General features: G+C 29.7%; 48 protein-coding genes (2 of these 48 running past the window's edge). 29 read left to right on the top strand and 19 right to left on the bottom strand.

Annotated features, from left to right (window positions below; all coding sequences use genetic code 11):
* From R3X25_RS05775 to R3X25_RS05745, 7 genes are all read left to right on the top strand, one after another.
* On the top strand, positions 1 to 880 hold the 3' portion of the coding sequence (locus R3X25_RS05775) for an Mrp/NBP35 family ATP-binding protein (RefSeq protein ID WP_317672762.1). It extends 245 nt beyond the left edge of the window; only the last 880 of its 1,125 coding nucleotides appear in the window; its start codon lies off the left edge, out of view; it ends in the stop codon at positions 878 to 880.
* Between the two features lie 7 nt (positions 881 to 887).
* Positions 888 to 1,136 (top strand): NifU family protein, encoded by a 249-nt coding sequence (locus R3X25_RS05770; RefSeq protein ID WP_317672761.1) that lies wholly within the window; start codon positions 888 to 890, stop codon positions 1,134 to 1,136.
* 94 nt (positions 1,137 to 1,230) lie between these two features.
* Positions 1,231 to 2,031 carry a DUF3108 domain-containing protein gene (locus R3X25_RS05765; protein WP_317672760.1) on the top strand — a complete coding sequence of 267 codons (801 nt, stop codon included), beginning with the start codon at positions 1,231 to 1,233 and terminating at the stop codon, positions 2,029 to 2,031.
* A 42-nt stretch (positions 2,032 to 2,073) separates the two neighbouring features.
* The gene (locus R3X25_RS05760; RefSeq protein WP_317672759.1) at positions 2,074 to 3,336 is read left to right on the top strand and encodes a peptidoglycan DD-metalloendopeptidase family protein; all 1,263 of its coding nucleotides are present in this window, start codon (positions 2,074 to 2,076) and stop codon (positions 3,334 to 3,336) included.
* A gap of 6 nt (positions 3,337 to 3,342) precedes the next feature.
* Complete coding sequence (gene pgi, locus R3X25_RS05755) at positions 3,343 to 4,914, top strand: glucose-6-phosphate isomerase (protein ID WP_317672758.1); 1,572 nt, start codon at positions 3,343 to 3,345, stop codon at positions 4,912 to 4,914.
* Between the two features lie 205 nt (positions 4,915 to 5,119).
* Positions 5,120 to 7,669 (top strand): TonB-dependent receptor, encoded by a 2,550-nt coding sequence (locus R3X25_RS05750; RefSeq protein WP_317672756.1) that lies wholly within the window; start codon positions 5,120 to 5,122, stop codon positions 7,667 to 7,669.
* A gap of 17 nt (positions 7,670 to 7,686) precedes the next feature.
* Positions 7,687 to 9,333, top strand: coding sequence for a hypothetical protein (locus R3X25_RS05745; protein WP_317672754.1), 1,647 nt, complete (start codon positions 7,687 to 7,689; stop codon positions 9,331 to 9,333).
* A gap of 539 nt (positions 9,334 to 9,872) precedes the next feature.
* Here R3X25_RS05745 and R3X25_RS05740 read toward each other — a convergent pair.
* A complete protein-coding gene (locus R3X25_RS05740; RefSeq protein WP_317672753.1) occupies positions 9,873 to 12,962 on the bottom strand; it encodes an endonuclease in 3,090 nt (1,029 codons plus the stop codon).
* A gap of 176 nt (positions 12,963 to 13,138) precedes the next feature.
* On the opposite strand from R3X25_RS05740, the gene R3X25_RS05735 reads away from it, so the two are divergent.
* Entirely contained in the window at positions 13,139 to 13,576 is a 438-nt protein-coding gene (locus R3X25_RS05735) for a hypothetical protein (protein WP_317672751.1), read from the top strand.
* Between the two features lie 144 nt (positions 13,577 to 13,720).
* Positions 13,721 to 14,455, top strand: a complete 735-nt coding sequence (locus tag R3X25_RS05730) for a lysophospholipid acyltransferase family protein (protein ID WP_317672749.1) — start codon at positions 13,721 to 13,723, stop codon at positions 14,453 to 14,455.
* Here R3X25_RS05730 and R3X25_RS05725 read toward each other — a convergent pair.
* The 7 genes from R3X25_RS05725 to R3X25_RS05695 all read right to left on the bottom strand — a co-directional run bounded on the left by R3X25_RS05725 (position 14,439) and on the right by R3X25_RS05695 (position 22,369).
* Entirely contained in the window at positions 14,439 to 15,221 is a 783-nt protein-coding gene (locus R3X25_RS05725; protein ID WP_317672747.1) for an amidohydrolase, read from the bottom strand. The two genes, R3X25_RS05730 and R3X25_RS05725, sit on opposite strands and share 17 nt — an antisense overlap.
* 12 nt (positions 15,222 to 15,233) lie before the next feature.
* On the bottom strand, positions 15,234 to 15,710 hold the full coding sequence (locus R3X25_RS05720) for a hypothetical protein (RefSeq protein WP_317672745.1): 477 nt from the start codon (positions 15,708 to 15,710) through the stop codon (positions 15,234 to 15,236).
* 404 nt (positions 15,711 to 16,114) lie between these two features.
* Positions 16,115 to 16,837, bottom strand: a complete 723-nt coding sequence (locus R3X25_RS05715; RefSeq protein WP_317672743.1) for a LytR/AlgR family response regulator transcription factor — start codon at positions 16,835 to 16,837, stop codon at positions 16,115 to 16,117.
* A gap of 2 nt (positions 16,838 to 16,839) precedes the next feature.
* Positions 16,840 to 18,810: a sensor histidine kinase gene (locus R3X25_RS05710; RefSeq protein ID WP_317672742.1), complete on the bottom strand. Its 1,971-nt coding sequence runs from the start codon at positions 18,808 to 18,810 to the stop codon at positions 16,840 to 16,842.
* A 122-nt stretch (positions 18,811 to 18,932) separates the two neighbouring features.
* Complete coding sequence (locus R3X25_RS05705) at positions 18,933 to 19,676, bottom strand: succinate dehydrogenase/fumarate reductase iron-sulfur subunit (RefSeq protein ID WP_317672741.1); 744 nt, start codon at positions 19,674 to 19,676, stop codon at positions 18,933 to 18,935.
* 8 nt (positions 19,677 to 19,684) lie between these two features.
* Entirely contained in the window at positions 19,685 to 21,688 is a 2,004-nt protein-coding gene (locus tag R3X25_RS05700; RefSeq protein ID WP_317672739.1) for a fumarate reductase/succinate dehydrogenase flavoprotein subunit, read from the bottom strand.
* A gap of 12 nt (positions 21,689 to 21,700) precedes the next feature.
* Complete coding sequence (locus R3X25_RS05695) at positions 21,701 to 22,369, bottom strand: succinate dehydrogenase cytochrome b subunit (RefSeq protein ID WP_317672738.1); 669 nt, start codon at positions 22,367 to 22,369, stop codon at positions 21,701 to 21,703.
* A gap of 158 nt (positions 22,370 to 22,527) precedes the next feature.
* On the opposite strand from R3X25_RS05695, the gene R3X25_RS05690 reads away from it, so the two are divergent.
* Positions 22,528 to 25,782, top strand: a complete 3,255-nt coding sequence (locus tag R3X25_RS05690; RefSeq protein WP_317672737.1) for a VPS10 domain-containing protein — start codon at positions 22,528 to 22,530, stop codon at positions 25,780 to 25,782.
* A 33-nt stretch (positions 25,783 to 25,815) separates the two neighbouring features.
* Here the strand turns inward: R3X25_RS05690 and R3X25_RS05685 are convergent, their stop codons facing one another.
* From R3X25_RS05685 to R3X25_RS05670, 4 genes are all read right to left on the bottom strand, one after another.
* Positions 25,816 to 26,442 (bottom strand): DUF6973 domain-containing protein, encoded by a 627-nt coding sequence (locus R3X25_RS05685; RefSeq protein ID WP_317672736.1) that lies wholly within the window; start codon positions 26,440 to 26,442, stop codon positions 25,816 to 25,818.
* A gap of 14 nt (positions 26,443 to 26,456) precedes the next feature.
* A complete protein-coding gene (locus tag R3X25_RS05680; RefSeq protein WP_317672735.1) occupies positions 26,457 to 27,374 on the bottom strand; it encodes a WD40 repeat domain-containing protein in 918 nt (305 codons plus the stop codon).
* Between the two features lie 67 nt (positions 27,375 to 27,441).
* Positions 27,442 to 30,210 (bottom strand): VPS10 domain-containing protein, encoded by a 2,769-nt coding sequence (locus tag R3X25_RS05675; RefSeq protein WP_317672734.1) that lies wholly within the window; start codon positions 30,208 to 30,210, stop codon positions 27,442 to 27,444.
* 1 nt (position 30,211) lies between these two features.
* Entirely contained in the window at positions 30,212 to 31,066 is an 855-nt protein-coding gene (locus tag R3X25_RS05670) for a ChaN family lipoprotein (RefSeq protein ID WP_317672732.1), read from the bottom strand.
* A gap of 201 nt (positions 31,067 to 31,267) precedes the next feature.
* Here R3X25_RS05670 and R3X25_RS05665 point away from each other — a divergent pair, with 201 nt between their 5' ends.
* Together R3X25_RS05665 and R3X25_RS05660 are read left to right on the top strand one after the other, a co-directional pair.
* Positions 31,268 to 32,560 carry an aminopeptidase P family protein gene (locus tag R3X25_RS05665; protein ID WP_317672730.1) on the top strand — a complete coding sequence of 431 codons (1,293 nt, stop codon included), beginning with the start codon at positions 31,268 to 31,270 and terminating at the stop codon, positions 32,558 to 32,560.
* 192 nt (positions 32,561 to 32,752) lie between these two features.
* Positions 32,753 to 34,444 carry a helix-turn-helix domain-containing protein gene (locus R3X25_RS05660; protein ID WP_317672728.1) on the top strand — a complete coding sequence of 564 codons (1,692 nt, stop codon included), beginning with the start codon at positions 32,753 to 32,755 and terminating at the stop codon, positions 34,442 to 34,444.
* A gap of 61 nt (positions 34,445 to 34,505) precedes the next feature.
* Here the strand turns inward: R3X25_RS05660 and R3X25_RS05655 are convergent, their stop codons facing one another.
* The gene (locus R3X25_RS05655; RefSeq protein WP_317672726.1) at positions 34,506 to 35,828 is read right to left on the bottom strand and encodes an aspartate kinase; all 1,323 of its coding nucleotides are present in this window, start codon (positions 35,826 to 35,828) and stop codon (positions 34,506 to 34,508) included.
* A gap of 136 nt (positions 35,829 to 35,964) precedes the next feature.
* Between R3X25_RS05655 and R3X25_RS05650 the strand changes: the two genes are divergently transcribed.
* Together R3X25_RS05650 and R3X25_RS05645 are read left to right on the top strand one after the other, a co-directional pair.
* Entirely contained in the window at positions 35,965 to 36,621 is a 657-nt protein-coding gene (locus tag R3X25_RS05650; protein ID WP_317672724.1) for a hypothetical protein, read from the top strand.
* Complete coding sequence (locus R3X25_RS05645) at positions 36,621 to 37,406, top strand: alpha/beta fold hydrolase (RefSeq protein ID WP_317672722.1); 786 nt, start codon at positions 36,621 to 36,623, stop codon at positions 37,404 to 37,406. The genes R3X25_RS05650 and R3X25_RS05645 overlap by 1 nt, the downstream gene beginning before the upstream one ends.
* On the opposite strand, the gene R3X25_RS05640 is transcribed toward R3X25_RS05645, so the two are convergent.
* From R3X25_RS05640 to thiL, 3 genes are read right to left on the bottom strand one after another with little or no spacing between them, the layout of a single operon-like run.
* A complete protein-coding gene (locus R3X25_RS05640; protein ID WP_317672720.1) occupies positions 37,403 to 37,951 on the bottom strand; it encodes a dual specificity protein phosphatase family protein in 549 nt (182 codons plus the stop codon). The two genes, R3X25_RS05645 and R3X25_RS05640, sit on opposite strands and share 4 nt — an antisense overlap.
* 56 nt (positions 37,952 to 38,007) lie before the next feature.
* Positions 38,008 to 38,616, bottom strand: a complete 609-nt coding sequence (locus R3X25_RS05635) for an alpha-ketoglutarate-dependent dioxygenase AlkB family protein (RefSeq protein ID WP_317672718.1) — start codon at positions 38,614 to 38,616, stop codon at positions 38,008 to 38,010.
* Between the two features lie 5 nt (positions 38,617 to 38,621).
* Complete coding sequence (gene thiL / locus R3X25_RS05630; RefSeq protein WP_317672716.1) at positions 38,622 to 39,665, bottom strand: thiamine-phosphate kinase; 1,044 nt, start codon at positions 39,663 to 39,665, stop codon at positions 38,622 to 38,624.
* A 144-nt stretch (positions 39,666 to 39,809) separates the two neighbouring features.
* On the opposite strand from thiL, the gene R3X25_RS05625 reads away from it, so the two are divergent.
* From R3X25_RS05625 to sufD, 4 genes are all read left to right on the top strand, one after another.
* Positions 39,810 to 40,139 (top strand): iron-sulfur cluster assembly accessory protein, encoded by a 330-nt coding sequence (locus R3X25_RS05625; protein WP_317672714.1) that lies wholly within the window; start codon positions 39,810 to 39,812, stop codon positions 40,137 to 40,139.
* A 2-nt stretch (positions 40,140 to 40,141) separates the two neighbouring features.
* The gene (gene sufB / locus R3X25_RS05620) at positions 40,142 to 41,590 is read left to right on the top strand and encodes a Fe-S cluster assembly protein SufB (RefSeq protein WP_317672712.1); all 1,449 of its coding nucleotides are present in this window, start codon (positions 40,142 to 40,144) and stop codon (positions 41,588 to 41,590) included.
* Between the two features lie 87 nt (positions 41,591 to 41,677).
* Positions 41,678 to 42,415, top strand: a complete 738-nt coding sequence (sufC, locus tag R3X25_RS05615) for a Fe-S cluster assembly ATPase SufC (protein WP_317672710.1) — start codon at positions 41,678 to 41,680, stop codon at positions 42,413 to 42,415.
* 6 nt (positions 42,416 to 42,421) lie between these two features.
* Positions 42,422 to 43,744: a Fe-S cluster assembly protein SufD gene (gene sufD / locus R3X25_RS05610; protein ID WP_317672708.1), complete on the top strand. Its 1,323-nt coding sequence runs from the start codon at positions 42,422 to 42,424 to the stop codon at positions 43,742 to 43,744.
* A gap of 417 nt (positions 43,745 to 44,161) precedes the next feature.
* On the opposite strand, the gene R3X25_RS05605 is transcribed toward sufD, so the two are convergent.
* The gene (locus R3X25_RS05605; protein ID WP_317672707.1) at positions 44,162 to 45,100 is read right to left on the bottom strand and encodes an OmpA family protein; all 939 of its coding nucleotides are present in this window, start codon (positions 45,098 to 45,100) and stop codon (positions 44,162 to 44,164) included.
* Between the two features lie 135 nt (positions 45,101 to 45,235).
* Positions 45,236 to 46,585 (bottom strand): serine hydrolase, encoded by a 1,350-nt coding sequence (locus R3X25_RS05600; RefSeq protein WP_317672706.1) that lies wholly within the window; start codon positions 46,583 to 46,585, stop codon positions 45,236 to 45,238.
* 101 nt (positions 46,586 to 46,686) lie between these two features.
* Here R3X25_RS05600 and R3X25_RS05595 point away from each other — a divergent pair, with 101 nt between their 5' ends.
* The 11 genes from R3X25_RS05595 (at position 46,687) to R3X25_RS05545 (ending at position 57,210) form a co-directional block, all read left to right on the top strand.
* The gene (locus R3X25_RS05595; protein WP_317672704.1) at positions 46,687 to 47,301 is read left to right on the top strand and encodes a TetR/AcrR family transcriptional regulator; all 615 of its coding nucleotides are present in this window, start codon (positions 46,687 to 46,689) and stop codon (positions 47,299 to 47,301) included.
* A complete protein-coding gene (locus R3X25_RS05590) occupies positions 47,301 to 48,551 on the top strand; it encodes a TolC family protein (protein ID WP_317672702.1) in 1,251 nt (416 codons plus the stop codon). Before R3X25_RS05595 ends, R3X25_RS05590 begins: the two co-directional genes overlap by 1 nt.
* Before the next feature lie 10 nt (positions 48,552 to 48,561).
* Positions 48,562 to 49,467 (top strand): HlyD family secretion protein, encoded by a 906-nt coding sequence (locus R3X25_RS05585; RefSeq protein WP_317672700.1) that lies wholly within the window; start codon positions 48,562 to 48,564, stop codon positions 49,465 to 49,467.
* An 11-nt stretch (positions 49,468 to 49,478) separates the two neighbouring features.
* The gene (locus R3X25_RS05580; protein ID WP_317672698.1) at positions 49,479 to 49,937 is read left to right on the top strand and encodes an OsmC family protein; all 459 of its coding nucleotides are present in this window, start codon (positions 49,479 to 49,481) and stop codon (positions 49,935 to 49,937) included.
* Between the two features lie 6 nt (positions 49,938 to 49,943).
* On the top strand, positions 49,944 to 50,846 hold the full coding sequence (locus R3X25_RS05575) for an ABC transporter ATP-binding protein (RefSeq protein WP_317672696.1): 903 nt from the start codon (positions 49,944 to 49,946) through the stop codon (positions 50,844 to 50,846).
* Between the two features lie 113 nt (positions 50,847 to 50,959).
* A complete protein-coding gene (locus tag R3X25_RS05570) occupies positions 50,960 to 51,688 on the top strand; it encodes an ABC transporter ATP-binding protein (protein ID WP_317672694.1) in 729 nt (242 codons plus the stop codon).
* Between the two features lie 62 nt (positions 51,689 to 51,750).
* Positions 51,751 to 52,857, top strand: coding sequence for an ABC transporter permease (locus R3X25_RS05565; protein WP_317672692.1), 1,107 nt, complete (start codon positions 51,751 to 51,753; stop codon positions 52,855 to 52,857).
* Between the two features lie 125 nt (positions 52,858 to 52,982).
* A complete protein-coding gene (locus R3X25_RS05560) occupies positions 52,983 to 54,107 on the top strand; it encodes an ABC transporter permease (protein WP_317672690.1) in 1,125 nt (374 codons plus the stop codon).
* 50 nt (positions 54,108 to 54,157) lie between these two features.
* Positions 54,158 to 55,372: a cysteine desulfurase gene (locus tag R3X25_RS05555; RefSeq protein ID WP_317672688.1), complete on the top strand. Its 1,215-nt coding sequence runs from the start codon at positions 54,158 to 54,160 to the stop codon at positions 55,370 to 55,372.
* Positions 55,373 to 55,676: 304 nt separating this feature from the next.
* Positions 55,677 to 56,741: a zinc metalloprotease gene (locus R3X25_RS05550; RefSeq protein ID WP_317672686.1), complete on the top strand. Its 1,065-nt coding sequence runs from the start codon at positions 55,677 to 55,679 to the stop codon at positions 56,739 to 56,741.
* A 64-nt stretch (positions 56,742 to 56,805) separates the two neighbouring features.
* Positions 56,806 to 57,210, top strand: a complete 405-nt coding sequence (locus tag R3X25_RS05545) for a hypothetical protein (RefSeq protein ID WP_317672684.1) — start codon at positions 56,806 to 56,808, stop codon at positions 57,208 to 57,210.
* A 1-nt stretch (position 57,211) separates the two neighbouring features.
* Here R3X25_RS05545 and R3X25_RS05540 read toward each other — a convergent pair whose 3' ends face one another.
* On the bottom strand, positions 57,212 to 57,671 hold the 3' portion of the coding sequence (locus R3X25_RS05540) for a ribonuclease H family protein (protein ID WP_317672682.1). Its footprint extends 173 nt past the window's final position; 460 of the gene's 633 nt are visible here — the last part of the coding sequence; its start codon lies off the right edge, out of view; it ends in the stop codon at positions 57,212 to 57,214.

Genomic DNA, 57,671 nt, shown 5'->3' with positions numbered 1-57,671 from the left:
TACTAAAAATGAAGAGTTTAAACCCGAAAAGCCAAAAGTCCCAGGAATTAAAAATATAATTGCGGTTGCTTCTGGTAAAGGTGGAGTTGGAAAATCTACTATTACTGCAAACATGTCAATTTCATTACAAAAAATGGGATTCAAAGTTGGAATTTTAGATGCAGACGTATACGGACCTTCAATTCATTTAATGTTTGATGTTGCAAACGCAAAACCATTATCTGTAGAAATTGATGGTCGTTCAAAAATGCAACCAATTGAAAGTTACGGAGTAAAAATATTATCGTTAGGGTTTTTTACAGATGCCAACCAAGCTGTTATTTGGCGTGGAGCAATGGCCTCAAAAGCCTTAAACCAAATGATATTTGATTCACATTGGGGAGAATTAGATTTCTTATTAATTGACTTACCTCCAGGAACCGGAGACATTCACTTATCTATTGTACAAGCAGTGCCAATTACAGGTGCAGTTATAGTTAGTACACCTCAAAATATTGCTTTAGCAGATGCTAAAAAAGGTGTTGCAATGTTTAAACAAGAAACCATTAACGTTCCTGTTTTAGGAATTGTTGAAAACATGAGTTACTTTACCCCTGCCGAACTTCCTAATAATAAATACTATATTTTTGGACAAGATGGCGCTAAAAATTTAGCTGAAGATATTGAAACCGCATTTTTAGGGGAAGTACCTTTAGTACAAAGTATTAGAGAAGCCGGAGATGTTGGACATCCAGTTGCGTTACAAGAAAACTCTCCATTAGAAAAGGCATTTTCTGAAATTACTAAAAATGCATTATCTGAATTGGTAAAACGAAATCAAGATTTACCTCCAACTGAAGTTGTAAGAATTACAACTATGAGCGGATGTAGCACTAATTAATTGATATATGGATAAAGAAGAATTAAAAATAAACGTTGAACAGGCATTAAATGAAATTCGCCCCTTTTTAGAAGCGGATGGCGGAAATATTTCTTTAGTTGAAATAACAGATAATACTGTTTCTGTACAACTCGAAGGCGCTTGTGTAGGATGTTCAGTAAACCAAATGACTCTAAAAAATGGCGTAGAAGCCACTATAAAAAAATATGCCCCTCAAGTTAAAAGGGTAATAGAAGTAAATGGTATTACATTTTAATTCTTAAAATAAATATAAATTAAGAGTGCTTTTAGCACTCTTTTTTATTTTTGGAATAATAATTGTATTTTCAAAGCTAAATTAGAAAAGCTTTATGAAAAAAATAGGATTCCTTATATTCTTATTAATTGCATTTTTAGGCAATAGTCAACCTAACGTTAAAAATGCAGACTACAGTAATTATGCTTTTAAAGATGGTGAATGGCTAAAATATAGAATGAGCTATAGCAATTTTTTAAACGCAGGCTACTCCACAATTAGTGTAAAGGAATTATCTAATAACGGTAAAGATGCTTTTCATATAAAAGGTCACGGTAAATCAACAGGTTTGGTAAGTGTATTTTTTAAAGTTAGAGACGATTATCAAACATTTTTTTATAAAAAAACTATGCAACCTTATCGTTTTATTAGAAAAATTAACGAAGGTGGCTATACCAAAGATAAAGAAATACTTTTTGATCATTCTAAAAAAGAAGCCATTGTTAAAAATAACAAACATAACACCATAGAAAATTATCCTATTTCAAGTAATATACAAGACATGCTTTCTGCAATGTATTTTTTACGAAATCAAGATTTATCAAATTTAAAAATTGGACAAGAAATACAACTTCAAATGTTTTTTGACCAAGAAATTAACGATTTTAAACTTCGTTTTATAGGTACTGAAATTTTAAAAACATCCTTTGGCAAAATAAAAACCTTAAAATTTCGACCTTTAGTTCAAGCAGGAAGAGTATTTAAAGAACAAGAAAGTGTTACCGTTTGGATTACAGATGATAAAAATAAAGTTCCTATTAGAATTAAGGCTTCATTAGCCGTTGGATCACTCCGTGCAGATTTAGATAAATTTAAAGGATTAGCACACCCTTTTAACATTATTTTTGACAATTAAATTGTACTTTTGCGTTTTATTTTTTAAACTTAATTGAATCTTTTGAAAAAATTAACCGCAATACTTCTTCTTCTCTTAATTATAGGCTGCAAAGAAGATAAAAAACCTCCAATTGTAAAAATTGAAAAACCTAAAGAATTTTTTGAATTTGGTTACAAACTAAATGATTATAAAGTTATAAATGACACCATACAACCTGGCGAAAATTTTAGCGAAATTTTAGACAGAAACCATATCGAATACCCAAAAGTATTGGAAATTGTTAATGAAATAAAAGACACTTTTAATGTTAGAAGAATTAAAAGTGGAATACCTTATACTATACTAGCTAAAAAAGATTCTACCGAACAAGCACAAGTTTTTATTTATCAACATTCAAAAGTTAGATATACCGTTGTTGATTTTAAAGATTCTATAATATCGGCCTACAATGCCAAAAAACCAGTAACCAAAGTTATTAAAACTGCTTCAGGAGTTATAACTAGTAGTTTATCACAAGCTATTGATGACCAAGGTTTAAGTTACTATCTTGCTTTTGAAATGTCTGATATTTACGCATGGACTATTGACTTTTTTAGACTTCAAAAAAATGATAAATTTAAATTAATTTATGAGCAATTATATATTAACGATACTATACCAGTTGGAATAGGAAAAATTAAAGCTGCTTATTTTGAGCATGGAGACAAACCTTTTTATGCTTTTAGATATGTTCCAGATTCAACTTTACAAATACCAGAATATTTTGATGATGAAACAAACAATTTACGTCGTCAATTTTTAAAAGCTCCTGTAAAATTTAGTAGAATTTCTTCAAGATATAATTTAAGAAGAAGAATTGCATTTTACGGTAATAGAATACGCCCACATAAAGGAACTGACTTTGCTGCGCCAGTTGGAACTCCAATTATGAGTACAGCAAACGGAACAATTATAGAATCTAGATACAAAGGTGGAAATGGGAATTATGTAAAAGTAAGACATAATGGAACATACAGTACTCAATACTTACACATGAGCAAAAGAGCTGTAAAAGTTGGAGATGTAGTAAAACAAGGAGATGTAATTGGTTATATTGGTATGACAGGGAATACATCTGGTCCACACGTTTGTTACCGTTTTTGGAAAAATGGAAAACAAGTAGACCCTTTAAAACAAAAATTACCTGCTGCAGAACCAATGAAAGAAGAAATTAAATCTGATTATTTAAAATTTATAGAGCCTTTAAAATCAACATTAGATTCTATTACTTATCCAATTATTGAAAACTCAATTACCACAACAGAAGAAGAATTAAACACATAATAAATTATGGCTTTACAAAACATCAACCCAACCAAAACTGCCGCTTGGCAAAAACTCACCAATCATTTTAATGAAATTAAAGATGTTCATCTAAAAACATTTTTTAATGAAAATCAAAATAGAAAAAGTGATTTTACTTTAAATGTTAATAATTTTGAATTTGACTATTCAAAAAATAGAATTTCAGAAAAAACATTAGAACTACTATTAGAATTAGCAAACGAATGCGATTTAAAAGGCGCAATGGATGCTTATTTTTCAGGTGAAAAAATTAATGCAACCGAAAAAAGAGCTGTTTTACATACAGCTTTACGTAACCAAACTGCTAAAGAAATTTTTGTAGATGGTGAAAATGTGGTACCTGAAATTAAAGCTGCACTTTCTAAAATTGAAAGTTTTACAGAAAAAGTAGTATCAGGAGATTGGAAAGGTTACACCAACAAATCAATTACTGATGTTGTAAATATTGGTATTGGAGGTTCAGACCTTGGACCAGATATGGTTGTAGAATCATTAAAATACTACAAAAATCACTTAAATGTACATTTTGTTTCTAATATAGATGGAGATCACGTACGTGAAAGTATTAAAAACTTAAATCCAGAAACTACACTTTTTGTAATTGTTTCTAAAACATTTACAACGCAAGAAACTTTAACAAATGCAACTACCATTAAAAAATGGTTTTTACAATCAGCATCAGAAGCTGATGTAGCAAAACATTTTGTAGCAGTTTCAACTAATTTAGAATCTGTTAGTAATTTTGGAATTGCATCAGATAACATTTTCCCAATGTGGGATTGGGTTGGTGGACGTTTTTCACTTTGGAGTGCCGTTGGATTATCTATTAGTTTAGCTGTTGGATTTAAAAATTTCAACAATTTATTAATAGGTGCTTTTGAAATGGATGAACATTTTAAAAATACACCGTTCGAAAAAAATGCACCTGTATTATTAAGTTTAATAGGTATTTGGTATACCAACTTTTTCAAATCTGAATCTGAAGTAATTTTACCTTACGCACAATATTTAAGTAAACTCGCACCCTATTTACAACAAGCTATTATGGAAAGTAATGGTAAAAGTGTAGATAGAAATGGAGAGCGTGTTACTTATCAAACTGGAAATATTATTTGGGGAGCACCAGGTTCAAACTCTCAACATGCATTTATGCAACTATTACACCAAGGTACCAAACTAATTCCAGCTGATTTTATTGGTTTTAAAGAATCTTTATACGGCGAAAAAGAACACCATAACAAATTAATGGCTAATTATTACGCTCAAATGGAAGCATTAGCTATTGGAAAAACTAAAGAAGAAGTTCATTTAGATTTAAAAACTCAAGGAAAACTAAACGAAGTCTCTACTTTATTACCTTATAAAGTTTTTGAAGGAAATAAACCAAGTACTTCTATTTTAATAGATAAACTTTCACCAAAAACATTAGGAAGTTTAATTTCATTCTACGAACAAAAAATATTTATTCAAGGTGTAATCTGGAATATTTACAGTTATGATCAATTTGGAGTAGAACTTGGAAAAGAACTAGCTAATAAACTTTACAAAAAAGCTTAATTTTTTTAAGCAACCTTTTACACTTATAAACATCTGTTAATAAACTGTTAAATAGATTATGTATATTTAACAAATAACAGGTGTTTTTTTGCATATATTTAATTCTTAATAAAATGTTAAAACTTAACGATTTATTAATGATGTCATTTGCAAAAAAAACATCAAATTTGCACAAAGAATTTAATTCAAAATTAAAATTAAAAGGATGAGAAATTTTAAACATTTGTTAATGGCGGTATTATTACTTACTTCTACTGCTATTTTCGCACAAACAAAACTTTCGGGTAAGGTTGTTGATGAAACAAATCAACCATTACCAGGGGCATCTGTTGTTGTTGAAGGAACAACTACAGGTACATCTACAGACTTCGATGGAAACTTTTCTTTTGAAGTTTCAAATTCAAGTGGAGCTGTAATTGTTTCATTTGTTGGTTATGTAAACAAAACAGTAGCCTTTAATGGTACAAAAAACTTTGGCGCTATTAAATTAGCTCCTTCTTCTGAAACTTTAGATGAAATTGTGATTACTGCAACTTCATTTGCAATTGACAGAAAAACACCTGTTGCTGTATCCACAGTTAAAGCAGACATTATTGAAAATAAATTGGGATCTCAAGAATTTCCTGAAATTTTAAAATCTACACCAGGTGTATATGCTACTAAATCTGGAGGTGGTTTTGGAGATAGTAGAATTAACTTAAGAGGTTTTGAATCTTCAAATGTTGCTGTAATGATTAATGGTGTTCCAGTTAACGACATGGAAAACGGATGGGTTTACTGGTCTAACTGGGCTGGTTTAGCTGACGTAACTTCTGCTATGCAAGTTCAACGTGGTTTAGGAGCTTCTAAAGTTGCTGTACCATCAATTGGTGGTACTATAAACATTCTATCTAAAACTACAGACGTTGAAAAAGGTGGTAATGTATTTGTTGGTGTTGGAAATGATGGTTACCAAAAATATGGAGCTACAGTTTCAACAGGTTTATTAGATAATGGATTTGCTGTAAGTGCTTCAGGAGCTAAAACAAAAGGTAACGGATATGTTGATGGAACTGAATTTGAAGGTTATAATTACTTCATAAACATTTCTAAACAAATAGGTGATAACCACAAATTATCATTTACATCTTTTGGTGCACCACAAGAACATGGACAAAGACAAAACAGAAGTTCAATAGAAACTTATAGAAATGCTGAAAGTGGTATTAAATTCAACCCAGATTGGGGTATTAAAAATGGTTCAGTAACTTCTATTGAAAATAACTTTTACCACAAATCTCAAACATCTTTAAATCACTATTGGACAATTAGTGAAAAATCAAATTTATCTACTGCTTTATACGCTTCTTGGGGTACTGGTGGTGGAAGTGGTACTGCTGGTGATGAAGCTGCAAGCTTATTTAGTGTTAGACTTGGAGGAGATGACCAACCTGTTGATTTAGATAATATTGTTGAAATAAACAGAGAAAGAGGAGAACAAGGTTTAGGAGCTGCTGCTTATTTAAGAGCTTCAAGAAACGATCATGAATGGTATGGTTTATTATCTACATTTAAAACAGATTTAAACGAAAATCTTGCTTTTGTTGGAGGTATAGATTTAAGAACTTACACAGGTAAACACTTTTCTGAAGTTCATGATTTATTAGGTGCTTCTTTTGCAGATGATGATAACGATGTTAACAATCCAAATAGAGCATTAAAAGTTGGAGACAAACGTGACTATTGGAATGATGGTGAAGTTGGATGGCAAGGTTTATTTACTCAATTAGAATACGATAAAGATAATTTATCTTCTTTTGTGTCAGCATCTATATCAAACACTTCATACAGAAGAATAGATTATTTTAATTATTTAGATAGTGACCCTAACCAAGAAACTGACAAATATAGTTTTGTAGGTTTTGGTATTAAAGGTGGTGCTAATTATAATTTAACTGATAACCATAATGTTTTTGCTAATATTGGATATTTTGAAAAAGCAGGTGGATTTGACGCTGTATTTTTAGGTTATGACAATGAAATAGATAATATTAATGAAGATGCTGAAAATCAAAAAATATTCAGTGCTGAATTAGGTTATGGTTATAGAAGTGATAAATTATCTTTTAACATTAACCTTTATAGAACACAATGGGATGATAGAACATTTACTGATAACTTCTCTGTTAATGGCGAAGACTATTTTGTAAACCTATTAGGAGTAAATGCACTTCACCAAGGTATCGAATTTGATGCTGTCTATAGAGCTTCTGACAAACTTACTTTAACAGGTATGCTTTCTATAGGAGATTGGATTTGGACAAATAATATTGAAAATGTTCAAATATTTGATGACAGTCAACAAGCTGTTGGAGACCCTTATAATCTTTATATAAAAGACTTAAAAGTAGGTGATGCTGCTCAAACAACTGCTGCATTAGGTTTAGATTATGAATTAATGGAAAAAACTTATTTCACAGTAGATTACAACTATTTTGGAGATTATTATGCAGATTTCGAACCAAACAATAGAACAACTTCTACTGATACTGACCAATCATGGCAAGCACCAGATTATGGAGTATTTGATGCAAGCATTAGATACGGTTTTAAATTTGGTGAATTTGACACAACGCTTACAGCGAGAATGAATAACGTATTTAATACTGAATATATTTCAGATGCTAGAGATGGTAATAGCCATGATGCTGGTTCTGCTACAGTATGGTACGGGTATGGAAGAACATTTAATATCAGTGCTAAAATTAAATTCTAATTAAAAAATATCAAACAATGAAAAAATTTATTTATTTAATAATGGCGTTTAGTCTTACATTTATATCATGTGATCCAATGGATGATGTATATGATGAACTAGATGCTGAAGGAACAACCTCTGACCCAAGGAGTATTATTGGAAGTGATGAATACACATTAACTGATGATGACTATGAAACTTTAGGTTTAGATTATGGTAGTTTTAGTTCAGAAGATGACGCTAAAACAATGTTACCAGATTTTATTTCTAGTAATAGTAAATATGACTATTGGGCAAAAAACTCATCTGTTTTAATAGGTTACCAATTATATGTTGGAAGTGCACCTGGAGTTAGTGATTATACAAGTGCAGATTCTTATGAATTAGCTGATGCAGATTACGCTAACGCTGGTGCTGATGCCGCTACTTATAGCGTTTTTACAGCAGCATCTCCTGCCGATTTAAATTTACCTAGTATTTTAGAAAGTAATATTGATGCTCCTGTAAGTGGAGATATTGTATTAGCAAAATATAAATATGCTGAAGAACCATCTGACCCGGCTGTAATTTACACAATGGTAAATGATGATTACCAATTAATAGTAGATCTTGTAGCTAATAATTCAGACCCAGCAATAAGCAGCTTGGTTAGTTCATATGGCGATAGTGAATTATACACTGGAGCTAGTGCATATTATGGAAACTTTGACATAAGATTATCTAAAAGAGTAGGGCAAGCAGATTATGATGCTCTTACAACTGAAGAAGAACAAATTGCTTTTGTTGATGAAAGAGTTCAAATTGGTGTTCAATGGTTTTTAAAAGCAAAATATCCTAATGCTGTACCTGAAATTAATGGACAAACAGTAAATTATGTGATAACCTATAAAACTTTTGATGATACATATACAACTTTGGAACCTACAGTTATCTACAAATGTACTGCTGGTGGATCTGATCCAGAATTTGAATTAGTAGATGGACCAGGAGAAGACGTTGTTTACCAAGCGTCAACAATTACCGAAAACAGAGGAGACTTTTATTCTTACACAGGAAGTGAATGGGAAAAAGTTTCAGGTGTATATTTTATGGGATCAGGAGACTTTGACTCAATGGGTGAAGAATCTGGACAACCTGGAAAATACAATAACTTTGGAAGTTCAACTCCTCCAGGAGATTATTTACCAGCTTTCTTAAACATCAAGTATCCTTATGCTTTAGAAGGTGATGAAATGATAGTTATTTACGATTATTATTCTAGTTCTAGTGGAGCTCAAATACGTGGTGATTTATATACAAAAGCTGACGGTGTTTGGTCTGGTTTCGAATCAACAATTAGCACAACATTACAATTTGGATTTGATGGTACTAACTGGGTTCCAGACAATACTATTAAATATACTTTAGTAAGTGCAGATTACGCATATATGTCAACTGAATTAGAAGGTAATGAATTCTTTTCTAATGTTAATTTAGGAAGTCTTGCTAGTTATAATGATTATGATTATAACTGGTCTGATGAACAAATTTTATATTCTTTAGACTTACTTTTAGATTATTTAGATCCTAATGCTGAAGAAGGACAAAAATACCTAATCACATATTTATTATATGACAATGGTCTAAATGATATAACAAGAAATTTAATTAAAACAAATGGTGAGTGGGTTTGGGATGAATAAATTCTAACTACTAATCATTAGTTAATAAATAATAAAAAACCTGAAAGTTAATCCTTTCAGGTTTTTTTTTGTTTCTGTTTTTAAAACATCTAGCAACCAACTATTACATTCAGATAATTTATTTATAACTAATAAGTATTGTATGTTATAGTTAAGTTAGAATCAATTTTTACGCAACAGTACATTAAAACGTTCTATTCTGTTAGTGGCTAATATAAAGTATGCATATTACTCTAAAATAAAGAGCTTACTATAACTAGTAAACTTATATTAAGATTAAAGGTTGTGTAATAATTAATTCTATTAATAAACTCTGCTTTAATACTTATAACAAAACACATAAATTTTATAATAGCTATTATTTAAAGAGAAGATTTATTTAATCTATTATGCAACTAATAATTCGAAGTTTAGCTTTAAAAATTTTACATTTATAAAAAACCTATATTAAATAACTATTAAACTAATTATAGTATTCAATAAAAAAGGTTCTTCATAATGAAGAACCTTTTTTAATATTAGTTTTATTTAAATAGTATTTATTCTTTTACTATTCTCAACACTTGAGATTCATTAGAAATTAACTTCACAATATAAATACCTGCTGGTTGATTTTGAATATCTAGTTTAACTTTTCCATATTCAACTTTATACTCTTTAGAGCTTATAAGTTGCGATTGCATGTTATATACTTGAACTTCAATAAATTTTTCTTCTGAAGGAATTCCTATTTCAAAACTTCCTTTAGTAGGATTTGGATACGCTATTAATTTTTCGAAATTATCAATTGTTTTAGATAAAGTTCCTTCACAAGCAATACTTGTTTTAACCTCCACTAAATCACCTTGTTTTACATCTTCAACTATAATTAATTTCTCATAGGTTTTATTAATAACTATTCCATTTTTAGAAATGGTATAAGGCGCCGTACCTTCTTCAATTTCAATAGAAACCTTACCTGCTGTAACACTTGTTTTTCCTAAAATTTCTTCTGCTGCCTCAATATCTAAATTAAAACATTGCTCGTAATTTTCACCAACAACTGTAATACATATATTGTAATTACCTGGTTCTAAATTAGAAACAGTAACCGAATTATTAGTTAAATTGTAATTAGAACCGTTTACTTCAACAATATAATCATAATCTGCTGTTGCTGTAATCAATATTTGGCCATTATTTAGTCCATCACAAGTTTCGCCAATAGTTTCAATTGAAAAATTAGTATTATCCAATATAAAACATCCAACAGAATTCACTAAAGATCCTGCTGTAGTACCTGGGCACATATCAACATTATTCATTACACCATCTAAATCATCATCTAATTGACTATCTGAACATCCTTCATTATCTACCGTTTCTCCTGCTGGAGTATTTGGACATACGTCAACGTTATTCATTACACCATCTAAATCATCATCTATTTGGCTATCTGAACACCCTTCAGAATTTACATCTTCTCCTGCTGGTGTATTTGGACAAACATCATCACCATTTAAAACACCATCTTCGTCATCATCACGTTGATTTTCTGAACAACCATCAGCATCAACATCTTCTCCCGTTGGAGTATTTGGACATAGATCAACGTTATTCATTACACCATCTAAATCATCATCTATTTGGCTATCTGAACACCCTTCAGAATTTACATCTTCTCCTGCTGGTGTATTAGAACAAACATCACAACCATCTGGAACTCCATCTGTATCCGTATCAACCGTATCATCAGAGCCTTCACACGTATCACAAGCATCTCCAATACCATCAAGGTCTGAATCTTCTTGATTTGGATTTGAAACTGTTGGGCAATTATCACAAACATCTCCAATACCATCACCATCTACATCTTCCTGATCTGGGTTTGAAATTGTTACACAATTATCACAAACATCTCCAACGCCATCACCATCTATATCTGCTTGATCTGCATTTGGAGTTGTTGGACAGTTATCTACAGTATCTAAAATACCATCGCCATCTGCATCATTAGTTGGTTCTTCTGCAGTAATTTCAAAACTATCAACAGTCCAACGTGTTGGTACACCATCAGAATAATATTTAAAAGCTATATAAACTGTTCCTGTAATTGAACTTATATCTACGTCTGTAAATGTATATACTTCTTCCGTTGAACCACCATTAGAGTGTGTTGGAATGGTAACATTTGGAACACTAACCCACGTAAAATTACTTGGAATTCCTGAACCATCATAATCAGAAGAATAAACCAATACTAAAGGTGTTGAACCATAAGCAGCATCGGTATAAAAACTTAATAACTCATTATCATTTGTATCAAAATCTATTGGGTTTGTAGTTATTAACCAATCTTTACTTAAAACTGTTTCTTGATAACCATTAATTCCCATTGACCCAGAGTTATTTTCTCCAAATTGAGTTTCGCAACCCCAGTTCTTTGTACTAGCTTCGCTATATGTAAAAAATTGTATGGAAGCACAATCTTCAAAATCTTCTGAAATTAAAACTAGTGGGCCTTCTAACGTTTCTACATTTAAAGTACTACTAGCATTTGATAAGTTTGAGGCTGTATCACGTGCTTTAACCGTAACTGCATATGTTGTTGATTGAGTTAGATTAGTTAAACTTACATTGGTAGTTGTTGAAGTTGTTACATACACATTGTCTAAATAAATTAGATAATCATATACTCCAACATTATCAGTTGAAGCACTCCATGAAATATCAAAACTTGTATCTGTTATATTTGAAGCTATTAAATTACTTGGAGCTGTTGGTGCTTCTGTATCTGAAGAACCTCCCATATCCCATTTATCTTCAGCAACTAAACCTCCCCAAATTATTGTAGCTAAATATGGATTATCAATAAAAGGATTTCTGTTTTCTTGTATTCCAGCTAAAACTTCGTTTCTATTGGCTTCAAAATCAGATACTGGATCTTCTACATTCCACTGTAAAAACAAATCAATCATATTTGAATCCATAGAGTTTACAGTACCATACCCAACATTTGTAGGTAAGCAATTAGTTTCTGAACTTTGTGAACCATCTCCATGATAACGCAAATACATATACATAACTATACGCGCTACATCACCTTTCCATTCATCTCCTGGATACCAACCTCCATCAGATGAAATTATTCCAGAATCACCACTTCCATCGGTAAACTTTCTATTACTACGTGATGTATTTCTAGTTCTATCTGCTGGTCTTAAATTATGTACATCGGAACCTGGAGTTATCTCACCACTTTCTGCAACTAACGAAGGGTTAGCAAGTGATTTGGCAAATACATGCTCTCTATTCCAAACACCTGTTGTACCATCACCAGAATCTTGTAAACTTTCATCTCTTGTTCTATCGGTTGAAGGATCTCCATCAATATCATTATACCCATAAATTAACAATACGTTCCCAGGTATATCTGGATCTTGATCTGCAGCTATACACGCATCCCAAACATCTGTTGAAGATGATGTATATGGAATTCCTGAATGTGTACTTTCTACTCTACCTGATAGCTCTAAGAATAAGTCGTTGCCCGTTTTAGTTAAATCTAAACCGTTGTAATACGATTGTATTTGCCCGTAAACAGCAATATTTAACATTAATATAAATGCGAAAAGTATTTTTTTAATCATTAGATTTTTAATTAAATTTCTAAATTATTTTATGTTTTTATGGAAATTGGAAATTTTTACTAAATTAATAAATTAGTCTACAAATTAAACTATTTATATAGTTAATATTTTAATGAGCTGTAAATCATATTTCTAATATAAATTACTATTTTTGCTTTAACTAAAAAACTACATTTATGACTAAAATGATTCATTCTTACTGGGCTTATATAGTATTACTAGTATTAATTGTTGCTACTGTGAATGCACTTATTGGTTTAAGTTCTAAAAAAGAATTTAAAGCAAAAGATTTACGTTTATCACTTTTTGCACTTATTGCTTCACATATTCAATTAATTATTGGGTTTGTTGCCTATTACACATCTAGCTTTTATAATGCAATGCGAGAAGTTGGAATGGGAGGAGTTATGAAAAATAGTGAACTTCGCAAACCATTAATTGAGCATCCATTACTAATTATTGTTGCTATTGCATTAATAACAATTGGGTTTTCAAAACATAAAAAGAAAACTTCTGACAGTGAAAAGTTTAAAACTATAGCTATATTTTACACCATTGCTTTAATACTAATTTTAGCTGTAATTCCTTGGGATTTATGGTTTTCTAGTTTATAAAATTTTTAAGCCTGTTTGAAAAGTAAAATTTTTGTTAACTTAAATTTGCTTCAATTTTTATAGAGTAATGCTATTCCAAGAATTTGAATTAGATTTAGAATAACGAGTTTTAACACTTTTCAAACAGTATTTTTAATATAAATTATGAAGAAATTTTTAGCTTACATACCTTCAGCAATCTATCAATTAAGTTTCGCTGTTTTATTACTAATTTTTCATCCTATCCAATGGTTATGTTTGAAAATAGGTGGATACAAAGCACATAAAAAATCAGTTGATGCTTTAAATTTTTTCATAGTTTATAGTTTATACTTTTTAGGAACCAAAATTTCATTTAAAAATAACCATCGCATTCCGGAAAATGTTCCTTTAATAATAGTATCTAATCATCAAAGTATGAATGATATTCCTGCTATTATTTGGTTTTTGAGAAAATACCATCCTAAATTTGTAGCAAAAAAAGAGTTAGGAAAAGGTATTCCAAGTATTTCATTCAATTTAAAACATGGAGGCTCTGTGTTAATTGATAGAAAAGATGCGAAACAAGCCATTACTGAAATTGCTAAACTTGGTAAATACATTGAAGCAAATAATAGATCAGCTGTTATTTTTCCTGAAGGAACAAGAAGTAGAAATGGAGTGCCAAAACGTTTTTCACCAAACGGACTTAAAATGTTGGTAAAATATGCTCCTTCGGCTTATGTTCTACCTATAACTGTAAATAATTCTTGGAAATTTTTAAAATATGGTGGCTTTCCTAATGAGTTAGGTGTAAATTTAACTTTTGATGTTCATGAACCAATAAAGGCTGATTCTATGAAATTTGATGAACTTTTTGAGAGTGTAGAAGCATCTATTAAATCTAAAGTAGTAGTTTAAACTCGTCTTTATCATTTAAAAAATTAAACTTATTTCGTACTTCTGAAATATGGTTTTTAGTTACCTCAACAACTTCAATAAATTCATTTTCGTATTTAGAAATGGAAATTTGTTTACCTAAACAATTATAGACTGCTGAATGCCCGGTAAATTCATATCCGTTTTCATCTTTTCCAACTCTATTTACTCCTACTGTATAACACATATTCTCAATACTTCTAGCTTTTAAAAGTGAATCCCAAGCTAAAATTCTTGGTTTAGGCCAATTTGCCACATACAATAGTAAATCGTAATTAGTTGTGTTTCTCGAAAATACTGGAAAACGTAAATCGTAACAAACTTGCGGGCAAATTTTCCAGCCTTTGTAATTAATAATTACTTTCTGTTTTCCGGCAGTATAAACTTTTTCTTCTCCAGCCAATGAAAATAAATGCCGCTTGTTATAGTATTGAATTTCACCTGAAGGAAAAACAAAAACGAATCGATTATAATACTTACCTTCTTCTTTTATTACAATACTTCCACAAATAGCAAAACCTTGTTTAGATGCTGTATTTTGCATCCAAATTACTGTGTCCCCGTTTATTTCTTCAGCAACTTCAACAGGCTTCATTGTAAAACCAGTTGAAAACATTTCAGGTAAAACTACCACATCTACAGTTTCAGAAATTGAATTTATTTTTTCTGAATAATTAATTAGATTTTGTTCTGCTTTATGCCAAATAATACTAGATTGAACTATCGCTATTTTTAAACATTTATTCATAAACAATAAGCATTATAATTTGCTTTTTAATTTTTCAGATTTCTTTTTTAAACTTTCTAGTTTTTTTTGCCATTTAGTTTCATCTTCAGGAGATAACTTACCTTTACCTCTTAATTTTTCACTGCGTTTAAGTTCTTTTTTATATTTTTTTTGAGCATCTGAATATTTTTTCTGAACTCTTTCTTTTGCTTTTAATTCCTTTTCAGCATTTTTCTGTTTTTTTTCAGCTTTTCTTTGTTTTTTTTCAGCTTTTCTTTGAGCTTTTGTAGCTGTATTTAATTTATTTTTAGCCACTATTTGCTCACTTAATCTGTTTTTAATGTTGGTTTGCTCCTCTTGTGAAAGTGTGTTTGTAACATCCACTTTATCAATAAAAATGGTTGTTCCCTTAACCATGTAATTCTTTCCATTATATTCAACTTTTTGAGCTTGAACTATTACAAAAGCAAATAATAATATGGTTGTAATTATTACTTTTAATTTTTTCATTTTTCTAATTTTTAGGTATTATTAATCTAAATTACAACTTATATTTTACATAAAATAGCGACTGTTTTTTTTAATTGTTTCATTAGATTTTGTAAAACAAAATTGCAAAACATTTACATAAATATTAGGTTAATTAAATATAGAATTTGGAATAGAAACTATGTTAAAGTGAATATTTACTTATTACCTAGATAATTGAATTTTTAACTTTTAAAATTACAAAAACTTATATTTAAAAGTAAAAAATCTATTTCAAAAATGAAATAGATTTTTTTAATCAAATTATATCAACCCCTTGATATAATAATGTATTCCCCTTACTAATACAGTGTAAATGTAAGTTACTATTATTTTATAAGTCTCTAAATTGTTCTGTAGCAATTAAAATTTGTTCTAAAAAGCGTTTATACTATATTAATTCTTTTAAAAAAGTTGTTCTTATACTTATCACCAATTGGAATTATTGAATTTTTCACTTTTAGCGATGTTTTATCTATTTGAGTTAAATAATTAGTATTGATGATATAACTTCTATGAACTCTAACAAAATCTGAATTTAACTTATCAATTATATTATTTAAACTAACTCTTATTACTTGTGTTATATCGCTTTTTAATACTAATTCAGTATAAACGTGCTCACTTTTTAAATATAAAATATCGTTAAAATTTATCTTTAGAAAAACACCTTTTTCTTTAATAAATAATGCGTTTTTTACAACTAGATTTGAAGCTGTTTTTTTATTTATTTTTTCCGAATAATTATGTAGAGCAATTTCAATTGAAGTGTATAATTCTTCTTTAGTAAATGGTTTTACTAAATATCCCGATGGGTTTACCTTTTTTGCTTTTTCTAAAGTAACAGCATCTGCATTTGATGTTAAAAAAATAAATGGGAAATCGTAATTTTTTTTAATTTCAATAGCTAAATCTATACCTGTTTTTCTACCTCCTAATTCAATATCTAAAATTGCAATATCGGGTGTTTCTCCACTAATAATTTCTAATGCTTCCGTATAATTTATGGCTGGCTCTAGTGTTTCGTAATTTAATTTATCTAATGTATCACATAAATTATCAGCAATAATTACTTCATCTTCAACCACTAAAATTTTCACTTTATCCATTATTAATCTATTTGACGTCTTAAATTTGTATCTTTAAATAACACTTCAAAATAAGCTCCATTTGTATTATTTTGATGAAGTTTTCCTTGTAATTGTTTAACTAAACGATTTACCAATCTTAAACCTAAACTTTTAACCTTTTTTAAGTTTATTTTTTCATTTAAACCAGGACCATTATCTGAAATTATTAATTTATAATAATCATCCTTATCTTTATTAATAGAAATATTAAGTTCATTATTTTCTCCTTCATTAAAAGCATATTTATAGGAGTTTGTAATTAATTCATTTATTATTAAACCTAACGGTATTGCAGTATCAACATCAAACATCATGTTTTCAGAATTTACTTTTGTTGTAATATTTTTTTCTGTAGCATACATAGATGTAAGTTCTTTTACTAACAACTTTATATAATCATCAAAATTAATTAAACCATTTTCGTTTTGATATAGTTTTTGATGAATTAGCGCCATAGATTTTACTCTGTTTTTACCTTCATTTGCTAATTCTAAAGCTTTTTCATCTTCAATTCCTTTTGTTTGAAGCTCCAATAAACTAGAAACTATTTGAAAATTATTTTTAACCCTATGATGTACTTCTTTTAATAATAAATCTTTTTCTCTTTCCTTAATCTCAAGAGCATCTCTTTGCTTTTGAATTTCTAAATTCTTAATTTTTAATACCTTACTCTGCTTTTTAATTCTAGCAATTACTAATAATGATGTACTTAATAGTAACAAACCTAAAATTGCAATTATTCCATACAGTTTAGTTTTTTCTTTCTGATAATTAATTTCTAACTCTTTTTCCTTAACAACTTGTTCGGTTTTATAATTAGCCAACGAGTTTGATAAATCTTCAGAATATATTTTACGTGTTAAATTAACAGCTTTTGTTTTATATAAAATTGCTTCTTTTAAATATCCTTTAGCTTCTAATAATTGAGAATTTTGATCAATTAGAAAAAAATACTCATTAGAATCTATTTTATTTTTGCTTAAAGTTTCTATTTTTTTACAAAATTCAATATAACTATTAGCTATATCAAATTTTTTAAATATGCTTTTTGTTAATGGTGAATTTGTGTCTAAAGTTCTTAAAAAATTAGCATATAACGAATAGCTAAACAACCTAGAAGATGGATTTGAATACATAATCTCTAAAAGTTCATTCACTCTAATTTCATAATTACCTTTATACATGTAGGCATCTATTAATTTTTTTAAAGTATCGAAATAATAAGGACTTTTAGTATCAGAATTAGACTCTAAAGATAAGCTTAATTCGATGTTTTCAATATACCCATCTAAATCTCTTTCATAAATTAAAAAATCGCATAAATGATTTAGAAAAATAATTTGTAATGTAGTATCGTTTAATTCTTTAGCTAATTTTAAACTCTCTAAACAAAGTTGTTTGCCTTCAATAATTTGCTTCTCAATTAGTAAAAGTACAATATGATGATTTTCAATTAATAATTTTGATTTACTATAATTTTCATCTTTTTCATCAAAGTTATTTACATAGTTTTCTAACCTTTCATTTTCTTTACTTGCATCATCAATTTTATTATGGTTTCTTAATTTAGAAACATACAACCAATTTAAATACACGTAATCTAATTCAATAACATTAGAATTTGGAGTAGGAACACTACCCATAAATTTTTTAAAACTATCTAAATCTGTTGTATTTCTATTATAAATTTGAGTACCTACTTTATAATATTCTGAATAAGAAGCTCTTTTATTTACAACATTAACTAATGCATTTAAATAATCACTATTATTAATAGTTTTCTGAATATCAACATAATACAATGCAGAATCTATATTTTTATCAATAATAAAATCCTCTATTTTTAGGTAATTTCTGTTAGTTTCAAATCCAGAATCTATCTCAAGATTTTGAGAATAACCTACATTTATAATAAGTAGTATAAAAAATATTGTTTTAAAAGTATTGCTCATTTAAAATAAATCTAAATCAAAAATATGTAATACGTGTTATAAATGTTTATTAAAATAAGTTTATTAACAAAAAAGCCTGTTTAAAAAAACAGGCTTTTAAATATATTCTAAAAAAATATTTTTTAAATAATACTTGCTTTTAAATATTCACGGTTCATACGTGCAATATTTTCTAATGAAATTCCTTTAGGACATTCCACTTCACAAGCTCCAGTATTAGTACAGTTACCAAAACCTTCTTCATCCATTTGTTTTACCATATTTCTAACACGGTCTGCAGCTTCAACTTTCCCTTGAGGTAATAAAGCAAATTGAGATACTTTAGCAGAAACAAATAACATTGCACTAGAGTTTTTACAACTAGCCACACAAGCTCCACAACCAATACATGCAGCAGCATCCATAGATAAGTCTGCATTTACTTTTGGAATTGGTATTGCATTAGCATCTTGTGTATTTCCAGACGTATTTACTGAAATATATCCACCTGCTTGTTGAATACGCTCAAAAGCCATTCTATCTACAATTAAATCTTTAATTACAGGAAATGCTTTTGCTCTCCATGGCTCAATATAAATTGTATCACCATCTTTAAACATACGCATATGTAACTGACAAGTAGTAATACCTCTATCTGGACCATGTGGTTCACCATTAATATGTAATGAACACATTCCGCAAATACCTTCTCTACAATCATGATCAAAAGCAATTGGCTCTTCATCTTTTGCAACTAAACTCTCATTCAAAATGTCCATCATTTCTAAAAAAGACATATGTTCTGAAATATCAGTTACTTTATATTCGACCATTTTCCCTTTTTCTTGAGGGCTTTTTTGTCTCCAAATTTTTAACGTTAAATTCATAATCTTTCTTATTTATATGAACGAGTTTTTAATTCAATATCTTTAAATTCTAATTCTTCTTTATGAAGTTTAGCTTCGCTTGGTTTACCAGTGTATTCCCAAGCAGCAACATACGCATAATTTTTATCATCACGTAATGCTTCACCATCTTCAGTTACATATTCTTCACGGAAATGACCTCCACAAGATTCGTTTCTGTTTAAAGCATCTAAAGCAAATAATTCACCTAATTCAAGAAAATCAGCTACTCTACCAGCTTTTTCAAGTTCAACATTCATCTCATTTAAATCTCCAGGAACTTTTACATTTTTCCAGAAATCTTCACGAATATCTTGAATTTCTTTAATAGCTTCTTTTAAATGCTTCTCATTACGAGCCATTCCTACTTTATTCCACATTACTAAACCTAGTTTTTTATGGTAATAATCTACTGAATGTGTTCCTTTATTATTAATAAAGAATTCTAATTTATCTTTAACTTCTTTTTCTACTTCATCAAATTCTTTAGAATCTGTTGGTATTTTACCTGTTCTAATATCATCAGCTAAAAATTCTCCAATAGTATAAGGTAATACAAAATATCCATCAGCTAAACCTTGCATTAAAGCAGAAGCTCCTAAACGGTTAGCACCGTGATCAGAGAAGTTTGCTTCTCCAATACAGTATAAACCAGGTACAGTTGTCATTAAGTTATAATCAACCCAAACACCACCCATTGTATAGTGTGTTGCAGGATAAATCATCATAGGAGTTTTGTATGGATTGTCATCAACAATTTTCTCATACATTTGGAATAAGTTACCGTATTTCTCTTCAATTACAGCTTCACCTAACTTAATAATTTCTTCTTTAGATGCATTTGAAACACCATGTATTTTTGCTTGCTCAGAACCATAACGGAAAATTGCAGAAGCAAAATCTAAATATACAGCCTCACCTGTTGCATTTACTCCGTAACCAGCATCACAACGTTCTTTTGCAGCTCTCGATGCAACATCACGTGGCACAAGGTTACCATACGCAGGATATCTTCTTTCTAAATAATAATCTCTATTTTCTTCAGCAATTTCAGTAGGTTTTAATTTTCCTTCTTGAATTGCTTTAGCATCTTCTATTTTTGCTGGAACCCAAATTCTACCATCATTACGTAATGATTCTGACATTAACGTTAATTTAGATTGGTAATCTCCCGAACGTGGAATACATGTTGGGTGAATTTGTGTCATACAAGGGTTTGCAAAGAATGCTCCTTTTTTATGAATTTTCCAAGCTGCAGTTGCATTAGATCCCATTGCATTAGTAGATAAGAAATATACATTTCCGTAACCACCAGTTGCAATAACTACTGCGTGAGCTGAATGACGCTCAATTTCTCCAGTAATTAAATCACGTGCAATAATACCTCTTGCTTTTCCGTCAACTTTTACAACGTCTAACATTTCGTGACGATTGAACATTTCAATCTTTCCACGAGCAATCTGACGGTTCATTGCAGAATAACAACCTAATAATAATTGTTGTCCTGTTTGTCCTTTAGCATAAAAAGTTCTTGAAACTAATACACCACCAAACGAACGGTTATCAAGTAATCCACCGTAATCACGCGCAAAAGGAACACCTTGAGCAACACATTGGTCAATAATAGCTCCTGATACTTCAGCTAAACGATAAACGTTTGCTTCACGAGAACGGTAATCTCCTCCTTTTACTGTATCGTAAAATAAACGATAGTTTGAATCACCATCATTTTGATAATTTTTTGCTGCATTAATACCTCCTTGTGCTGCAATTGAATGCGCTCTACGTGGAGAATCTTGGTAAGCAAAAGCTTTTACGTTATATCCTAATTCTGCTAGCGAAGCCGCTGCAGAACCTCCTGCTAAACCTGTTCCAACAACAATAATATCTATATTACGTTTGTTTGCTGGGTTTACAAGATCTACATTTTCTTTATAAGTTGTCCATTTATCTTTTATTGGACCCTTTGGTACTTTTGAATTTAAAGTCGTCATAGTTTTCTAAGATTAATGGTTAAAATGGTGACACAGTGCAACAATAATAAATCCTAAAGGAATAACTATTGCATAAATTTTTCCAAAATTCTTTACACATTTTGTGTATTTGTTATTGAATCCCATTGACTGGAAAGCTGATTGGAAACCGTGCCATAAATGCAATGCTAACAATGCAAAAGCCACTACATAAAAAGCTACTCTCCACATTGGAACAAATTTATGCTGTAACTCTTCGAAATATCTGAATTCTCCATTGTGCATTCCAGACATATCGCCTAAAACATACTTTGTATTTAATTCAGGAATCCAAAAATCCGCAAAGTGTAGCACTAAAAATGCTAAAATTGTAGCTCCAGAATAAATCATTGATCTAGAAGCTAAAGTTGAACTTGCTGCTCCATTAAATTTGGCATACTTTACATTTCTTGCTCCTTTATTTCTTATCTCTAAAACAAATCCCATTACAAAATGGAAAACAACTCCAAAAATTAATACTGGTTGCATGGCAAACTGTATTAAAGGATTTGTCCCCATAAAGTGAGAAGCTTCGTTAAAAACTTCAGCACTAAATAATGAAGTAAGGTTTACAGCTAAATGAATAATCAGGAAAACAATAAGGAAAAGTGCTGACAATGCCATAGCTACTTTTCTTGCAATTGATGATGATAAAACGCTCATTTTTTATTACTTTTTTTGAAAGACACAAAGATAATTATTTAAATCCTTCTTTTGAAAGATTAATTCATCTTAAACCCTATTTAGAATGATTATAAAATGTTATTCTTTGTAAATTTAATAAATTAGCACCGTTTACCTAAAAACTCTATTAATTTCTTATGAAAAAAGCTGTTTTACTTCTATTTATTACATCATTTATAGTTAATGCACAACAATTTAATATTGAGCAATTCAAAAACATAAAAACACGTGCTATTGGACCTGCTGGAATGAGCGGAAGAGTTACAGCTATTGACGTTGTAGTCAACAATCCACAAGTAATTTATGTAGGAACTGCTTCTGGAGGATTATGGAAATCTGAAAGTGGAGGTGTAAATTGGAAACCAATTTTTGATAATAATAGAGCTCTTTCAATAGGTGCAGTAGCAATTCAACAAAGTAATTCTGATGTAATTTGGGCTGGAACTGGTGAAGGAAATCCACGAAATAGCTTAACTGGAGGTTACGGATTGTATAAAAGTTTAGATGCTGGAAAAACATGGAAATTGGTTGGATTAGAGAAAACAAGAAATATTCACAGAATAATAATTGATAAAGACAATCCAAATACGGTTTATGTTGGAGCTATTGGTTCACCTTGGGGAGAACATCCTGAACGTGGAGTTTTTAAAACTACTGATGGCGGAAAAACTTGGAAAAAATCACTTTTTGTAAACGAAACAACGGGTTGCGCCGATATAGTTGTTGACCCTAAAAATCCAAATAAACTAATTGCAGCCATGTGGCAACACCAACGCAAACCTTGGACCTTCACTTCTGGCGGACAAGGTTCTGGAATGTATATTACTTATAATGGTGGTGAGAATTGGAAAAAATTAACAGATAAAGATGGTTTACCTGATGGAAATCTAGGAAGAATTGGTTTAGCTATTGCTCCTAGTAATTCAAAAATTGCTTATGCATTGGTTGAAGCCAAAAAAAATGCATTGTATAAAAGTGAAGATGGTGGCGCTTCTTGGAAAATGGTAAATGATAAATCTAGTGGTAGAGGTCCAAATGGAATTGGAAACAGACCATTTTATTATTCAGATATATATGTAGACTCAAAAAACGAAAACAGGATTTATTCTGTTTTTACCTATGTAAATGTTAGTAATGATGGTGGAAAAAGTTTTAAACAACTAATGCCAGCTTATGGAAGCCCTTATGGTATTCATCCAGATCACCACGCTTGGTGGATTCACCCAGAAGATCCAAGTTTTATGATTGATGGTAATGATGGAGGTTTATACATAACAAGAGACAAAGGGAAAACTTGGCGTTTTGCTGAAAATATTCCTGTAGGACAGTTTTATCACATTAATGTAGATAATGAATTTCCATACAATGTTTATGGAGGAATGCAAGATAATGGTTCTTGGGCTGGACCAGCTTATGTTTTAAAATCTCAAGGAATTAGAAATAGCTACTGGCAAGAAGTAATGTTTGGTGATGGTTTTGATGTAATACCTGATCCAAAAAATGCGAGATATGGTTACGGAATGTCGCAACAAGGTAATGTAGGTAGGTACGATTTAAAAACAGGAAATGTTATTAGAATTCGACCTACACATCCAAACCCTGATATAAAACTTCGTTTTAATTGGAATTCAGCAATTGCAATAAATCCTCACGATAATGAGACACTCTATTTTGGAAGTCAATTTGTTCATAAATCAACCAATAAAGGTTTTACTTGGGAAATAATTTCGCCAGATTTAACTACCAATAATAAAGAAAAGCAAAAACAACACGAAAGTGGTGGTATTACTATGGATGCCACTGGAGCTGAAAACCACTGTACTATTTTAGTAGTTGAACCTAGTAGTTTAGATGAACAAATACTTTGGGTAGGAACTGATGATGGTAATGTACAACTTACAACAAACGGAGGAGCAACTTGGTCTAATCTAACTGCAAATATTAAAGGAATGCCAAAAGGAGCCTGGATTCCTCAAATTAGAGCTTCAAAATACACTAAAGGTGAAGCTTATGTTGTAGTTAACAACTATAGACAATTCGATTTTGAACCGTATGTTTTTAGAACACGCGATTTTGGTAAAACTTGGGATAATATTTTAAGCAATAAAGATGAAACCTTTGGGTATGCTCTATCAATAATTCAAGATATTGAAGAACCAAACTTATTATTTTTAGGAACTGAATATGGTTTACATATTAGTATTGATGAAGGTAAAACTTGGACTAAATGGACCAACAATTACCCAAATGTTTCTACAATGGATTTAGCTATTCAACCACGAGAACACGATTTAGTAATAGGCACTTTTGGTAGAGCAGCTTATGTTTTAGATGATATTAGACCGTTTAGAGCATTAGCTAAAGAAGGAAAACAACTTTTAGATAAAAAATTACACTTATTTACACCTCCAAGTGCATTTATTACAGAAAACCAACAACCAAGCGGCACAAGGTTTGGAGCAAATGCCATATTTAATGGTGAAAACCGAAAACAAGGAGCTGCAATTACATACGTTATAAATAAACCTATTGAAGCTAAAAGCAAAGAAGAAACATCTTCTAAAAAGAAAAAATCAAAGAAAGGAAAAGAAGTTTCGACTCCGCATAACAACCTTAAAGAAAAACCAGCTGTAAAATATGATTCTATAACTCTTCAAGTTTTAAATTCTAAAAATGAAGTAATTAGAACTTTAAAACAACAAACACCAGAAGAAAACGGCGTTCATAAAATGTACTGGTATTTAGATGAAAAAGGCGCCAATCGCCCTTCAAGAAGAATAAGAAAATCTAAATCGGAACCTGGAGGTGTCACAGTTTTACCTGGAACTTACACTTTAAAAATACATTTTGGTAATGAAACAGCTTTAGAAACTATTAAAGTTGATTACGATCCTAGAGTTAAAATGCCTTTTGAAGTTTTAAATGCTAAATACAATTTACAAAAACAATTACAAGAAAAAATGAAGGTTGCTAGTGATGCCATGCAACACTTAATTACTTCTAAAGAAATTGTAAAAGATTATGAAAAACGCATTAAAGCTGAAAAAAATGACAAACTAAAAGACGTTTTAGCATCTCATAAAGAAATTTTGAAAAAAATTAACGATTTAATGGATGATATGTTAGGTAAAGAAGATAAAAGGCAAGGAATTACAGCTACTGAATTTCCTAGTAATATCTCATACCTATTTTTAGCTTCTCGCTATATTAGAGGTTTACAACAAAAACCAGGATCTACCGAAACAACTTTGGTTAAAAATGCCAATAAAAAAGTTGGTGACGTAATTTCAAAAATCAATGAATTTTACAAAACTGAATGGGTTGCATATCAAAATTCAGTTGAAAGCCTTAATCTTTCTCCTTTTAAAGAAGTGAAAGAGTTAAAATATTAGCTAAAACTTCAACAACACTAAATAAAAACGCTCTTAATTAAGAGCGTTTTTATTTGAATGTATTAAACATTTTTTAGTTTTCCATTTTGGAATTTTAGACTCTAAAACAACTCCATTGCAATCTAAAAAGTTTCCGTATTTGTTTTTCTTTAAAATTTTTAAATCTCCTTTTTTTATTGAAATAATAATTTGATTTATTAATTTTTGTTTTGAAAGAGTTTGCTTCTTTTTAGTAAAAGTAACTCCAATTTTATTGTTAAACAGATCCATTTCTTTTGAAGGCTTGTCATAACCCGAAACTTTATTTTTGCGTTTACTTTTTTTTAAAGATTTTTTATTGCTACGCTCATAAGCTTTACCTAAAGAAAGTGCCGCACATTTTCCTATTTTTTGATGTAAACGCGCCATCCAATATGCGTGACGAAAAGCGTCTACTTGTCCGCCAAATTTATCACCATCAAGCAGATTAATTTTTGCAATAGAATCGGTTACTTTTTTAGTTTCTTCAGAAATTAGTTGCGCTTTTTTAGCTTTGAATGGATGTGTAATAATCCAAACTTTTAGTGGTGTTGATTGTTTCCAAAATATTTTCCAATTAGATTGAGCGTTTAGCTGAAAACCAAATATCATAACCAATATAATTAGAACATACTTTTTCATTTGGTTTATAAACTCTACTTACTCCTATTTATTTCCCACACAATAAGAGTTCTATCATCTCCTGTAGAAATCAAATAATTATTATAGTTACTCCAAATTAATTTATTTACTGAATATGAATGCCCATCATATTTCTCTTTATTAATTACCTCTAACAATTGAAAAGTTTTAGAATCCCATATTTTCAAAGTTTTATCACGACTCGCAGTTGCAAATAAATTATTATTTGGACTGTATACAATATCGTAAATAGCCCAATTATGAGCGGGAATTGATTTTACTAATTCATAATCTTCAACTTGCCAAATATTTAAATTAGCATCTCTTCCTCCTGTCAAAAGAAATTTCTCGTCTGGACTAAATCGTACTACATTAGATGTAACCTTATCTCCAATAAATATCTTTTTCGCCTCCAATGTTTGTAAATCAAAAATACAAATATTACCATCTCCTGAAGCAATAGCAATTTCAGATGTTTTATAATTAAAATCAATATCACGTAATTTGTGATTACTCAATTTTTTAATTTTTATTAAGGAAAAGTCTTTTAATGAATAAACAACCAAATTTCCATCTCCACCCGCTGTATAAATACAATTAGTTTCAATAGAATACCGAATACTAAAAACCTGTGAAGTATGGTTTTCTAAAATTTTTATCTCTTCATTCTTTTCTAAATCTAATATATGAATATTGCCACTTGAAGTACCGGCTAGTAAAACTTGTTTTTCGGGAATATGACAAATAGTATATAACGCTGAAGGATAACTAGCTACAAGATTTTTATCTTTAATTGTTTTTAAATCCCATTGAGCAATTATTTTATCACCTCCACCAGAATAAATAAGATGTTCATCCTTACCGTTATCCAATGAATATATGGCATCGCTATGCCCCGTGAGTGTCGCTATTTTTTTTACTTCAATTTTCATTTACATTAAACTTATTATTTAGAAATGTTCTCAAATTCATTATTACTTCATTCAGAATAACAACTTATTATTTCAATTCAAAATTCGATGTTGCTTCACCAATTTTAACTTTATATTTTCCCTTTGGTAAATAGTATTTTTCAGTTTGTGCTTTTTCAACTTTAATTTTCTTCTTCATAAAATAGTTTTCAACCACTTTTTCTGAAGTTGAAATATTGTACACAAAATAGTTATACCCTTTTGAAGCTTCCACTTTAAAACTATTTAATTGAGTTCCGTCTTCAGCTAATATTTCTAGAGTATAAATACCTGATTTATTTACAAAATAAGGAATCTCTAATTCAGGATCACTTAAAGGCATCCATTTACTCCAAGATTTTCCCCAATATGAAGAATGACGCTTTGAAGGAATATCAAAAATAACCACATCTTTTCCTTTTGTTTTTTCAAACTGTTGAATTCCTGAAATATTTGCTTTGTAAATTGAGCGTCCGTGTGTTCCAACTACTAAATCTTTCGCTTCTTTTTGAATTACCAAATCGTGAATTGCAACTGGTGGTAAATTATTTGAAAACAATTCCCAGCTTTCACCTTTATTTAGTGAAACATACAATGCATTGTCTGTTCCTACATATAGAACATTCTCATTTTCTGAATCTTCTTTAATTACATTTACTGGTGAGTTTTCAATATTTGAAGTAATGGATTTCCACGTTTTTCCTTTATTTTCACTTACATACACATACGCTTTAAAATCGTCGTTTCTATAACCATTTAATGTCGCATACACTGTATTTTCTTCAAACTGCGAAGCTATTACTCTAGAAACCCATAAACCTTGTGGTAAATTATCAGAAATTCGAGTCCAAGTGTTTCCACCGTTTTCTGTAACGTTTATATAACCATCGTCACTTCCAACATACATAAATCCAAATTTAAATGGACTTTCATAAATGGTAGTCAATGTTCCGTAAGGCACGTTTCCTTTTTTACCGCCAGTTGTTAAATCTTCAGAAATTACATCAAAAGTTTCGCCTTTATCCATTGAACGCAATAATTTATTTGCTCCCATGTACAAAATATCTTGGTTGTGTGGCGACAATAAAATTGGAGCTTGCCAATTGTAACGATACGGAGAATCTCCCAATTCGTGTGTTGGATGAATGCTTAAATAATCACCTGTTTCTGTGTTAACTCTATAATAATACCCAAACTGCGAACCAGAATACACCACATTGTTATCTCTACTATCAATTTGTACTTGCATTCCATCTCCTCCACCTAAACTTTTATACGGATATTCTCCAGAACTATTCCAACTTTTTGAAGCTTTATAAGTGCTTGGTCCATACCAAACACCATTATCTTGTAATCCTCCATACACATTATATGGCTTTTTATTATCAACATTTACTGAATAAAATTGCCCAACAGCAGGCGAATTATTTTTATACCAATTATCACCATCATCGTACGTAATATTAATTCCTCCATCATTTCCATCTAGTACGTGACCTTCTAAATTAGGATTTACCCATAATGCTTGATGATCGGCGTGTACGTTTTCTTGCCACATTGAAGAAAAAGATTTACCTCCATCATCCGATTTTAACAACGGAACGCCACCAATATAAATTTTGTTTTGGTTTGAAGTATTTACCGCAATAATTCCAAAATAATAACCATATGAGCTATACACATCATCTAAATAATCTTTATGTGTTTTTTTCCAAGTTTTTCCGCCATCTTCACTTTTATAAACCTCTGCGCCTATTACTTCAGAATTCAATAAAATATAATTTGCATCTTCTAAATAGTTCGCTAAATCTATAGGTTGAATTTTCCCTTCACTTACTAAATCTTTTACTGATTTTGCTGAATATTTTTTAGGAAAACCATTCTCTTCTAAATACTCATTCAAATCCTTTTCATTTAAATTCAAAAACTCTTCTTTTGAAAATTGTTTGAAATCATCTTTTTTCAATCCAACTTCTGATTTTTCTTTCTTTTCAGGTCGCATATTTTGATTGTCTAGCAATGCATAAATTACATTTGAATCATACGCAGCTAAACCAATTCTTCCAACACCATCACCCGTTGGAAATCCACTTTTTTTAGTTGTTATTTTATTCCAAGTTGTTCCAGCATCTTCGCTTTTATAAATTGCTGAACCTTCCCCATCTCCAGTAAAATTCCACGCTTTTCTATCTCTTTCCCAAGTTGCCGCAAACAAAGTATTTGAATCTGTTGGTGAAACTGAAACATCAATTACACCTGTGTTTTTATTAATAAACAATACATTTTTCCAAGTTTTTCCACCATCAGTGGTTTTGAAAATTCCTCGTTCTTTATTTGGTGTGTATAAATGACCAACAACACCAACTACAACCTCGTTTGGATTGTTTTTATTGATAATAATTCTACCAACATGTTGCGAATCTTTTAACCCAGTATTAGTCCAAGTTTTTCCTTTGTCGGTACTTTTTAAAATACCAATTCCTGCATACGACGAACGCGACGAATTACTTTCTCCAGTTCCAACCCAAATGGTTCCTTTTTTCCAATCTACAGCAATATCACCAACATTAATTGTTTCTGCTGAATCCATAATTGGCTCAAACGATGCACCATTGTTATTGGTGTACCAAACGCCACCTGAAGCGTAACCGACATAAAACTCGGTAGTTTTTTCAGGATTTACGTCAATATCTACCACTCGACCACTCATAACTGTAGGTCCAATATTGGTAAACGGTACATTTTTAACTATAGATTCTTGTGCATTTATTCCGAAGGAAATAAATAATAGACTGAAAAGGATGGTTAGTTTTTTCATTTTAATATGTTTTGGTCATTGAACTTGGAACAGCAATAATAAAATCGGCTGTCTGTTTATTTTCTTCTTTTAATTTCTTTATTGATTCTTGTTCTGAAATACTAATTGTTACAATATTTAAATTAGGCTCATCTTGTTTTAAATACCAATAAATTCCTTCAAAATTATCGGAATGATACGAACCATTGTAATGGATAAACAGTTTTTCTTCTTCTCTGTTTTTTAGAATAAAATACCCCATTGCTGCATCTTTCACAGCTTGAGCTTTAGGCAAATTATCACCTCCGTGACCGCCCATCATACTTTTCATTTTTACATAACCTGGTAAGTTTGCATCGTATTTTATTGGTAATGGAGCCATCCAACTTTTTTCTTCAACAGATAATTTTTCTAAAACTTCAAAACCTCCTCTAAAAACTTTACTTGCAAAACGGCGAGGAATATTTGTTGCAATAAATTTCAACTGTTTTTCTTTTGCAAAATCAACCAATGGTTTGTAATCTGTTTTGTAATTACTCCACAAACGAGCAACCGTATCAAATGCTTTTTGGTCTATTTTTCCAGACAAATATTTGTTCAGTTGAGTTTGATTATCGGCTTCAAACATTTCGGCTCCCAAAGTTAATTCTCTTTTTGAACTTAAATCTTTAGTAGCTTCTAATTGCAACCAATGAATAATTGGATTGTTATGATGTTCTCCAAACAAAACCACATCGGTTTTACTCATTTTCTTCAACATTTTTTTATAAGAAACCTTTTTCCCTTTTGAATTAAAAATTTGGTAAGCTTGCTTTTTCTGACTGTAACTTTGTATTGAAATAACCGAAATTAACAGAAATACGATTAGTTTTTGCATAAATAATAGGAAGTTTTTAAACTTTGATATCTAACAAATTTATAACTTTGTTTGAGATAACAAATATGAAGTTACTTAAAATAACAAAGTTCGGCCGTCATTCTGAATTTATTTCAGAATCTCATCATACATAATCAATAAGTATGAGAACCTGAAACAAGTTCAGGTTGACGGAATTACTCTTAATTAAAACACGTTAAAATGAAATACTTACCAATTAGCAACCAACTCTTTATTAAAAACCGTAAAAAATTTATTTCAGAAATGAAACCTAACTCAATTGCCGTTTTTAATTCAAATGATGTTTACACGCCTGGAGCAGATACTACTTTACCTTTTCACCAACAACGTGATATCTTTTATTTAAGTGGTGCAGACCAAGAGGAAAGTATTTTAGTTTTATGTCCAAATGCTGTAAATCCTAAACATAGAGAAATATTATTCCTAACCGAAACTAACGAACATATTGCTATTTGGTACGGAAAAAAATATTCAAAAGAAGAAGCGCGAGAAGTTTCTGGTATTGAAACTATTTATTGGTTAGATGAATTTGATAAAGTGTTTGCTGATTTAATGTCTGAAGTTGACACTATCTACTTCAACACCAACGAACATTACCGTTCTGCTATTGAAATGGAATCTAGAGAAGATAGATTTATAAAAACTGTAAAAAATAAATTTCCAGCTCACAAATGGGAAAGAAGTTTCCCAATACTATCAAAACTTCGTGGAGTAAAAGAACCTGAAGAAATTGAGCAAATTCAAACCGCTTGTGATATTACTAACAAAGGTTTTAGAAGAATTTTACCTTTTGTAAAACCTGGAATTATGGAGTATGAAATTGAAGCAGAATTTATGCACGAGTTTTTAAGAAATCGCTCTAAAGGTTTTGCTTATACACCAATTATAGGTTCGGGTTATAGCGCTTGTGTGTTGCATTATATTGAAAATAATAAAGAATGTAAAGCTGGTGATATGTTACTTATGGATGTTGGTGCTGAATATGCTAATTATTCAAGTGATATGACACGCACAATTCCTGTAAGCGGAAAATTTACAGATAGACAACGTGCTATTTACAATGCGGTTTTAAGAGTGAAAAACGAAGCAACAAAAATGTTAGTTCCTGACACTTTATGGAATGAATACCACCAAGAAGTTGGTAAAATAATGACTTCAGAATTATTAAATTTAAAATTAATTGATAAAGCTGATGTTCAAAACGAAGATCCAGCTTGGCCAGCGTATAAAAAATATTTTATGCACGGAACTTCGCATCATTTAGGTTTAGATACTCACGATTATGGTGAATTAAAAACACCTATGAAAGCTGGGATGGTATTTACTGTGGAACCTGGAATTTATATCCCAAAAGAAAGTTTAGGCTTACGTATTGAAGATGATGTGGTAATTCAGGAAAAAGGTGAACCAATTAATTTAATGAAAAACATTCCAATTGAAGCTGAAGAAATTGAAGATTTAATGAATTCGTAAAAAAGTAAAACCTCGAGAAATCTCGAGGTTTTCTTTTTCAAACAATTTTCCTCAATCTGAAGGTGAAATTTCCTAGCTTTAAGATTGAAGTTCAAATCTAGCTTATCACTAACTTTTACGAAAACTTTATAAGTCTATATTTATAAATTTAGACCAGTTTTTTTATTTTTGTTTTAAAATTTAAAAAATTCTATGAACAGAACATTAGTTCTAAAATATTTCTTTGCATTAATTTGTGTTTATTCACTCAATTGTCAAACATCCCTTCTTGCCCAAAAAACACAAAATTATTATGTTGCTGACAGTTTAAAAAATTATTCATTTGAAGAGTTATTTAATAAACAATATTCAAATGAAAATAACAATGAAATTTATATTAGAGCCTATTTGAATAAAGCTAAAAATAAAAAAGATACGCTTAAAATAGCTCATGGTTACTCTCAAAAGGCTTCTATAGAATTATATAAAGATAGTATTCAAAACGCTCTAAAGTACCTTGATAGTATTATTTCCTTTACAAAAAACAAAAAATATAAAGACTACCCTGGATATGGTTACTTATGGAAAGGTTTTATTCTTTTAAATTCAGGAAAATATGATGACGCATTAGAAAATTTATTATTAGCTCAAAAATTTGCAAACAAAAGAAAAAACATAAAACAACTTTTATCCATAAAGCAAAATATAGGCACACTAAAATTTATTTGGGGAAATAAAGATGAAGCAATAAATAATTTTTTATATGTAATTGAAAATTTAAATTATCCTGAAGTTAGTGAAAGTTATAGAACTCTACTAAAAAGTAAAAGCTATATGTTTTTGACGTATGGACAAATACAAAAAGAAAATTTTGATTCAGCATATGTTTATTCTGATTTATGTATTAAATATTTGAGTAAAAAAGATTCAATTCATGGAAAAAATTTTAGTTTAGAACTAAATGCCGAAATTGAATATTATAAAAAGAATTACAGTGAATCACTTGCCCTTTTAAATAAATTAGCAAAACTTGATTCTTGTTTTACAAATGAATTTAACTACAATTATTTGTATGGTAGTGCATTAAATAATTTGAACAGGAAAGAAGAAGCTTTTACATTTTACTCTAAAGCAGATTCAATTTACAAAGCCTCAAAAGACTTAATGCCTGACACTAGGAAAGTAAAAGAATTCTTCATTAAATACTATAAAGAAAAAAACGATACTAAAAATCAGTTGCTCTTTATTGATCAGCTTTTAGTTGTTGACAGTCTAATTAATGTAAATACAAAAACTCTTAACACAAAAATTAAAAAAGAATACGACGAACCTCAACTTTTAGCAGAAAAAGAAAAAATAATTAATGAACTATCATCTAAATTCTCAAGAAATAAATTATTACTTGTTATTTTGATTTCTCTTGGAATTATAAGTCTTTTTGCTTTCTATTTCTACTTTAAAAAACAAAAACACAAATTCGAAAACTTAATAAAGGATACGGAAGAAACAAAAATAACAGGAAAAACAATAAATAGTTCTAAAATTGATGATATTCCTACAGAAGTAATTGAACAAATTAAATTAAAACTAGCAGATTTTGAACATAATAGTTTATTTACTGAAAATAATTTAACACTTGCTAAACTCGCAAAAGAATTAGAAACCAATTCAAGTTATTTATCTAAAACTATCAATCACTACAAGCAAAAAAACTTCAGTTCCTATATTACTGAATTAAGAATAGATTATTGTATTAAAAAAATGAAAAACAATGATACTTTTAGAAAATTTTCTATAAAAGCTATAGCAAACGAAGTTGGCTTTAATAATACAGAATCTTTTTCTAAAGCTTTTTATTCTAAAACTGGATTATACCCATCTAATTTTATAAAAACATTAAAATAAAAAAGCCTTGAGATATCTCAAAGCTTTTTTTTCCAAATAATTTAATATTCTCTCACAATTTTTAAGAAACCACATCTTCAAACACATATTTATTTAAATGTTGAAGCGCGTTAATTTTATCTTCTGTACTCACTAAAAGTGAAATGTTATTTTTACTTCCTCCATAAGAAATCATACGAACTGGAATATCTTGTAATACTCTAAACAATCTATGTGTTTCAGAATGACTCACAATTGAATGCCCAACCAAACAAATAATACTTTGTTGATTATCTACTTCAACATTTGAAAACTTATCTAATTCTTCAACTATAGATGTTAAATGAGTATCATTATCTATAGTTAATGATACTGCAATTTCCGAAGTTGTAATCATATCAATAGGCGTTTCATACTTCTCAAAAATTTCAAACACTTTTTTTAAGAAACCGTGAGCCAGTAACATTCTAGCAGATTTAATTTTAATAGCCGTAATATTATCTTTTGCCGCAATTGCTTTTATTCCATCACCGTCGGTTTGTTGAGAAATTAAAGTTCCGTAAGATTCAGGATCCATTGTATTTTTTAAACGAACAGGAATATTTGCCTCCATTGCAGGCATTACTGTTTGAGGGTGCAAAATTTTAGCTCCAAAATAAGCTAACTCTGCCGCTTCATCAAAACTTAAATTAGAAATAGCGTGTGTGTTTTCAACAAATCTTGGGTCGTTATTATGCATTCCATCAATATCTGTCCAAATTTGAACTTCATCAGCCTCAACAACTGCTCCAATAATAGTTGCTGTATAATCACTTCCACCACGTTGTAAGTTTGCAACATTTCCATATGCATCTAAACAAATAAAACCTTGAGTAATATAAATATCTGCAGGTAATGCCTCATCAATTATACGTTGTAAATTTTGCTTAATGTAAAATTCATCTGGCTCAAAAGATTTATCAATTCTCATAAAATCCAGAGCAGGCAATAAACGTGCATTTACACCATCTTGAATTAAAAACTGTGTAAACATATATGTAGACATCAATTCACCTTGCGAAACAATTTTATTATATAGTAATTCTGAATGCTTTTCAGAAGTTAAACTTTTTAAATATTCAAAAATTCCATCTATATAATTTCCTACGGTTTGTTTTAATTCAGATGTTTCAAACAAATCATCAATAACACCATTGTATTTTTTACACAATGTTTCAATTATTTCAAGAGCCTTATTAGGTTCTTCTGCTTTAATCAATTCTGAAATTTCTACTAAAATATTTGTGGTTCCAGACATTGCAGATAAAACCACAATTTTTTTATCACCATCAGTAATTAGTTCTTTTACTCTCTCTATGTTTTCAATAGAACCTACTGAAGTACCTCCGAATTTTAAAACTTTCATTTATTTAATTTTTTACGCAGCAAAATTAAAATGATTTTTAATCATTCTATGTTTATTTAAAAATAATACACTAATTTTGCACATACTGTTAACTATTTAACATACTAGTTTTAGATAGCTTTAAAAAATTTATTTAATGAAGACAATAGCAACTTGTGTAGAAGAAATTTTAGTATCTCAACCATTTTTAGAAGATGCTTTAACACGAAATATTTTAAACTATAGTGCTTTAGCCGAAGAATTACGCGATCCTATTTCTAAAATGTTGCGTAAACCTGTTAAAACAGGAGCTATTATGATGGCTTTACGCCGCTATAGTCCGCCAAAAGAAATGGCGAATAAAATAAAACTGAATAAAGTTCTTCAAAATTTAGGTGATATTACTGTACGTTCGGATTTATCTGATTACACGTTTAAAAACTCTCCAACACTTATTCAGGCGCACTTAAAAATGTTGGAAATTATAAAAGATGATCCACATATATTTTACACATTTACTAGAGGTGTACATGAAAGTAACGTACTAATAACAACAAGTCTAAAAAATCATATTGATTTAAATTACAAGGACGAAATTTGTACCGAATTCAAAGATCATTTATCCGCAATAACCATAGGTTTACCTAAAGAAAATACTAAAATTGCAGGATTATACTATCAATTTTTCAAACGTTTAGCTTGGGAAGGTATAGCTTTATACGAAGTTGTTTCAACCACAAACGAATTTACTATATTAGTTGAAGATGATGTTGTTGACAAAGCATTTTCAGCAGTAAAAGGATTAAAAAACTAATGCAAATTCAATATAAAAAAACAACTATTAATTTTACTTCTACTGGAAAAGGAAGTGCTATTGTTTTACTCCATGGTTTTTTAGAAAATCTAACTATGTGGAATACAACTGTTGAACAACTTTCAAAAAAATACCGAGTAATTTGTATTGATTTACTAGGTCATGGCGAAAGTGAAAACTATGGTTATGTTCACACAATGGAAGATCAAGCTAAAATGGTAAAAGCGGTTTTAGACTATTTAAAATTACGAAAATATGTATTGGTAGGACATAGTATGGGCGGCTATATTTCATTAGCATTTGCTAAATTATTTGCTCATAATTTAAAAGGTTTGTGTTTAATGAATTCAACTGCTTTACCTGATACTGAAGAAAAAAAATTAAATAGAAATAGAGGTATTGAAGCTGTAAAACAAAACCATAAAACATTTATTAGAATTGCCATACCAATGCTCTTTTCTGAAGAAAACAGAACTGTTTTCTCAAAACAAATTACAGAAATTACTAACGAAGCTTTAAAAATTTCAGCTCAAGGAATTATTGCTGCACTAGAAGGAATGAAAACTAGAAAAAATCAAACTTCTATATACAAAACAGCCTCATATCCTGTTCAAATGTTTATTGGGAAGCAAGATCCTATTTCTAACTACAATGCTTTAATAAACCAAACTAAAAATACCAATGTTAAAGTTGTTGAGCTTTCTGGAGGACATATGAGTCATGTTGAAAATAAAGAAGAATTTATTTCTGCTTTAGAGCAGTTTGCAAAAAACTGTTTTAATTAATTTTCATTAAGAGCTTTTCTAATAAAATCTACATCCATATTTTTAAGCAATTCTAATAAATTAGGATACATATTTTTATGATACCCGAAAGTTGCGTTTGTAAATTCAGTAATTGCTTTTTCTTTAGTCCAATTTTCAATTATAATTCTGTAAGCTGCAACAACGGTTCCGGTTCTATCAGAGCCGTGCCAACAATGCACCAAAACAGGTTCTTTAGCTTTTTTAATTATTTTTAAAGCATCTATAATTTCTTGGTAATTTAATTCCTTTGTTTTTATTGGAATGTGTTTTTGCTCTAAATTAATTCCTTTTGCTTTTTTAGAATTGTCTTTTAACCTTCTTAAATTTAAAACAGTACCTATACCTAAACCTTCAACTTCTTTAAAACCTTTTTTACTTGGTTGTTCAGACCTGTATAAAACATCGTTTATTTTATACATATTTTTAAAATGTTTAGACGCTATTTTTTCAAAGTTTTCTTGTTGGGCAAAACCGAATTCAAAAAAACAAAAAAGCACTAAAAGTAAAAGCCCAATTTTTTTCATTCTATATTTTTTAGAAAGTAGTATCAAATATGATGCAAAACTTTAAAATTACAATGTTATTTTACTATTTGCCTAAAAGTTAAGTTAATTCGCGGAGTTAAAACTTTTTTAGTTTTTGGAATACTGTGCAACCAATGTTCTTGAATTTCTCCTTTCATTTCTAACAATTCTCCAGAAACTAAATTAAAACTTATTTTTTCTTTTAACGTTTTATGCTTTAAATCAAACTTTCTTGTAGCTCCAAAACTTAACGAAGCAATTGAGCCGTTTTGCTTTAATTCTTTTTCATCATCAGCGTGCCAACTCATTCCCTCTTCACCAGAATGGTATAAATTACAAATACAAGAATTGTAAACTTCTCCTGTTTTAGCTTCAACTTTCTCTTTTAATTCTAATAAAACCTTATTCCAAGGAAGTGCAATTCTCTCAATTTTAGAATACAGCATTTTATATGGCTTGTTACCATACCAAGCTGTTTTTCGTTTTGTAACAATATGCTTTCCGTAAATAATTACTTCATCATTTTTCCATTCAATTTCAGAAAGTAATTGAGTGTATTTTATTTGAGATTCTTCTGAATTAAAAATTCCTCCAAAAAAATGTACTGTTCCATTATATGGCAACCAGTTTTTTGAAGCATCAAATTCAGTTTCAAATAATTTCATTCAAATTATTTAGTTGCATTCCAGCCTTGTGCGGTTAGTGCTATTTTTTGATTTGCTCTAGTAATTAATGCTGCACCTTCACTTTCTTCGGTAATATGTCCAATTACCGTTAAGTTTGGATTTCCTTTTATTTTTGGAAAATCTTCTTGTGAAATAGTAAAAAGCAATTCGTAATCTTCTCCACCACTTAAAGCAACTGTAATTGGGTTTAATTCAAATTCTTCACAAGTTGATATCACTTGTTGATCTACAGGAATTTTTTCTTCATATAAATTACAACCAACTTTAGATTGCTTACATATATGAATTATTTCAGAAGAAAGTCCATCCGAAATATCAATCATTGAAGTAGGTTTCACTTCTAAATCTTTTAATAATCGAACTACATCTTTTCTAGCTTCAGGTTTTAATTGTCGCTCTACTAAATAATTATATTGCGTTAAATCGGGTTGTGAATTTGGATTTACTTCAAACACTTGCTTTTCGCGCTCCAAAACTTGTAATCCTAAATAAGCTCCACCAATATCACCAGTTACCACTAATAAATCATTTGGTTTTGCTCCATTTCTATAAACAACATCTTCCTCTTCAACTTCACCTACAGCAGTAATACTAATTAGCATTCCTTTTGTTGAAGAAGTTGTGTCTCCACCAACCAAATCAACATTATAAGTTTTACATGCTAAATAAATTCCTTCATATAATTCTTCAATTGCTTCTAAAGGAAATCTGTTAGAAACAGCAATAGAAACCGTAATTTGAGTTGCATTACCATTCATAGCATACACGTCAGACAAATTAACCATTACAGCTTTGTACCCAAGATGTTTTAAAGGCATATAACTTAAATCAAAATGTACACCTTCAATAAGTAAATCTGTAGTTACTATAGCTTTTTTTCCTTTAAAGTCTATTACGGCTGCATCATCTCCAATTCCTTTTACTGTTGAAGATTGTTCTATCTTAAAATTTTGAGTTAAATGTTCAATTAATTTAAACTCTCCAAATTCTGACAAACTTGTACGCGATTGGTTTTTATTTTCTAACATTTTGCAAAGATATAGCTTTCCCTCAAATTGTTAGTATAAGTAATAACTATTACTCAATTCATTTTATTCATAGTAAATCCTTTATAAAACCTTATTTTTTTACTTATATTTGCACTTATTTAGAATTAATCTACTTAAGAAATTATGATAAAAGTTTCAGACATAGCAAAAAAGAAAGTTGTAGAGCTTATGCAGGACGATGGTTTTAACCCAGAAAATGACTTTGTAAGAGTTGGGGTTAAAAGTGGTGGTTGCTCTGGACTTTCATACGATTTAAATTTTGACAAAGAAAAAGCAGAAGGCGACCAAGTATTTGAAGACAATGGCATTAAAATTATTGTAGATAAAAAAAGCTTTTTGTATTTAGTAGGAACAACATTAGAATACTCTGGCGGTTTAAACGGAACCGGTTTTGTATTTAACAATCCAAATGCCCAAAGAACTTGTGGCTGCGGAGAATCATTTTCATTATAACTATGAGTAAATATACCGAAGACGATTTAAAAAAAGAACTCGAAACTAAAGAGTACGAGTACGGTTTTTATACTGATATTGAAGCAGATAAGTTTCCTATTGGTTTAAATGAAGAAGTAGTTATTGCTATTTCTAAAAAGAAAAACGAACCCGAATGGATGACCGAATGGCGTTTAGAAGCCTTTAAAATTTGGAAAGAAATGGAAGAGCCTGATTGGGCAAACGTAAATTACGAAAAACCAGATTTTCAAGGAATCAGTTATTATTCAGCACCAGTTCAAAAACCAAAATTAGATAGTTTAGATCAGGTTGATCCAGAATTATTAAAAACTTTTGATAAACTTGGTATTTCAATAGATGAACAAAAACGTTTATCTAATGTAGCTGTAGATATTGTTGTTGATTCAGTTTCAGTAGCAACTACTTTCAAAAAAACTTTGAATGAAAAAGGTATTATTTTTATGCCAATTTCTGAAGCTATACAAGAACACCCAGAATTAGTTAAAAAATACATTGGCTCAATAGTTCCAAAAACAGATAATTTTTACGCAGCATTAAATTCTGCCGTATTTTCTGATGGATCTTTTTGTTATATTCCAAAAGGAGTTACGTGTCCAATGGAACTTTCAACCTATTTTAGAATTAACGAAAGTGGAACTGGACAGTTTGAAAGAACTCTAGTAGTTGCCGATAAAGGAAGTTATGTTAGCTATTTAGAAGGTTGTACAGCACCACAACGTGATGAAAATCAACTACACGCAGCTGTAGTAGAATTAATTGCATTAGACGATGCTGAAATTAAATACTCAACTGTTCAAAACTGGTTCCCAGGAGATTCAAAAGGAAAAGGTGGAGTTTACAATTTTGTAACTAAACGTGCTTTGTGTGAGAAAAATGCCAAAGTATCTTGGACACAAGTTGAAACTGGAAGTGCTGTTACTTGGAAATATCCAAGTTGTGTTTTAAAAGGTGATAACTCTGTTGGAGAATTTTATTCAATTGCTGTTACTAACAATTACCAACAAGCAGATACTGGTACAAAAATGATTCATTTAGGAGATAATACAAAAAGTACTATTATTTCTAAAGGAATTTCAGCCGGACATTCTCAAAATTCATATAGAGGATTAGTTCAAGTTGGGACTAGAGCTAAAAATGCTAGAAACTTTTCACAATGTGATTCATTATTAATGGGAGATTTATGTGGAGCTCATACTTTTCCATATATTGAAGTGAAAAATAAAACAGCTCAAATTGAGCATGAAGCTACTACAAGTAAAATTGGAGAAGATCAATTATTTTATTGTAATCAACGTGGAATTGACACTGAAAAAGCAATTGCTTTAATTGTAAATGGTTTTAGTAAAGAAGTATTAAATAAACTTCCAATGGAATTTGCTGTAGAAGCACAAAAATTATTAGAAATTAGTTTAGAAGGATCTGTTGGTTAAAATTGAAATTTTAACCATTGAATCGATTAAAAGTTTTTTTTTTAACGATTCAATAAATAAACAAATAAACACAACAACATAAACAAAATGTTAGAAGTAAAAAATTTACACGCAGGCATCAACGATAAAGAGATTTTAAAAGGTATAAACCTAAATATTAAACCAGGTGAGGTACATGCAATTATGGGACCAAATGGTTCTGGTAAAAGTACACTTTCGTCAGTTATTGCTGGAAAAGAAGAGTTTGAAGTTACAGATGGTTCAGTATTTTTAAATGGTGAAGATTTAGACGAATTAGCTCCTGAAGAAAGAGCGCATAAAGGAATTTTCTTATCGTTCCAATATCCTGTAGAAATTCCAGGAGTAACAGTTACAAATTTTATAAAAACTGCTATTAACGAAACAAGAAAAGCACAAGGTTTAGAAGAACTTGCTGCTAAAGATATGTTGAAATTAATTCGCGAAAAAGCAGATTTATTAGAGATTGACCGTAAGTTTTTATCCCGTTCGTTAAACGAAGGTTTTTCAGGAGGAGAAAAGAAACGTAACGAAATTTTCCAAATGGCAATGTTAGAGCCTAAATTAGCTATCTTAGATGAAACCGATTCTGGTTTAGATATTGATGCGCTAAAAATAGTTGCTAACGGTGTAAACAAGCTAAAAAGTAAAGATAATGCTGTTGTACTTATTACACATTACCAAAGATTACTTGAATATATTGTACCAGATTATGTTCACGTTCTATATAACGGAAAAATTGTAAAATCTGGAGGTAAAGAATTAGCACTAGAATTAGAGAAAAAAGGTTACGACTGGTTGAAATAATATACTATGGATTTAAAAGAAAAATTAGTTTCATCATTTTTAGCTTTTGAGAATAAAGGCGGTTTAGATTTAGATTCTAACATACACGAAATTCGTTCTAAAGCTATTCATAATTTTGAACAAAAAGGTTTTCCTACTAAAAAGGATGAAGATTGGAAATACACTAATTTAAAAACTATATTAAAAAACGATTTCAATTTATTTCCTGAAGTTGGAAATGCAATTGGTTTTAAAAATGTTCGTGAATATCTAATTAATGAAATTGAATCGTACACTTTAATATTTATTGATGGTGTATTTAGCTCGTTTTTATCTGATACTACACATGAAGATTGTGATGTTTGTATACTTTCTTCGGCTTTAACACGTCCAAAATATAAAATGATTGTTGATAATTACTTCAACAAAATTGCAAAAGACAACAATAGCCTTTCAGAATTAAATACAGCTTTTACTAAAGAAGGTGCATTTATAAACATTCCAAGAAACACAGTAGTTTCAAAACCTATTCAAATTATTAATTTTTCTACTGGAAGCGAAAAAGAAGTTTTACTTCAACCTAGAAATTTAGTAATTGTAGGTGAAAACTCACATGTACAAATTATTGAGCGTCATCAAAATTTATCTAAAAACACAACACTTACTAACTCTGTAACTGAAATATTTGTTAACCAAAGAGCTATTGTTGATTATTATAAGATTCAAAATGACACCAAAGAATCATCGTTAATTGATAGTACTTTTGTTTCACAAAAACAACAAAGTGTTGCTACAGTTAATACTTATTCATTTGGAGGAAAATTAACAAGAAACAATCTTGAATTTCATCATGAAGGAGAACGTATAACATCTAATTTAAACGGAATTTCAATTTTAGATGATAAGCAACATGTAGATAATAATACGTTGGTAAATCACAAATTTCCTAATTGTGAAAGTCATGAATTGTATAAAGGTATTTTTGCTGATAAATCTACAGGTGTATTTAACGGAAAAGTTTTAGTTCAACAAGCAGCTCAAAAAACAAATGCTTTTCAACAAAACGATAATATTTTATTAGATGATGGTGCTAGCATTAATGCAAAACCACAATTAGAAATTTTTGCCGATGATGTAAAATGTTCACATGGTTGTACTATAGGACAATTAGATGAACGTGCTTTATTCTATATGCAGTCTAGAGGAATTCCTAAAAAAGAAGCAAAAGCTTTATTACTTTTTGCCTTTGGAAATGATGTAGTTGAAAAAATTAAAATACCTCAATTAAAATCAATTATTACAAAACTTATTGCAAAAAATTTAAATGTTGATTTAGATCTAGATTTATAAAAACAATATTATAAAAAAAAGCCGCTAATAAGCGGCTTTTTTTATGGGAAAGAGTTGCGTGAGCATCAATGTAAAATATTTCCCTACAACATTTACACCTTTTTAATACTAGTACACAACTCTTATTTTTTATGATTTTAAAAATTCTATATTTAGAGTAATAATTTTATGCAAACAAAAATAATATATAATTAAATAAAACTCATCTACTTTCAATAAAACGGTCAATATTCTTAACATACAGAACGAATTTAAGACTAAATGGTATCTATTCTAGTATAACTAGTAAATTTAAAATAAAAAAATGCAGCATTTTTTTATTATATAAACATAAAACAGCGTATTTAACTTTAGTTATTCAAAAAAAAACCGCTACTTTTTTAGTAACGGTTTTTTTGTATTATTATAATTAAAATCTTATTTAATAACTTCAGGATTTAAAATAACAAACTCTGTTCTTCTGTTTAATTGGTGTTGTGCCTCTGAACATTTTACATCGTTTGAACATTTATTTACTAATTGAGTTTCTCCATATCCTTTTCCTGATATATTAGAAGCTTTCACGCCTCTCTCAATTAACCATGCTAAAGACGATTTTGCTCTTCTATCAGATAAATTCCAGTTATACTTGTCTGGAGCTCTACTATCTGTATGAGAGCCTAATTCTATTTTTAATTCAGGATACTTCTTCATAATTCTTGCTACTTTTTCTAATTCAATAGCCGCATCTGCTCTTATGAAAGATTTATCTAAATCAAAATAAATTGGATTAATGTTAATCATCATTAAACCTCTAATACTAACAAATTCACTTGGAGGTAAATTTAACCCTAAAGTTAATTCTACTGCATTTTCTCTATTTGTTCTAAAGTTTGTAGAATCTTCAGTATAATTTTCTTTACTTCCAACTACTTTATAAGTATTTGAACAATCTACGTTAAAAGAGAATGTAGCATAACTATCTGCAATAACACTTTCTATAACTTCACCTTCTTCATTGTATAAATCAACTTTTGCTCCAGGTAATAAAGCTTTTGTATCTCTGTCTCTAACTACACCTTGAGCAATTTGAGCACAGTCTAAAACTAATGGTTCTAATTCTTTAAAGTAATAAATATCATCATCTCCCTTTCCTCCTATTCTGTTAGATGAAAAATGACCTTCTCTTTTACCTGGCATAAATACTAAACTAAAATCATCTTTTTCTGAATTTATAGGGTAACCTAAATTAATTCCTGGCTCTAAAGCTTCATAACCTAATATTTTTGTTGCATAGATATCTAAACCTCCTTTACCATCTTCAAAACCATTAGAAGAGAAGTATAGCACATCGTTTTCATCTATAAAAGGGAACATTAACAAAAAAAATGAAATTTCCCCTATAAAACCTTTATTTACAGTAAGTTTTAAAGAATAATTTAACAATATTCTCAATTCAAATTTACCTAAAAACACTTTAATAAGTATTCTAATTTGTTCTATACTCTGGAATTATTGTTCTAAACCTATACTTTGAGATATACTACTCAAAAACTGATTTGTATTAAAAATTGGATTTTCAGCTAACCCAAATCTAACCACTATCAAATTTTTTGAAGGAATTATAAATACATATTGCCCTTGGTAACCGTTGCAAGAAAATAAATCTTTGGGAACATTTGGATATACGCCTCCTGAATTTAACCAAAATTGAGCACCATATTCACCATTAGAAGTTGGTGTAGGTTGCACTGTATACTCTATCCAATCTTTATTCAATATTTGCGTACCATTCCAATTCCCTTTATGTAAATATAACAACCCAAATTTTGACCAATCTCTAGCAGTTGCCCAACCGTAACTAGAACCTATATAATTCCCTTTTGCGTCAGTTTCTAACACCATAGAGTTCATACCAATTTTATCAATTAACTCTTTATACCAAAAATCTAAATATTCTTGATGAGTTTTAAACTGATTTCTAATATATTTTGAAATTAAATTGGTGGTTCCTGAAGAATAATTCCAACTACTATCTGGTTTACTTACCAAAGGTTTTTCTAAAGGAATTTTACTCATATCTTTATCTAAATACAACATTTTTGTAACATCAGAAATGGTATTATAATCTTCAACCCATGCTAAACCACTGTTCATTTGAAGTAAATTGTTTAATGTGATTTTTGAACGCTGATCATTTTCCCATTCGGGAAATAAATTGGTTTGATGTATATCTACTCGTCCTTGCTTTGCTAACACTCCAACTACAGCACTTGTAATACTTTTAGTCATAGACCAACCTAAAAATTTTGAATTTTCATCAAAGCCTTCAGCATACTTTTCAGCAATAATTTTATTTTTATAAATTACTAAAACTGCTCTTGTTTTTTTTACAGAATCTCCAATTTTATCAAATGCATTTTCAACTGCTTTATTTACAGCCTTATAATTCACATTTGTAAATACGGTATCTTTTTGAGGTAAAACTCCGAAAGGATAAGGCAATTTTTTTTCTATTATATGACGGTTTGGTTTAAAAGAAATTTCATTTTTAAAATCTTCAGAAAGCAAAACACAACCTACACCTTTTTTATAGATTGCTTTTCTAGCTTTAAGGCCAAACACAGTTGAAGTGACTGACTTTTCTTCAAAATTTATTTTATTAGTAGCTAAATTAATTGGGCTAAATCCATTGTCTCCTTTTTCAATAGACGCCAAACTTCTATTTGCTTCAAAAGTACAAGAACAAACACTTTTTGCTGAAAAACCTGTAATAATATTTAACCGCGGATAATTATAAACCACTACTCCAACAACAATAACTAGTACTAATAATAAACCAAACTTTAGAACTTTTTTCATTTTTATTAAATATTAAGATTGCTTAAAAATAGCATTTATTTTGTCAGTTTAAAAAAAGAATTTATTTTTGCTAACCATTTGGTTAAACTATACGGTTAAAAATGAAAAAAGCAAAAGACAAAAATACTGAAAGTAAAATATTAGAAGCTGCTAAAAGTGTATTTCAAACTAAAGGAATGGATGGAGCTAGAATGCAGGAAATAGCAGATAAGGCAGGAATTAACAAAGCTATGCTTCATTATTATTTTAGAGGTAAACAGCTACTTTTTGAAGCTGTTTTTAAAAATGCATTTTCACTATTATCGCCACAATTAAATACAATTTTAAATGACGAATCTTCTATTGAAGATAAAATTAAAAACTTCACCAATAATTACATTTCTTTTATTACAAAACATCCTTATTTACCTAATTTTATATTTCAAGAACTCAATAGAAATCCTGAATTTATTTCAAAAATTCAAAAAAGCATTGGATTTCCAAGCATCGAAAAGTTTAAAAAACAATTAAATATTGAAATTGAAAAAGGAATACTAATTCCTATAAAAGCCGAACAATTATTTATTAATATTTTGGCATTAAATATTTTTCCATTTATAGCTTCACCCTTAATTAAGGCAATAACAAATACAGATAATAATTCTTATGAACAATTAATTGAAGACCGAAAAATTGAAGTTTCAACCTTTATTATCAATTCTATAAAACAGAAGTAATGAAACAGATTTTAATTTTAACACTATCTCTATTAAGCTTTCCAGTTTTAGCTCAACAAACTATTTCACTTCAAGAATGTTATGATTTGATGACGGTAAATTATCCATTGGTAAAACAAACACAATTTCTAGAAACTCAAAACCAATTGGATACTAAAGTTATTACAAATGCCAAATTACCTCAATTTAATATAGATGCGCAAGCTACTTATCAATCCGATGTTATTGAATTTCCGTTGGCAATGTCTGGTATTGAACCTTTAAATAAAGATCAATACCGAGCAACACTTTCTGTAAACCAACTTATTTATAATGGTGGTAGTACTAATGCTTCTTTAAAACAAAAAAATGCACAACTTAAAACAAAGCAGCAACAAATTAAAGTGAACCTTTATAAGTTAAAGCAACAAATAAACCAATTGTACTTTTCAATATTACTATCACAGGAAATAAATTTGTTGTTAAAGGCAAAAGAAACTCAATTAAAAGCAAAACTAAAGGAAGTAAAATCAGGTGTTAAATATGGTGTACTTTTACCTGCATCCGATAAAGTTTTAGAAGCCGAATTACTTAAAATAAACCAGCAACTTATTGAACTTCAAAACAATAAAATAGCGCTCATCGAGACGCTTTCGAGCTTAATTAGTCAACCATTAAATAGCGCAACCAATTTTAATAAACCTTTAATAGAAACCAAATTAACTACAAATTTAAACAGACCTGAACTAGAATTGTTTCAGTTTAAAAAAGATGAAATTGAAAGTTCTAAAACCTTAATTTCTAAACAAAACGCACCCAAAATACTTGGCTTTGCAACTGGAGGTTATGGAAATCCTGGATTGAATATGCTCGATAATTCGTTTCAAACATTTTATACTGTTGGCGTTAAATTAAATTGGAATGTTTTTGATTGGAACACCAATAAAAAACAACAAAAATCTTTAGCAGTTAATAAAGATATTATAGACAATGAAGCTGAAATTTTTAGATTGAATACTAGTATTGAACTGAATAAACAACAAAAAGAAATTGAAAAAATTAAATCAATTATTACATCAGATATTGAGATTGTTAAATTACGAAAAGAAGTACTTAAAACAGCCGATTCTCAACTTAAAAACGGAGTAATTACATCATCAGCTTACATTACAGAACTTACCAATTTATACGAAGATGAAAACACATTGGTACAACATAACATTCAATTACAACTAGCAAAAGCAAATTATAACATCATAAAAGGGTACTAAATTTTTAAAAATGAAAACATATAAATATATATTAGTATTAAGCATTATAGCATCGAGTCTATTATCCTGCGGAAACAACAACGGAAAAGCAGATGGTTATGGCAATTTTGAAGCCACAGAAATAACCATTTCAGCAGAAAACAACGGAAAATTAATGCAATTTGATGTTAATGAAGGTGATATACTAAAAAAAGAAGCCTTTTTAGGATATATCGACACTATTCCGTTAGCCTTAAAAAAAGAACAATTAGAAGTATCTAAAGCTGTAATTGGTTCAAAATCCAAAGGCGTTTTATCTCAAATTAACGTTTTAAGTGCACAACTTAAAACAGCAAAAACAAATAAAAACCGTATTGAAAATTTAATTAAAGACAATGCCGGAACTCAAAAACAACTAGACGATGTTCTAGGTGAAATAGATGTTATTAAAAACCGAATTAGAAGTGTAGAAATTCAAAATGCACCTGTTGTAAATGAGCTTAAAAGTATTGATGTTCAAATACAACAAATTAATGACCAAATACAGAAAAGTAAAATTATTAATCCCGTAAACGGAACGGTTTTAACAAAATATGCAGAACCAAATGAAATTACAGCTTTTGGAAAACCTTTATATAAAATTGCCGATTTAAACACCTTGCAATTGCGAGTTTACATTAGCGAAACACAATTGGCAGCCATAAAAATAGAGCAAGAAGTTACTGTAAAAATTGATGATTCTGACGGAATGAAATCTTACAAAGGCACAATTAGTTGGATCGCTTCCGAAGCAGAATTTACACCAAAAATAATTCAAACAAAAGAAGAACGCGTGGCATTAGTATATGCCGTAAAAATTGATGTTGTTAACAATGGAAGCTTAAAAATAGGAATGCCTGCAGAAATGTGGCTAAACAATTTAGAACAAAATAATTAATAATAAATATTATGGATAAACATACTTATAACGTTGACATTAACTGGACTCAAGACCGAAAAGGAACAATGTGCTCTCCAGAATTAAATAATAATGAAACTCAAGAAACAAACTGCATAGAAGTAGCAACACCGCCAGAATTTCCTGGAGGCATGCCAAATATATGGACGCCAGAACATTTATTTACTGCGGCTGTTAGCAGTTGTTTAATGACTACTTTTTTAGCCATCGCTGGGTTTTCTAAATTAGAATTTGTGAGTTTTAAATGTGGCTCAAAAGGAATTTTAGAAAAAGTAGACGGCAAATTTGTAATAAGCGAAGTATTATTATTTCCAGAAGTTGTAATTACAGACGAGTCTAAACGAGATAGAGCTCAACGCATTATAGAAAAAGCAGAAAAAGCCTGTTTAATTTCCAATTCTATAACATCTAAAATTACAATGGAAACAAAAATTACAATTCAAAACTAAATAAGCGTGGGCATTTCTGTTTCCAACATATCCAAATCTTATAAAAAAGTTAAGGCCTTGCAAAACATTTCTTTTCATGTAAAAGAAGGTGAACTTTTTGGGCTTATTGGACCAGATGGCGCTGGTAAAACCACTTTGTTTCGAATTTTAACCACACTTTTATTTCCAAACCAAGGCACAGCTTCCGTAGCTGGGTTTGATGTAGTAAAAGATTATAAAAACATTAGAAATAGTGTTGGTTATATGCCTGGGAAATTCTCTTTATATCAAGATTTAACGGTTGAAGAAAACCTAAATTTCTTCGCAACTATTTTTGGAACAACCATAGAAGAAAACTACGATTTAATAAAAGATATTTATGTGCAAATTGAGCCTTTTAAAAACCGTAGAGCTGGAAAACTTTCTGGCGGAATGAAACAAAAATTGGCATTGTGTTGTGCTTTAATTCATAAGCCAAAGGTGTTATTTTTAGATGAACCAACCACTGGTGTTGATCCTGTTTCAAGAAAAGAATTTTGGGAAATGTTAAAACGTCTGCAACAAAAAGGCATTACAATTTTAGTGTCAACACCTTATATGGACGAAGCTGAACTTTGTGATAGAATTGCACTCATTCAAAACGGAAAAATTCTGGAGATAGACACACCAGAATCTATTGTAAAACACTATCCAAACCCAATATATAATGTTCGCTCAAATAATATGTATCAATTAATAAACAGTTTAAATGAGTACAAATACAAGCATAGCGTCTATCCTTTTGGTGAATTTGTGCATTATACAGATAACAGAACAGATTTTAACCCAAAAGAATTAAAAACATATTTAGAATCTAAAAACTTTTCTAATATAGAAATTGAAAAAACAAAACCAACCATAGAAGATACTTTTATGGAGTTAGCGAAGTAAATGAAAAACTGCCGTCATACCTGCGCAGGCAGGAATGACAAGATTAATAAAAACCAATAAGATGAAATTCTGAAACAAAAAATCAGAATAACAGATTTAATAATAACATCAAAATGAAACAAGAAAATGTAATACACGTTGAAAACCTCACCAAAAAATTTGGAGATTTCACCGCTGTAAACGCCATTACTTTCGATGTTGAAAAGGGAGAAATATTTGGTTTTTTAGGAGCTAATGGAGCAGGAAAAACTACCGCTATGAAAATGTTGATTGGAATATCTAATCCAACATCTGGTAAGGCAAATGTAGCCGGTTTTGATGTGTTTACTAATGCTGAAGCAATTAAAAAAAGCATTGGCTATATGAGTCAAAAGTTTGCTTTGTATGATGATTTAACCGTAAAAGAAAACATTACTTTTTTTGGAGGTATTTATGGTTTAACTCGTAAACAAATAAATGAAAAAAGATGCCAATTAGTTGAAGAATTAGGCTTGCAAGAAATTACAAATGAACTAGTAGGCTCACTTCCTCTAGGCTGGAAACAAAAAATATCTTTTTCAGTGGCTTTGCTACACAACCCAAAAATTGTGTTTTTAGATGAGCCAACAGGAGGAGTAGATCCAATTACTAGACGTCAATTTTGGGAAATGATTTATAAAGCAGCTCACCAAGGCACCACCATATTTGTAACTACACATTATATGGATGAAGCAGAATATTGCGACCGAGTATCTATAATGGTAAATGGTAAAATTGAAGCTTTAGATACACCAAAAAAACTAAAAGAACAGTTTAAAGTAAAAAATATGAATGATGTGTTTTTAAAATTAGCAAGAGGATGATGAAAAATAAAAAATTAAGATAACTACGTCACTATCACTCTTCGTTATAACAACAAAAACAAATGAAACGATTTATAGGTTTTGTAAAAAAAGAATTCTACCATATTTTTAGAGATAAGCGCTCTTTATTTATATTGTTTGGTATGCCAATTGCACAAATAATGCTATTTGGTTTTGCCATTACAAATGAAATTAACAATGTAGATATTGCCATTTTAGACCATTCAAAAGATGCTACAACCAAAGAAATTATTACTAAAATTTCAGCTTCAAAATATTTTAGCATTAATCAATTTATTGAAAAAGAATCAGACATTGAAGTAGTTTTTAAAAAAGGAAAAGTAAAAGCAATTTTAAATTTTGAAAAAGATTTTACTAAAAATCTAATCACAAAAAAACATTCTAATATACAAGTAATTACAGATGCTACAGATCCAAATACAGCTAATACTATAAGTAATTACGTAAATGCCATTCTTCAAAATTATTTAAAAGAACAAAATAAAAATACCACTTCAGCTTACCAAATTGTACCTCAAACACGTATGGTTTACAATCCTGAATTAAAAAGTGTATACATGTTTGTTCCTGGTGTAATGACAATGATTCTTATGCTAGTATCTGCTATGATGACATCTATTTCAATAACCAGAGAAAAAGAATTAGGAACTATGGAAATTCTATTAGTATCACCATTAAAGCCTTTTCAAGTGATTATAGGTAAGGTGTTTCCCTATATTTTTCTATCTATTATTAATGCTATTGTTATTATTTTATTGAGCATTTTTATTTTTAAAATGCCTGTTCAAGGAAGTTTATTATTATTAGGTTTAGAAAGCGTGCTATTTATTATTACATCGTTAGCATTGGGTATTTTAATTTCAACTATTTCTGCTACACAGCAAACTGCTATGATGATTTCCTTAATGGGATTAATGCTTCCAGTTATTTTGTTATCGGGTTTTATTTTCCCCATTTCAAGTATGCCTGTTCCAATGCAAGTAATAAGTAATATTATTCCTGCCAAATGGTTTATTATTATTATTAAAGGAATTATGCTAAAAGGTGTTGGATTACAATATATATGGAAAGAAACCTTAATTTTATTAGGTATGACTGTATTTTTCATTGGATTAAGTGTGAAAAAATATAAAATTAGATTGGAATAAATAACAAACTGTTATTCCGAAATTTTTGATGAAAAGTTGAAATAATCTGTTTCTAAAAAATAAAATAACCTCGTCGCTATCGATACTAGTTATAACAACAAATACCAAGATACAAGACACCTAAAATGAAAACAATATTATACATTATACAAAAGGAGTTTAAGCAAATATTTAGAAATAAAGGAATGCTACCTATTATTTTTATTATGCCTGTAATTCAGCTTTTAATATTAGCAAATGCAGCTACTTTTGATATTAAAAATATTAAATTTGGATATATAGATAATGATCACACATCAACATCTAGAGCGTTAATTGAAAAATTTAATGCTTCAACTTATTTTAATGTAGTAACAGATTATCCAACGGAATCGTTAGCAAGTTCAGCTATGCTAAACGGAAAAGTTGATGTAGTTTTAGAAATTCCACAACATTTTCAAAAAGACTTACAAAACGAAAAATATAATAATTTAGGAATAACCATAAACGCAATAGATGGTGCAGCAGCAGGTGTTGAAAATGTGTATGTATCACAAATTATTCAAAGCTTTAACAAAAATCTAATGGTTGATTTAATGCAAGTATCTGATGTGTCTCAAGTGCAACCTTTAAATATTGTAACTATCCCATCTTTTTGGTATAATAAAACCTTAAACTATAAAACATTTATGGTTCCAGGTATATTAGTTTTACTGGTAACTATGATTATTTTATTCTTATCTGGAATGAACATTGTAAGAGAAAAGGAAATTGGAACATTAGAGCAAATAAATGTAACTCCAATAAGGAAAAGTCAATTTATAATAGGTAAACTTTTTCCGTTTTGGGTAATAGGATTAGTTCTATTATCTGTTGGATTAATTATTGCAAAACTTGTGTTTAACGTTCCAATAGTTGGTAGTTTAACACTCATGTATTTATATACCTCCATTTATATATTAGTAATTTTAGGTATTGGTTTATTTATTTCAAACTTTACAGACACGCAGCAACAAGCTATGTTTATCTCTTGGTTTTTTATGGTCATTTTTATTTTAATGAGTGGCTTGTTTACACCTATAGAAAGTATGCCAAAATGGGCCCAAATAATTACAGAATTTAACCCTATAAGATACTTTGTAGAGGTTATGCGAATGGTAATGCTTAAAGGTTCTGGTTTTACTGATATTATACCACAACTCACTAAAACACTACTATACGCTTTTATAATGAATGGATTGGCAGTAATTAGCTATAAAAAAACTACGTAAAACAATCCATTTTTGTAATTTTGTATTTAGAATGATTCTAAAAAGAAAAAATGATTGATATTGATAAAATTAGAGCTGATTTTCCTATTCTTAATGAAAAAGTAAACGGAAAACCACTAGTATATTTAGATAATGCCGCAACAAGCCAAACACCAATACAAGTTATAAATAGCATTGTAGATTACTACAGTAAAATAAATTCTAATATTCATAGAGGCGTTCATACCTTAAGTCAAAAAGCAACAGACGCTTATGAACAAGCCAGAATTAAAGTTCAAAAGCATTTTAATGCTAAAAATAATTACGAAATAATTTTAACTGCAGGTACAACACACAGTATTAATATAGTTGCAACTGGTTTTACTTCAATCTTAAAAAAAGATGATGAAATTATAGTATCTGCCCTTGAACATCATTCAAATATAGTTCCTTGGCAAATGCTTTGCGAACGTACAGGAGCAATTTTAAAAGTAATTCCTATGAATGAAGAAGGGGAATTATTAATGAATGAATACAACAATTTACTTTCAGAAAAAACAAAACTTGTTTTTGTAAATCACGTATCTAACGCGCTAGGAACTATTAATCCTATTGAAGAAATTATAAAAAAAGCGCACAATGTAGGTGCAGCAGTTTTAATTGATGGCGCACAAAGTTGCCCACATATTAAACCAGATGTTCAAAAATTAGATGTAGATTTTTATGTTGCTTCAGCTCATAAACTTTGTGGCCCAACTGGTGTAGGAATGCTTTATGGTAAAGAAGAATGGTTGAACAAACTTCCTCCATATCAAGGTGGTGGAGAAATGATTAAAGAGGTTACTTTCGAAAAAACTACGTATGCAGATTTACCACATAAATTTGAAGCTGGAACACCAAATATTGCCGGTGGAATTGCCTTTGGAACCGCTTTAGACTATATGAATGAAATAGGTTTTAACAATATAGCAGCATATGAAAACGAACTGCTAACCTATGCAACTACTAAATTATTAGAAATAGAAGGTTTAAAAATCTATGGAACCTCAAAAAATAAAACATCTGTAATTTCTTTTAATATTGGCTCTATTCACCCATACGATATTGGTAGTATAATTGACAAATTAGGAATTGCCGTTAGAACTGGTCATCACTGCGCACAACCAATTATGGATTTTTACAAAATTCCTGGAACAGTTAGAGCATCTTTTTCGTTTTACAACACTAAAAAAGAAATTGAATTATTAGTTGAAGCTCTTAAAAGAGCAAAAACCATGCTAAGCTAGTTTATTACTTAGTTTTGCTCAATTTCACTTTGAAATATGTTTCACATATAAATTATGACACTCTACAAGTACAGCAGATCAAAAACATATTTTAAAAAATTTACACCTAGTTTAAATATTATCAAAATAATACATATTTAACTCTTTATATTTTTATGTTAAATTCAATACTTTCATTGTGTATTTTTCATTTTTTTAACAGTTATTTTACCTATGTATTTTGTTTTTAACTATTTTTTAATATATTCGCTCATCTCATTTTAAAGAGATCCCAAAATTACTAATTTAAATTTTCACCAAAACAATGAAAAAATTAATCCTATCTCTAACAGTAATTGCCATGGTTGCTGTTTCTTGCAACAACGATTCTAACGAAATTATTCCTACCCAAGAAATTTCTGAAGTTGACATGAGTGATTTCTATCTTTACACTGATAAAGATGATAACGGAACAACTGCTAAATCTTCTCAAGGATCTGAAGACAAATGCTATTCAATGCATGTTTTAAATCGTCAACTAAACGAAAATCCAGGGTTGTACCAGAAAATGTACAATGTTGAAAAACACACAAGACAATTTATTACAGCAAAAAAACCTGATGGAAATCCAGGCGGTGGAAACAATGGGGGTGGAGATACTGGAGGCGGAACAGATCCAGTTGATGATGGGTTAGGCACTATCAATATCCCAGTTTATGTGTATGTTATTTATGCCAATTCAAGCCAAAATATTAGTGACTCTCAAATTAATTCTCAAATTACTGTTCTAAACAACGATTTTAACGACACAAACTACAATGACATTCCTTCTGAATTTCAAGGTGTAGCTGCAGATATAGATATTAATTTCACTTTAGCAACAGTTGACAGACGTTCTAATTCAACTTCTAGTTGGGGAACAAACAACACAGTGAAATCTGTCTACCCAGCTGTTTCTGGACATTTAACAATTTGGGTTGCAAATATTGGTGGCGGAATACTAGGTTATGCTCAATTTCCTGGAGGAAGTGCTTCAACTGACGGTGTTGTAATTTCACCTCAATATTTTGGAACAACAGGAAGTGCTACAGCTCCATTTGACAAAGGTAGAACTGCAACTCACGAGGTTGGTCACTGGCTAAATTTACGCCATATTTGGGGAGATGGAAGATGTCGCCAAGATGATTTTGTTGACGACACACCAAGTTCTGATGGCGCTAATTACGGTTGCCCATCATACCCTACTGTTAATTGCAAATCAAATGATATGACTATGAATTATATGGATTATACTGATGATGCTTGTATGAATATGTTTACCGAAGGTCAAAAAACTAGAATGAGAGCTATTTTTGCTCCTGGTGGATCTAGAGAAAATCTACACCCATAAAACTAACTAATAAAAAATAAAAAAGAGGCTAAATATTTAGCCTCTTTTTTATTATATTTAGGTTATGAGAAATCTATTTAGTTTAGCAATTATATTTTGCTGTTTAACTTTTACTTCTTGTAAAAGCCAAGAAAATATTACTATTAATTATGAAGCACGAACAAGAGGATACCATTATAAATTATCGTTAAATAAAAACCTACTTGATATTATAAAAAATAGTGATAAAAAAAACATTGAACTTTCAAAAAATCAAATTGACACAATTGCCAATATATTAACTGATATTAATTTTTCTGAAATTCAAAATAATACTTCAACAGATAATTTTGCAAATGATTCATCAATACCAATTAATATGAGTATTCTTTTCAAAGAAAAAGAGTACATATTTAATTTTGATAGTGCCAATATTCCACTAAAAATTAATGAATTAATGTTGAAGCTAACGGAATTTTCTAAAGAATAAGTTATTTCCTACCAAAATCAGCAGGAATTTCTCCCCAAGCTTTAGTTTCCCATTTTAATATTTTGGTAGCATACGTGTTATTTTTTAACCACGTTTCAGCTCGCTTTACAAAATCAAACAACTCTTTATTTTCCGAAGTGATTTGTAAATTAGTTCTACATTGACCTGATTTTACCCAGCTCATTGCAATTTTAGAATCTGAATAAATTGGTAATTGACTATTTTTTTGTTTTAAATAACCCAAACCATGCACCAAGGCTAAAAATTCACCAATATTGTTAGTTCCTTTTTCAAAAGGTCCTTGAATAAAAAGTTGTTTTTTACTTTTAGAATCTACTCCTCTATACTCCATTTTCCCTGGGTTTCCACTACAAGCCGCATCAACAGATATGGAAGGGTAAATTGGATTACCTATTAATTTCAATTCTTCAGAAGAAAGTTTTACTTTTTTGGTGTCTTTC

The organism is Lutibacter sp. TH_r2, from assembly GCF_033101135.1.
Taxonomy (GTDB): domain Bacteria; phylum Bacteroidota; class Bacteroidia; order Flavobacteriales; family Flavobacteriaceae; genus Lutibacter.
This window is presented reverse-complemented; position numbering and strand designations above follow the sequence as displayed.

Excerpts from the sequence above, each read along its gene's own strand:
- R3X25_RS05555 (WP_317672688.1), top strand. The coding sequence starts at position 54,158 with ATGATTGATATTGATAAAATTAGAGCTGATTTTCCTATTCTTAATGAA.
- R3X25_RS05645 (WP_317672722.1), top strand. The coding sequence starts at position 36,621 with ATGCAAATTCAATATAAAAAAACAACTATTAATTTTACTTCTACTGGA.
- R3X25_RS05710 (WP_317672742.1), bottom strand. The coding sequence starts at position 18,810 with ATGAGCAATACTTTTAAAACAATATTTTTTATACTACTTATTATAAAT.
- R3X25_RS05550 (WP_317672686.1), top strand. The coding sequence starts at position 55,677 with ATGAAAAAATTAATCCTATCTCTAACAGTAATTGCCATGGTTGCTGTT.
- R3X25_RS05695 (WP_317672738.1), bottom strand. The coding sequence starts at position 22,369 with ATGAGCGTTTTATCATCATCAATTGCAAGAAAAGTAGCTATGGCATTG.
- R3X25_RS05600 (WP_317672706.1), bottom strand. The coding sequence starts at position 46,585 with ATGAAAAAAGTTCTAAAGTTTGGTTTATTATTAGTACTAGTTATTGTT.
- R3X25_RS05660 (WP_317672728.1), top strand. The coding sequence starts at position 32,753 with ATGAACAGAACATTAGTTCTAAAATATTTCTTTGCATTAATTTGTGTT.
- R3X25_RS05705 (WP_317672741.1), bottom strand. The coding sequence starts at position 19,676 with ATGAATTTAACGTTAAAAATTTGGAGACAAAAAAGCCCTCAAGAAAAA.
- pgi (WP_317672758.1), top strand. The coding sequence starts at position 3,343 with ATGGCTTTACAAAACATCAACCCAACCAAAACTGCCGCTTGGCAAAAA.
- sufC (WP_317672710.1), top strand. The coding sequence starts at position 41,678 with ATGTTAGAAGTAAAAAATTTACACGCAGGCATCAACGATAAAGAGATT.
- R3X25_RS05595 (WP_317672704.1), top strand. The coding sequence starts at position 46,687 with ATGAAAAAAGCAAAAGACAAAAATACTGAAAGTAAAATATTAGAAGCT.
- R3X25_RS05680 (WP_317672735.1), bottom strand. The coding sequence starts at position 27,374 with ATGAAAATTGAAGTAAAAAAAATAGCGACACTCACGGGGCATAGCGAT.
- R3X25_RS05700 (WP_317672739.1), bottom strand. The coding sequence starts at position 21,688 with ATGACGACTTTAAATTCAAAAGTACCAAAGGGTCCAATAAAAGATAAA.
- R3X25_RS05580 (WP_317672698.1), top strand. The coding sequence starts at position 49,479 with ATGGATAAACATACTTATAACGTTGACATTAACTGGACTCAAGACCGA.
- R3X25_RS05690 (WP_317672737.1), top strand. The coding sequence starts at position 22,528 with ATGAAAAAAGCTGTTTTACTTCTATTTATTACATCATTTATAGTTAAT.
- R3X25_RS05735 (WP_317672751.1), top strand. The coding sequence starts at position 13,139 with ATGACTAAAATGATTCATTCTTACTGGGCTTATATAGTATTACTAGTA.
- R3X25_RS05590 (WP_317672702.1), top strand. The coding sequence starts at position 47,301 with ATGAAACAGATTTTAATTTTAACACTATCTCTATTAAGCTTTCCAGTT.
- R3X25_RS05765 (WP_317672760.1), top strand. The coding sequence starts at position 1,231 with ATGAAAAAAATAGGATTCCTTATATTCTTATTAATTGCATTTTTAGGC.
- sufD (WP_317672708.1), top strand. The coding sequence starts at position 42,422 with ATGGATTTAAAAGAAAAATTAGTTTCATCATTTTTAGCTTTTGAGAAT.
- R3X25_RS05545 (WP_317672684.1), top strand. The coding sequence starts at position 56,806 with ATGAGAAATCTATTTAGTTTAGCAATTATATTTTGCTGTTTAACTTTT.
- R3X25_RS05745 (WP_317672754.1), top strand. The coding sequence starts at position 7,687 with ATGAAAAAATTTATTTATTTAATAATGGCGTTTAGTCTTACATTTATA.
- R3X25_RS05585 (WP_317672700.1), top strand. The coding sequence starts at position 48,562 with ATGAAAACATATAAATATATATTAGTATTAAGCATTATAGCATCGAGT.
- thiL (WP_317672716.1), bottom strand. The coding sequence starts at position 39,665 with ATGTTAGAAAATAAAAACCAATCGCGTACAAGTTTGTCAGAATTTGGA.
- R3X25_RS05570 (WP_317672694.1), top strand. The coding sequence starts at position 50,960 with ATGAAACAAGAAAATGTAATACACGTTGAAAACCTCACCAAAAAATTT.
- R3X25_RS05685 (WP_317672736.1), bottom strand. The coding sequence starts at position 26,442 with ATGAAAAAGTATGTTCTAATTATATTGGTTATGATATTTGGTTTTCAG.
- R3X25_RS05725 (WP_317672747.1), bottom strand. The coding sequence starts at position 15,221 with ATGAATAAATGTTTAAAAATAGCGATAGTTCAATCTAGTATTATTTGG.
- R3X25_RS05665 (WP_317672730.1), top strand. The coding sequence starts at position 31,268 with ATGAAATACTTACCAATTAGCAACCAACTCTTTATTAAAAACCGTAAA.
- R3X25_RS05625 (WP_317672714.1), top strand. The coding sequence starts at position 39,810 with ATGATAAAAGTTTCAGACATAGCAAAAAAGAAAGTTGTAGAGCTTATG.
- R3X25_RS05635 (WP_317672718.1), bottom strand. The coding sequence starts at position 38,616 with ATGAAATTATTTGAAACTGAATTTGATGCTTCAAAAAACTGGTTGCCA.
- R3X25_RS05560 (WP_317672690.1), top strand. The coding sequence starts at position 52,983 with ATGAAAACAATATTATACATTATACAAAAGGAGTTTAAGCAAATATTT.
- R3X25_RS05675 (WP_317672734.1), bottom strand. The coding sequence starts at position 30,210 with ATGAAAAAACTAACCATCCTTTTCAGTCTATTATTTATTTCCTTCGGA.
- R3X25_RS05640 (WP_317672720.1), bottom strand. The coding sequence starts at position 37,951 with ATGAAAAAAATTGGGCTTTTACTTTTAGTGCTTTTTTGTTTTTTTGAA.
- R3X25_RS05730 (WP_317672749.1), top strand. The coding sequence starts at position 13,721 with ATGAAGAAATTTTTAGCTTACATACCTTCAGCAATCTATCAATTAAGT.
- R3X25_RS05750 (WP_317672756.1), top strand. The coding sequence starts at position 5,120 with ATGAGAAATTTTAAACATTTGTTAATGGCGGTATTATTACTTACTTCT.
- R3X25_RS05670 (WP_317672732.1), bottom strand. The coding sequence starts at position 31,066 with ATGCAAAAACTAATCGTATTTCTGTTAATTTCGGTTATTTCAATACAA.
- R3X25_RS05565 (WP_317672692.1), top strand. The coding sequence starts at position 51,751 with ATGAAACGATTTATAGGTTTTGTAAAAAAAGAATTCTACCATATTTTT.
- sufB (WP_317672712.1), top strand. The coding sequence starts at position 40,142 with ATGAGTAAATATACCGAAGACGATTTAAAAAAAGAACTCGAAACTAAA.
- R3X25_RS05715 (WP_317672743.1), bottom strand. The coding sequence starts at position 16,837 with ATGGATAAAGTGAAAATTTTAGTGGTTGAAGATGAAGTAATTATTGCT.
- R3X25_RS05720 (WP_317672745.1), bottom strand. The coding sequence starts at position 15,710 with ATGAAAAAATTAAAAGTAATAATTACAACCATATTATTATTTGCTTTT.
- R3X25_RS05770 (WP_317672761.1), top strand. The coding sequence starts at position 888 with ATGGATAAAGAAGAATTAAAAATAAACGTTGAACAGGCATTAAATGAA.
- R3X25_RS05655 (WP_317672726.1), bottom strand. The coding sequence starts at position 35,828 with ATGAAAGTTTTAAAATTCGGAGGTACTTCAGTAGGTTCTATTGAAAAC.
- R3X25_RS05740 (WP_317672753.1), bottom strand. The coding sequence starts at position 12,962 with ATGATTAAAAAAATACTTTTCGCATTTATATTAATGTTAAATATTGCT.
- R3X25_RS05605 (WP_317672707.1), bottom strand. The coding sequence starts at position 45,100 with ATGTTCCCTTTTATAGATGAAAACGATGTGCTATACTTCTCTTCTAAT.
- R3X25_RS05650 (WP_317672724.1), top strand. The coding sequence starts at position 35,965 with ATGAAGACAATAGCAACTTGTGTAGAAGAAATTTTAGTATCTCAACCA.